Source organism: Actinomyces acetigenes, from assembly GCF_031296635.1.
Taxonomy (GTDB): Bacteria; Actinomycetota; Actinomycetes; order Actinomycetales; family Actinomycetaceae; genus Actinomyces; species Actinomyces acetigenes.
In genome coordinates this window covers 1-57,671 of the sequence record NZ_JASPFC010000010.1, presented here as the reverse complement: position 1 = coordinate 57,671, position 57,671 = coordinate 1, and the positions used below count along the sequence as shown (strand labels likewise).

General features: G+C 66.6%; 45 protein-coding genes, 2 tRNA genes and 1 pseudogene (1 of these 48 running past the window's edge). 29 read left to right on the top strand and 19 right to left on the bottom strand.

What is annotated here, in order from left to right; all coding sequences use genetic code 11:
- Positions 1 to 1,329, bottom strand: the 5' end (the start) of a protein-coding gene (gene cas3g / locus RIV14_RS05730; RefSeq protein WP_075372118.1) for a type I-G CRISPR-associated helicase/endonuclease Cas3g. The gene continues 1,449 nt to the left of window position 1, outside the view; 1,329 of the gene's 2,778 nt are visible here — the first part of the coding sequence; it begins with the start codon at positions 1,327 to 1,329; the stop codon falls past the left edge of the window.
- A gap of 389 nt (positions 1,330 to 1,718) precedes the next feature.
- Here cas3g and RIV14_RS05725 point away from each other — a divergent pair, with 389 nt between their 5' ends.
- Positions 1,719 to 3,029, top strand: coding sequence for an ATP-binding protein (locus RIV14_RS05725; protein WP_075372117.1), 1,311 nt, complete (start codon positions 1,719 to 1,721; stop codon positions 3,027 to 3,029).
- Positions 3,030 to 3,625: 596 nt separating this feature from the next.
- Here RIV14_RS05725 and RIV14_RS13720 read toward each other — a convergent pair.
- From RIV14_RS13720 to RIV14_RS05710, 3 genes and pseudogenes are all read right to left on the bottom strand, one after another.
- Positions 3,626 to 4,126 (bottom strand): annotated as a pseudogene (locus RIV14_RS13720) (glycoside hydrolase family 36 protein); the annotation flags it as partial.
- A 587-nt stretch (positions 4,127 to 4,713) separates the two neighbouring features.
- Positions 4,714 to 5,931: a Gfo/Idh/MocA family protein gene (locus tag RIV14_RS05715; protein WP_075372115.1), complete on the bottom strand. Its 1,218-nt coding sequence runs from the start codon at positions 5,929 to 5,931 to the stop codon at positions 4,714 to 4,716.
- Positions 5,932 to 5,941: 10 nt separating this feature from the next.
- Positions 5,942 to 7,429 carry a CCA tRNA nucleotidyltransferase gene (locus tag RIV14_RS05710; RefSeq protein ID WP_075402326.1) on the bottom strand — a complete coding sequence of 496 codons (1,488 nt, stop codon included), beginning with the start codon at positions 7,427 to 7,429 and terminating at the stop codon, positions 5,942 to 5,944.
- A gap of 201 nt (positions 7,430 to 7,630) precedes the next feature.
- Here RIV14_RS05710 and RIV14_RS05705 point away from each other — a divergent pair, with 201 nt between their 5' ends.
- From RIV14_RS05705 to RIV14_RS05670, 8 genes are all read left to right on the top strand, one after another.
- Positions 7,631 to 8,140 (top strand): NUDIX hydrolase, encoded by a 510-nt coding sequence (locus RIV14_RS05705; RefSeq protein WP_075373043.1) that lies wholly within the window; start codon positions 7,631 to 7,633, stop codon positions 8,138 to 8,140.
- Positions 8,137 to 10,593 carry a DUF6049 family protein gene (locus RIV14_RS05700; RefSeq protein WP_075373042.1) on the top strand — a complete coding sequence of 819 codons (2,457 nt, stop codon included), beginning with the start codon at positions 8,137 to 8,139 and terminating at the stop codon, positions 10,591 to 10,593. Before RIV14_RS05705 ends, RIV14_RS05700 begins: the two co-directional genes overlap by 4 nt.
- Positions 10,590 to 14,900 (top strand): murein biosynthesis integral membrane protein MurJ, encoded by a 4,311-nt coding sequence (locus tag RIV14_RS05695; RefSeq protein WP_075373041.1) that lies wholly within the window; start codon positions 10,590 to 10,592, stop codon positions 14,898 to 14,900. The genes RIV14_RS05700 and RIV14_RS05695 overlap by 4 nt, the downstream gene beginning before the upstream one ends.
- Before the next feature lie 87 nt (positions 14,901 to 14,987).
- Positions 14,988 to 15,914, top strand: a complete 927-nt coding sequence (gene trxB, locus RIV14_RS05690; protein ID WP_075373040.1) for a thioredoxin-disulfide reductase — start codon at positions 14,988 to 14,990, stop codon at positions 15,912 to 15,914.
- A gap of 108 nt (positions 15,915 to 16,022) precedes the next feature.
- Complete coding sequence (trxA, locus tag RIV14_RS05685) at positions 16,023 to 16,349, top strand: thioredoxin (protein ID WP_075373039.1); 327 nt, start codon at positions 16,023 to 16,025, stop codon at positions 16,347 to 16,349.
- A 237-nt stretch (positions 16,350 to 16,586) separates the two neighbouring features.
- Positions 16,587 to 18,023 carry a threonine synthase gene (gene thrC / locus RIV14_RS05680; protein WP_081381871.1) on the top strand — a complete coding sequence of 479 codons (1,437 nt, stop codon included), beginning with the start codon at positions 16,587 to 16,589 and terminating at the stop codon, positions 18,021 to 18,023.
- A gap of 228 nt (positions 18,024 to 18,251) precedes the next feature.
- Positions 18,252 to 19,565, top strand: a complete 1,314-nt coding sequence (locus RIV14_RS05675; protein ID WP_075373038.1) for an aminotransferase-like domain-containing protein — start codon at positions 18,252 to 18,254, stop codon at positions 19,563 to 19,565.
- Between the two features lie 8 nt (positions 19,566 to 19,573).
- Positions 19,574 to 20,521, top strand: coding sequence for a D-alanine--D-alanine ligase family protein (locus RIV14_RS05670; protein WP_075373037.1), 948 nt, complete (start codon positions 19,574 to 19,576; stop codon positions 20,519 to 20,521).
- A gap of 4,617 nt (positions 20,522 to 25,138) precedes the next feature.
- On the opposite strand, the gene RIV14_RS05665 is transcribed toward RIV14_RS05670, so the two are convergent.
- The 8 genes from RIV14_RS05665 to rpmH form a co-directional block, all read right to left on the bottom strand.
- Positions 25,139 to 26,728, bottom strand: coding sequence for a ParB/RepB/Spo0J family partition protein (locus RIV14_RS05665; RefSeq protein ID WP_075373036.1), 1,590 nt, complete (start codon positions 26,726 to 26,728; stop codon positions 25,139 to 25,141).
- Positions 26,728 to 27,630, bottom strand: a complete 903-nt coding sequence (locus tag RIV14_RS05660) for a ParA family protein (protein WP_070658893.1) — start codon at positions 27,628 to 27,630, stop codon at positions 26,728 to 26,730. The genes RIV14_RS05665 and RIV14_RS05660 overlap by 1 nt, the downstream gene beginning before the upstream one ends.
- A gap of 107 nt (positions 27,631 to 27,737) precedes the next feature.
- Complete coding sequence (gene rsmG / locus RIV14_RS05655) at positions 27,738 to 28,382, bottom strand: 16S rRNA (guanine(527)-N(7))-methyltransferase RsmG (protein ID WP_070658894.1); 645 nt, start codon at positions 28,380 to 28,382, stop codon at positions 27,738 to 27,740.
- A 2-nt stretch (positions 28,383 to 28,384) separates the two neighbouring features.
- A complete protein-coding gene (locus RIV14_RS05650; protein ID WP_143224233.1) occupies positions 28,385 to 29,008 on the bottom strand; it encodes a Jag family protein in 624 nt (207 codons plus the stop codon).
- Positions 29,009 to 29,058: 50 nt separating this feature from the next.
- Complete coding sequence (gene yidC / locus RIV14_RS05645; protein ID WP_075373035.1) at positions 29,059 to 30,243, bottom strand: membrane protein insertase YidC; 1,185 nt, start codon at positions 30,241 to 30,243, stop codon at positions 29,059 to 29,061.
- Between the two features lie 93 nt (positions 30,244 to 30,336).
- Positions 30,337 to 30,621 (bottom strand): membrane protein insertion efficiency factor YidD, encoded by a 285-nt coding sequence (gene yidD, locus RIV14_RS05640; protein WP_075373034.1) that lies wholly within the window; start codon positions 30,619 to 30,621, stop codon positions 30,337 to 30,339.
- A gap of 22 nt (positions 30,622 to 30,643) precedes the next feature.
- Positions 30,644 to 31,012 (bottom strand): ribonuclease P protein component, encoded by a 369-nt coding sequence (gene rnpA / locus RIV14_RS05635; RefSeq protein ID WP_075371194.1) that lies wholly within the window; start codon positions 31,010 to 31,012, stop codon positions 30,644 to 30,646.
- A 1-nt stretch (position 31,013) separates the two neighbouring features.
- Complete coding sequence (gene rpmH, locus RIV14_RS05630; RefSeq protein WP_026426261.1) at positions 31,014 to 31,151, bottom strand: 50S ribosomal protein L34; 138 nt, start codon at positions 31,149 to 31,151, stop codon at positions 31,014 to 31,016.
- A 597-nt stretch (positions 31,152 to 31,748) separates the two neighbouring features.
- Here rpmH and dnaA point away from each other — a divergent pair.
- The 10 genes from dnaA to RIV14_RS05580 all read left to right on the top strand — a co-directional run bounded on the left by dnaA (position 31,749) and on the right by RIV14_RS05580 (position 43,207).
- Positions 31,749 to 33,437 carry a chromosomal replication initiator protein DnaA gene (dnaA, locus tag RIV14_RS05625; RefSeq protein WP_075373033.1) on the top strand — a complete coding sequence of 563 codons (1,689 nt, stop codon included), beginning with the start codon at positions 31,749 to 31,751 and terminating at the stop codon, positions 33,435 to 33,437.
- A 735-nt stretch (positions 33,438 to 34,172) separates the two neighbouring features.
- Positions 34,173 to 35,303, top strand: a complete 1,131-nt coding sequence (dnaN, locus tag RIV14_RS05620) for a DNA polymerase III subunit beta (protein ID WP_075373032.1) — start codon at positions 34,173 to 34,175, stop codon at positions 35,301 to 35,303.
- Between the two features lie 13 nt (positions 35,304 to 35,316).
- A complete protein-coding gene (recF, locus tag RIV14_RS05615) occupies positions 35,317 to 36,534 on the top strand; it encodes a DNA replication/repair protein RecF (protein WP_075373031.1) in 1,218 nt (405 codons plus the stop codon).
- On the top strand, positions 36,527 to 37,204 hold the full coding sequence (locus tag RIV14_RS05610; protein ID WP_178387898.1) for a DciA family protein: 678 nt from the start codon (positions 36,527 to 36,529) through the stop codon (positions 37,202 to 37,204). The genes recF and RIV14_RS05610 overlap by 8 nt, the downstream gene beginning before the upstream one ends.
- 326 nt (positions 37,205 to 37,530) lie before the next feature.
- Positions 37,531 to 39,558 (top strand): DNA topoisomerase (ATP-hydrolyzing) subunit B, encoded by a 2,028-nt coding sequence (gyrB, locus tag RIV14_RS05605; protein ID WP_075373030.1) that lies wholly within the window; start codon positions 37,531 to 37,533, stop codon positions 39,556 to 39,558.
- A gap of 68 nt (positions 39,559 to 39,626) precedes the next feature.
- A complete protein-coding gene (gene gyrA / locus RIV14_RS05600; protein WP_075373029.1) occupies positions 39,627 to 42,317 on the top strand; it encodes a DNA gyrase subunit A in 2,691 nt (896 codons plus the stop codon).
- Entirely contained in the window at positions 42,314 to 42,811 is a 498-nt protein-coding gene (locus RIV14_RS05595; RefSeq protein ID WP_075373028.1) for a DUF3566 domain-containing protein, read from the top strand. Before gyrA ends, RIV14_RS05595 begins: the two co-directional genes overlap by 4 nt.
- 49 nt (positions 42,812 to 42,860) lie before the next feature.
- Positions 42,861 to 42,934, top strand: a tRNA-Ile gene (locus tag RIV14_RS05590).
- A 30-nt stretch (positions 42,935 to 42,964) separates the two neighbouring features.
- A complete protein-coding gene (locus RIV14_RS05585) occupies positions 42,965 to 43,099 on the top strand; it encodes a DLW-39 family protein (protein WP_009396342.1) in 135 nt (44 codons plus the stop codon).
- A 32-nt stretch (positions 43,100 to 43,131) separates the two neighbouring features.
- Positions 43,132 to 43,207, top strand: a tRNA-Ala gene (locus tag RIV14_RS05580).
- Between the two features lie 68 nt (positions 43,208 to 43,275).
- Here RIV14_RS05580 and RIV14_RS05575 read toward each other — a convergent pair.
- Positions 43,276 to 43,905 (bottom strand): TetR/AcrR family transcriptional regulator, encoded by a 630-nt coding sequence (locus tag RIV14_RS05575; protein WP_075373027.1) that lies wholly within the window; start codon positions 43,903 to 43,905, stop codon positions 43,276 to 43,278.
- Between the two features lie 94 nt (positions 43,906 to 43,999).
- Between RIV14_RS05575 and RIV14_RS05570 the strand changes: the two genes are divergently transcribed.
- The 7 genes from RIV14_RS05570 to RIV14_RS05540 all read left to right on the top strand — a co-directional run bounded on the left by RIV14_RS05570 (position 44,000) and on the right by RIV14_RS05540 (position 48,447).
- Positions 44,000 to 44,506: an HXXEE domain-containing protein gene (locus RIV14_RS05570; RefSeq protein WP_075373026.1), complete on the top strand. Its 507-nt coding sequence runs from the start codon at positions 44,000 to 44,002 to the stop codon at positions 44,504 to 44,506.
- 121 nt (positions 44,507 to 44,627) lie between these two features.
- A complete protein-coding gene (locus RIV14_RS05565; RefSeq protein WP_075373025.1) occupies positions 44,628 to 45,017 on the top strand; it encodes a hypothetical protein in 390 nt (129 codons plus the stop codon).
- Complete coding sequence (locus RIV14_RS05560) at positions 45,014 to 45,217, top strand: helix-turn-helix transcriptional regulator (protein WP_075373046.1); 204 nt, start codon at positions 45,014 to 45,016, stop codon at positions 45,215 to 45,217. The genes RIV14_RS05565 and RIV14_RS05560 overlap by 4 nt, the downstream gene beginning before the upstream one ends.
- A gap of 1 nt (position 45,218) precedes the next feature.
- Positions 45,219 to 45,719, top strand: a complete 501-nt coding sequence (locus tag RIV14_RS05555; RefSeq protein WP_075373024.1) for a MarR family winged helix-turn-helix transcriptional regulator — start codon at positions 45,219 to 45,221, stop codon at positions 45,717 to 45,719.
- Between the two features lie 396 nt (positions 45,720 to 46,115).
- Positions 46,116 to 47,087: a quinone oxidoreductase family protein gene (locus tag RIV14_RS05550; protein ID WP_075373023.1), complete on the top strand. Its 972-nt coding sequence runs from the start codon at positions 46,116 to 46,118 to the stop codon at positions 47,085 to 47,087.
- A 65-nt stretch (positions 47,088 to 47,152) separates the two neighbouring features.
- Complete coding sequence (locus RIV14_RS05545) at positions 47,153 to 47,602, top strand: GyrI-like domain-containing protein (RefSeq protein ID WP_075373045.1); 450 nt, start codon at positions 47,153 to 47,155, stop codon at positions 47,600 to 47,602.
- Positions 47,599 to 48,447: an AraC family transcriptional regulator gene (locus tag RIV14_RS05540; protein WP_075373022.1), complete on the top strand. Its 849-nt coding sequence runs from the start codon at positions 47,599 to 47,601 to the stop codon at positions 48,445 to 48,447. The genes RIV14_RS05545 and RIV14_RS05540 overlap by 4 nt, the downstream gene beginning before the upstream one ends.
- A gap of 51 nt (positions 48,448 to 48,498) precedes the next feature.
- Here RIV14_RS05540 and RIV14_RS05535 read toward each other — a convergent pair whose 3' ends face one another.
- The 5 genes from RIV14_RS05535 to RIV14_RS05515 form a co-directional block, all read right to left on the bottom strand.
- Complete coding sequence (locus RIV14_RS05535) at positions 48,499 to 49,287, bottom strand: ABC transporter (protein WP_075373021.1); 789 nt, start codon at positions 49,285 to 49,287, stop codon at positions 48,499 to 48,501.
- Positions 49,287 to 50,201, bottom strand: coding sequence for an ABC transporter ATP-binding protein (locus RIV14_RS05530; RefSeq protein ID WP_075373020.1), 915 nt, complete (start codon positions 50,199 to 50,201; stop codon positions 49,287 to 49,289). Before RIV14_RS05530 ends, RIV14_RS05535 begins: the two co-directional genes overlap by 1 nt.
- Complete coding sequence (locus RIV14_RS05525) at positions 50,201 to 50,422, bottom strand: PLD nuclease N-terminal domain-containing protein (RefSeq protein WP_075373019.1); 222 nt, start codon at positions 50,420 to 50,422, stop codon at positions 50,201 to 50,203. The genes RIV14_RS05530 and RIV14_RS05525 overlap by 1 nt, the downstream gene beginning before the upstream one ends.
- A gap of 49 nt (positions 50,423 to 50,471) precedes the next feature.
- Positions 50,472 to 51,014 carry a helix-turn-helix domain-containing protein gene (locus RIV14_RS05520; protein WP_075373018.1) on the bottom strand — a complete coding sequence of 181 codons (543 nt, stop codon included), beginning with the start codon at positions 51,012 to 51,014 and terminating at the stop codon, positions 50,472 to 50,474.
- A gap of 136 nt (positions 51,015 to 51,150) precedes the next feature.
- Positions 51,151 to 53,787: a CshA/CshB family fibrillar adhesin-related protein gene (locus RIV14_RS05515; RefSeq protein ID WP_075373017.1), complete on the bottom strand. Its 2,637-nt coding sequence runs from the start codon at positions 53,785 to 53,787 to the stop codon at positions 51,151 to 51,153.
- Positions 53,788 to 54,337: 550 nt separating this feature from the next.
- Here RIV14_RS05515 and RIV14_RS05510 point away from each other — a divergent pair.
- A complete protein-coding gene (locus RIV14_RS05510) occupies positions 54,338 to 55,099 on the top strand; it encodes a Rossmann-like domain-containing protein (RefSeq protein WP_075373016.1) in 762 nt (253 codons plus the stop codon).
- Positions 55,100 to 55,235: 136 nt separating this feature from the next.
- Here RIV14_RS05510 and RIV14_RS05505 read toward each other — a convergent pair whose 3' ends face one another.
- Positions 55,236 to 55,781, bottom strand: a complete 546-nt coding sequence (locus RIV14_RS05505; protein ID WP_070658909.1) for a hypothetical protein — start codon at positions 55,779 to 55,781, stop codon at positions 55,236 to 55,238.
- Positions 55,782 to 55,958: 177 nt separating this feature from the next.
- Here RIV14_RS05505 and RIV14_RS05500 point away from each other — a divergent pair, with 177 nt between their 5' ends.
- Together RIV14_RS05500 and RIV14_RS05495 are read left to right on the top strand one after the other, a co-directional pair.
- Positions 55,959 to 56,480, top strand: a complete 522-nt coding sequence (locus RIV14_RS05500; protein WP_070658920.1) for a peptidylprolyl isomerase — start codon at positions 55,959 to 55,961, stop codon at positions 56,478 to 56,480.
- A 185-nt stretch (positions 56,481 to 56,665) separates the two neighbouring features.
- Entirely contained in the window at positions 56,666 to 57,520 is an 855-nt protein-coding gene (locus RIV14_RS05495; RefSeq protein WP_075373015.1) for a rhomboid family intramembrane serine protease, read from the top strand.
- Positions 57,521 to 57,671 lie beyond the last annotated feature (151 nt).

The window sequence follows — 57,671 nt, the reverse complement described above, 5'->3', positions numbered from 1 at the left end:
GCCGTGGATCGGGTCCTTACTCGTGGTGGAGTGAACGATGGTCACGCTACCGTCGGAGCGGGCTCCGACCCGGTTGACCCGTCCCAGGCGCTGCACCAGGGAGCCGGCCTGACAGCTCTCCGTCAGGAGGTGGGTGAAGTCGAGGTCGGCACCAACCTCCAGAGTCGATGTGGCCACGACGACGGTGGCCTGAGCGTCCTGACGACCCTCGGCCCCCGTCCGATAAGGGCAGAGTCCCTCCACGACGTGCTCGCCACGGCGAGCAGGCATCCCGCCGACCATGACGTCCACGTGAGGAGCCTGCTCCTTCAGCTTTCGGGCCTGCTTCTTCAACCCGGCTACGACCTTCTTGACGGTGTCCAGGGTGTTGCAGAAGACGACCAGCGACTCTCCCCGGCTCAGCTCCTTCACGCGGCTACACGCCTGCTCCGTGAGCGCAGCTGCCGCCTTGCCTTCCACGCAGAGAACGTCCACTGGGACACCGTCACGATGCGCCCGACGTGCGCCCAGTTGCGGATCGAGGCGACACTCCTCCTCCCAGTCCAGGCTGAGACCGGGAGTCGGCTCCTGGTCGGTCCCCCGGTGGAGGGTGGGAAGCGTCATGGGTGTCGCCGTCATCGGCATGACCTGCAGGCCCGGGACGCTGCCACCACAACGATCCTCGAGCCTGCTCTCCTCGCTGCGGAGCACGAACAAGGTGGTCAGGGCCTGCTCGGAGAGGTGCGCCTCGTCGAGGACCCAGAACGCATCCAACCCCGTCAGCGCCGCATCGATGCTGCGGCGGTAGGGCGAGAGCTGGTAGCCGCGGAACAGCAGACGGGACACAGTCATATCGAGTGTTCCCAGGATGATGGCTGGGCGCGAGGGGTAGCGCGTGTGCTCCGTGAGGTCCCCATCAGTATCAGCGAGCCCGCCGCGCAGGCGACGCACCTCGAGCACCTCCGCCTCAGCAGGGATCGCGAAAGCCGAGCGCAGCACCTCGGCCACGTGTCTCACCGCCGACCGATCACCCACACCTTCTCCGAGCGCCTTCCTGATCCTTTGCGCCGCCTCGAAGGAGTCATCGACGACGGCGCGCCGGTCGACAACGAGATGCAGTCTCAGAGGGACCACCCGCTTCCGACGACGTCGGCTTACCTGCTCGGCATCCTGTGCCAGCGCGTACAACCATCCGATGAGGACCGCGAGGGTCTTGCCCATCCCGGTCGGGACGCTGAGGTGGGACGGCGGCTCTCCCTGAGCGAGTCGCTCGGCCAGGCGCACCTGGTAGTCCCTGGGCTCATGCCCAGTGATCTCGCGGAAGAGGTCTGCGAAGTCCAGGCCGCTCACATCAACACTCCTGAGAACTTGGTCTTACCATAGATAAGTTCAACCCCCAGTCCCCTGGGGCAGCACCGCCAGCACTTCCGTGCGAACCATTGATAATCCGCCACCTCCACCAACTGTGGAGCCGATGAGTCCCTTGAGAGGCACGGCGATGATGAGACTCATCTTACACTTGGTGAGTCCCCCTGTCACTGCCCACTGCCGTACCAGAGCTCCAGAGGGTCGCCACAGTCAACACCAAACTTGACTAAACCGATCATTAACTCTTGACCAAATAGTCGATGAAGGCACGACCAATCTGATCGTCATCCAGCGCTCCCAGACCCCAGAGTTATCCACAGACCCACTCTTTTGGCTGTACGGCGGCACAAAGTGGCCCTTACGATCAGTTCATGACCACCTACCAGCCGCGTCTCATGGACCAGCGCCTCGAGGAGCTGCTGCGGTCGGTCCCGGCGGTCAGCGTCGAGGGAGCCCGCGCCGTCGGGAAGACCCGCACCGCCAGGGCCCACGGCACTACCTTCATTGCCGTTGACGATCCCGATGAACGCGCCCAGCTCGCTGCCATCGGATCGCGCTTCACCACACTTCCCAGCCCTCTCGTCATCGACGAGTGGCAACGCATGCCCGAGCTGTGGGACCGGGTACGTCGCGCCGTCGACGACGATCCCTCTCCCGGCCGTTTTCTGCTCACCGGGTCCTCCACACCGTCCCAGGCGCCCACCCACACCGGCGCAGGACGGATCATCACCCTGAGGATGCGTCCCTTCAGCCTGGCCGAGCGCGCGATCGAGACCCCAACGGTCTCGGTGGGGAGCCTGTTAGGCAGTGGCCTCGGCACTCGGGACCCCTCCGCCCTGACCCCGATCGAGGGGTACACGAGTGTCACGATCGACCAGTACGTCGATGAGATCTGTCGCTCCGGCTTCCCCGCCATCAGGGAGCAGCCGCCTTTAGGGCGCAAGGCCCAGCTGGACGGATACATCGAGCAGACGCTTCGACATGATCTACCGGAAGCGACCGGCGGCAGGCGACGTCCACGATCCGTGAGGGAGTGGCTGACGGCCTACGCCAGCGCGGTGGCCACAACGGCGAGCTTCAGCTCCATCGCCGAGCTGGCGACCAGACCCCTGAGCACCGACATGGGCTTGGCGACGGCGCGCTCCTACCGAGACCACCTCAGCGGAATGTGGCTACTGGACCCGGTTCCGGGCTGGAGCCCCAGCGAGAACGAGTTCTCCCGTAACAACCTGACCGACAAGCACCAGCTGTGCGACCCGGCCCTGGCCGCTCGTCTTCTCGGATACGGTCCCGCCGAGGTGCTCGGGGTCGGCCACCCGATCCTCACCAGCCCTCGGGGCACGCCGCGCCGCCCCCGAGTGCTCGGCTCACTATTCGAGTCCCTGGTGATTCAGAGTCTTCAGGTCTACGCCGAGGTCCTCAGTGCCCGGGTCTTCCACCTGCGCACCAAAGGCGGGCTCCAGGAGATCGACGTCATCCTCGAAGGAGCCGACCGTCGGGTCGTCGCCTTCGAGATTAAGGCGAGGGCCACCCCCAAGTCGGAAGACACCAAGCACCTGCGCTGGCTGCGCAAGAAGATCGGGCCGAGGCTCGCGGACGCAGTCCTGGTGACCACCGGTCGTCTGGCCTACCGGGACGAGGACGGGATCGCCGTCGTGCCGGCCGCCCTGCTGGGACCGTAGGACCTCGGCCGGCTCCAGACAGCCGCCCCAGCCCCGGCTCACAGGGGGTAGGCCGACGCCTTGCCTTCGATGGCCTCGGTGAGGTCGATCTCGCGCTCACCCAGACTGAAGCGGTAGCGGCCCAGGATCTCCAGGGGCTCGTCCTCAGCCGCCAGGAAGGCGCGCACGGCCTCCTTCTCCTCCTCGTCGAGCCAGGTCATCTGGTCCGACAGGCACCGGTAGCGGCTGGCCTCGGCCACGTCGCGCAGCCACTGCATCTGGGTGTCGTCCAGGAGGTTGCGGCGGTGGCGGAAGAAGACGACGTCGGGGTCGACCCCGATGACCCGCCCCAGCCAGAGCCGGTTGATGCCGGCGTGCAGGGCGTTGTAGGCCTTGGCATCGGATAAGTCGTCGGAGGCGTAGTTCTCCCACATGGGGGCCACGTCCGGGCCCACCCGCACCGCGTCGAGCAGCCCGATGGAGGGCATAATGAGCGCCCCGGAGCCCAGGAGGAAGGTCTCCTCCCCGGCGGTGTCGCGCACGAGCCGCAGCCCGGTGCGGTAGGCCTCCTCCCGGTCGATCTGGCGGTGGCGGTAGCCGGGGATGGCGGCGGCGTTGATGAAGTCGAGCTTGAGGTAGCTGAAGCCCCACCGGTGGACGATCTTGGCGATGAGCTTGCGCACGTAGGTCTGGGCGGTGGGGTGGGTCGTGTCCAGCGCGTAGTAGTCGCCGCCCCAGTTGGAGCCGGCCACGGCCAGCCCTCCGTCGGCGTTGTGGACGAACATCTCCGGGTAGTCGCGCACGGCCCGCGAGCCCGGCAGGGCGATGAAGGGCGCCACCCACAGGCCCGGCTGCATGCCGGCCTTACGGATGCGGGTCGCGGCGGCCTCCATGCCGTCGCCGAAGCTCTCGCCGGCCTCCCAGTCGCCGACCGCGGCCTCCCAGCCGTCGTCGATCTGAAGCGTCTTGAACCCCAGCTCGGCGACCTGCGGGATCTCGCGCTCGAGGGCCTCCTGCGAGATGGCCTCGTAGTAGGAGTACCAGGAGCACCACACGCTCTGCGGCTCGATCGCCCGGCCCCCCAGGCTCTCGCCGAGCTCACGCGCGTAGCGGGCCATGACGGCGGTGGCCGGGCCGGGCAGGATCACCCAGCGCGCCGGGTCGCCGGACTCGGTGAAGGCCTCCAGGACCGCGGTGTCGGCGCGCAGCCGCGGCGTGCGCCCATCCAGGCAGCCCACGAGCAGCGCCCCGGCGGAGTCCTCCAGGACCGCCATCCAGGCCGAGTGGTGGCGGACCGGATCGTCCCAGGGGGCGTCGTCGGCGGTCCGACGGCGCTGCTCGTTAGCGATACGCATGGGCGCCTCGCTCAGGCGGCGCCAGCCCGACGGCGACCAGGAGTTCTGGCCGGTGCGGTAGAACTCGCCGTCGCGCATGTCGTGCAGGAGGGTCAGGTGGGAGGCCTCGACGTAGACCGCGCCGGTGGCGCCACCGGCCCCGTGCTGGGTGGTCACCGTGCCGTCGCAGGCCAGGGCGATGCTGCGCCCGGTCAGGGTGATGTGGTGAATCATGCGCTCTCCTCGGCTCCGGCCTGTCCTGCCCGCGGGTCAGGTCCCCCTTAAGGCACCGGCACCGCCGGCTCGCACTGTACGTGCTACCGACCGTACAGACCGACATTTTCTTCAAAGATGACGCGGAGCCGCGTCGATTATGAAGATTCCGTCGGTAAGTGAGGATTGTGCTGCCCACGGTGGAAGTAGGCCGCCAGCTCCGCGTCGAGCTCGGGCACGTCGAAAGGCACGGAGCCCGAACGCAGGGACCGGGTGGCCAGCACGCCGGCTGCGACGGCGTCGCGCGCACTGACCGGGGAGACCTCGGTGGCCCCGCCGTCGCGCACGAAGCGCAGGAACTCGTCGATGGCGAGCTGGTCGGCGCTGTCGTGCCCGGTGCCCTCCTCGGCGATGACGTACTCCTGGGTGGCGCGCTCGGCGTAGTGCTCGGTGCGCTTCGTCCACACCTTGACGACGTCGCCGGCCCCGTCACCGAGGTTCTCGGCCCGGCCGCGGGTGCCGATGACCGTGTAGCTGCGCCAGTAGTCGGGGGTGAAGTGGCACTGCTGGTAGGAGGTCATGACCCCGTTGCGCATGGTCATCATGAGCATGGAGTGGTCCTCGACGTCGATGACGGGGTTGAGCCCGCCCACCTCGTCGGCGGGCCAGTGCTCGAGGCTGAACCAGTCCTGCATGACGGTACCGGCGCTCGTCCCGGCCGGGCGCCGCTCGGCCTCCCCGTAGACCATGAGCCCGCCCATACCGACGACGCGGGCCGGCGCGGAGTGAGCCAGCCAGCTCATGACGTCGATGTCGTGGGCGGCCTTCTGCAGCAGCAGGCCGGTGACGTGACGGCGCTCGGCGTGCCAGTCGCGGAAGTAGTAGTCGCCGCCGTTGCCCACGAAGTGGCGGCACCAGATGGCCTTGACCTCGCCGATCCGCCCGGAGTCGATGATCGACTTCAGCAGCCGCACCACCTCCATGTGGCGCATGTTGTGACCCACGTAGAGGCGGGTGCCGGTGCGTCGGGCCACCTCCAGGATGCGGTCGGCGGCCTCGATGGTGATGGCCAGGGGCTTCTCCAGGTAGACCGGGATACCGGCCTCAAGGAAGAAGCGGGCCAGCTCCTCGTGCGTGTCGTCAGGGGTGGTCAGGACGACGGCGTCGATCCCGTGCCCCAGCAGGTCGCGGTGGTCGGCCACGACCGCCACGCCCTCGGGCAGGAGGCGCTGGGCGCGCTCGACGGCGTCGGGGGCGGTGTCGGCCGCGGCGACGAGCCGGGCCGACACCGGTGAGGAGTCCGCGAGCGCGGCCAGGTAGCAGCGGGCCCCGATGCCGACGACACCGACCCGCAGCTGCCTTGATGCTTCAAGCACTCTGTCACCCTCAGCTCTTCTGGCGGGCCGCCCACCAGGAGCGCAGTGCCTGGCGGGCCAGGTCCTCACCGATCGGCCCCTTCTCCATGCGCAGGTCCATGAGGAAGCGGTAGGCCTCGCCGACGATCGGCCCGGGGGCCACGCCGAGCTCGGCCATGATCTGGCCGCCGTCGAGGTCCGGGCGGATGGCGGCCAGCTCCTCGGCGGCACGCAGGGCCTCGATGCGCTCCTCGAGGTCGTCGTAGGCGCGGTCCAGCATGGCGGCCTTGCGGCGGTTGCGGGTGGTGACGTCGGCTCGGGTGAGCCGGTGGAGGCGCTCCAGCAGGGGGCCGGCGTCGGTGGCGTAGCGGCGCACGGCCGAGTCCGACCAGGCGGCGTCGACGTAGCCGTGGAAGCGCAGGTGGAGCTCGACCAGCCGGGAGACGTCCTTGATGGTCTGCTTGTCGAAGCGCAGGGCCCTAAGGCGCTTGGCCGTCATGCGGGCACCGACGTGGTCGTGTCCGTGGAAGGTGACGGTGCCGTCGGGCAGGAAGCGGCGGGTGGCGGGCTTGCCGACGTCGTGGAAGATCGCGGCCAGGCGCAGCACCAGGTCGGGGCCGGGGACGGGTCCGTCGGGGCCGGTCTCCAGGTCGATGGCCTGGTCCAGGACGGTCAAGGTGTGCTCGTAGACGTCCTTGTGGCGCTTGTGCTCGTCGACGGTCTCACGCAGGGCGCTCAGCTCGGGCAGGACGACGTCGGCCACGCCGGTGTGGACCATCAGCTCCAGTCCGCGCCGGGGCCAGGGGCTGGTGAGCAGGCGCTCGAGCTCGGCGCGCACGCGCTCGGCGGAGACGATCTCCAGGCGGGAGGCCATCTCCTCCATGGCGGTCATGACGTCCATCTCGACGTCGAAGCCGAGCTGGGCGGCGAAGCGGGCGGCCCGCATGATGCGCAGGGGGTCGTCGTCGAAGGACTGCTCGGCACTGACGGGGGTGCGCAGGACGCCGGCAGCCAGGTCGGCCAGGCCGCCGCAGGGGTCGACGAGCTCGAGGTCGGGCAGGCGCAGCGCCATGGCGTTGACGGTGAAGTCGCGGCGGGTGAGGTCCCCGGTGAGGGTGTCTCCGTAGGTGACCTGGGGCTTGCGCGAACCGACCTCGTAGGCCTCGGTGCGGTAGGTGGTGACCTCCACGATGGTGGAGCCCTTGCGCGCGCCGATGGTGCCGAAGGCCCGGCCCACGTCCCAGGTGGTCTCGCCCCAGGCGGCCAGGATCTTCTCGGTCTGCTCGGGGCGGGCCGAGGTGGTCAGGTCCAGGTCGTGGGGGGCGACGCCGAGGAAGGCGTCCCGTACCGGCCCGCCGACCAGGGCAATCTCGTGCCCGGCGCGCACGAAGGCGTGCCCCAGGGCCGCCAGGGCGGGGGGCAGACCCTCGAGTGCCTGACGGGCCGTGGGTGTCAGGCCCCGGTTCTCAGCGGCATCCGGGGAGTCGACGGGTTCAGTGGGAGCGGGGTGCGCAGTCATCGGCCCAAGCCTGCCACGAACCCTCACCGGCGCGCCGTCGTCCTTGGCCTCAGCCACCCTGTGGTGAGGACCATCCCACGCAGCGGTCACGGCCGCCACCGACCGCCGCCACCCTCACGTCCGTCCGCGGATGGCGCAGTTGTGTGCGACGACGTACTCGGCCAGCGGCGCCCGGCGGCTCGAACGCCCTAGAGTGTCCCCATGCCCTCTCCACGCACTCGCACGCCCCGCGCCGGAAACCCGGCCCGCCGGGCGGGTGCGCGCGCCCTACCGATCGTCAACGAGACCAGTGCCGGCGGCCTGGTCGTCGACGTTCAGAACGGGCAGGCCTTCACCGCGGTCATCGCCCGGCGCAACCGGGGCGGGCGGCTGGAGTGGTGCCTGCCCAAGGGGCACCTGGAGGGCACGGAGACCCCCGAGCAGGCCGCGGTCCGCGAGATCATGGAGGAGACCGGGATCACCGGTCGGGTTCTTCGCCACCTGGCGACCATCGACTACTGGTTCGCCGGCCACGAGCACCGCGTCCACAAGGTGGTGCACCATTTCCTGCTGGAGGCGGTCAGCGGCACGCTGACCACGGAGAACGACCCGGACCATGAGGCCGAGGACGTCGAGTGGGTCGCCCTTGACGACGTCTCCCACCGCCTGGCCTACCCCAACGAGCGCCGTATTGTGGCCGCGGCCTGGGACATCCTGGTGGGGGATGGATGACGGGCACCACCTGTCTGTACGCGAAGGTGGTCACCACGCTGGGCTCCCGGCTGCGGAGCAGGGCGATGGTGACCATTGCCGCGCTGTTGGGTGTGGCCGGCCTGGTGATGTGGCCGGTGGCCGCTCTGCCCACGGCCGAGGCGGACCAGGGCTCCGGCGCGCTCCCGCTCGCGCAGTCCGCCGGGCTCTCCGCTGAGGTCGCACCGGCTGCCCCGGCAGCCCCGTCCACGACGTCGGCCCCCTCCACGGCCCCAGCGGCAGCGAACGAGAAGACCACTAACCAGGTGACCGTGAGTATCGACGCCCTGGCCCCCGAGGTGCTCCGCAGCGACCAGGACCTCAACCTGACCGGCACCATCACCAACGGAACCGCGCAGACCATCACCGGGGCGGACCTGGTGACCCGGGTGCAGCGATCCACGGAGTCCACGAGCCGGGGCCTGAGCAAGTGGCTGACCGGGACCGATGAGTCGGGACTGTCAGACCCGTTCACGGTCCCCCTGGGTCACGACCTTCAGCCGGGGGGCGTCTCCCAGTTCTCCATCACCATCCCCGCCGATGAGCTGCCGCTGAACAGCACTGACCAGTGGGGGCCGCGCGGCGTCTCCGTCGCCCTGGCGGCCCAGGACGTCTCCCTGGCCCAGGACCGCAGCATCCTCGTGTGGGACAGTGGTGCCCCCGTCGCACCGATGCGCATGACCGTCTTCCTGCCGGTCACCGCTTCCGCTCAGGAGATGGCGGTGCTGTCGGGCCCACGCACCCGGGAGCGCACGGAGGCCCTCAGTCGTATCCACAACCGGGTCCTCGGCCTGGTGAGCATGGCCGGCGACGGCGTCATCGCCGCCGTCGACCCGGCACTGGTCGAGGCCCTCGGTGTCACCACGGCCAGTCTCGAGCAGGCCGCCCGCAACAACAGCTCCCAGCCCTCCACGCCGGATGCCTCCCCTCAGGCGCCCCAGAGCACCGACTCCTCCGCGTCGTCGCCCCCGACCGCTCCGTCGACGACGGCCCCCTCGGCGAGCGCCGCACCGTCCCCGCAGACGGGGGGCAACGCCACCGCCTCACCGTCGGGCAAGGCCCCGCAGGTCTCCAACGAGGTCACTCAGCTCTCCGCGGCTCTCGCGCGGGCCATCCACTCCGACAGCCTGGTGGCTCTGCCGTGGGGCGACTCCGATACCGCGGCCCTGGCGCACCTGCAGCAGACGAGCCTCATTGAGACCGCCGCACGGCGCACCCAGGAGTCGGCCATCGTCAAGGCGGGGGCCCCGACGTCGGTGTCCTGGTTGGCCTCCAGCGTCGCGGACGCCACCACGGTCAATGCGCTGGCGCAGCCGGATTCGACCATCATCGCCTCACCGGAGTCCTTACCTCCGTCCGACGAGCTCACCTACACCCCCTCCAGTCTGGGCGCCTCCGGGAACCACGCGGTCCTGATCCCGGAGCAGTCCCTGTCGGGGGCGCTCACCGGCCAGGACGCCAACCCCACTGCCTCCGATCAGGGCGACTCGACCACCCAGAGCACCCAGGCCTCCGCACTTGACACCCGCCAGCTGCTGCGCGGGGACAGTGCCATCCTGGTCCGCCAGGCCCCGATGCTGGAGCGGGACATCGTCGTGGCGATGCCCCGCCAGGCCGCCTCCGCCGTGCAGTCATCGGTTGTGCGGGAGCGGGTGACCGCCCTGCGCTCCGTCCCCTGGACCCAGTCCCAGACCCTGGGCGCCCTCCAGGAGAGCGCCCAGCACGAGGTCGCGGCCGTGAACGAAGGCACCTCGCGGATCGAACGCTCCGAGTCACCGGACACGGTGATCGACGACGACGAGCTGTCCGCCGACACCTTCGCCGCCGCCGGCCGTACAGCCACGACCCTGCAGTCGATCTCCTCGGTGCTCTCCGAGCCGGCCGCGCTGCTGGGCGACTACACCGACCTGGAGGCGGTAGTCTCTTCAGCATCCTGGCGGGCCGACCCCGCAACCCGCAACGCCCAGGTTCCGGCTGCCGAGGCGGCCGGCGCCGGCGTCACCTCCTCGCTGGCCGCGGTGCCGTCGTCGACCATCAATCTCATCAGCTCCGAGGCACAGCTGCCTGTGCGCGTCGCCTCCTCCCTGGCCCAGGACGTCACGGTCCAGGTCTACCTGGTCTCGAACAACAAGCGCCTCCAGGTCCCGCGCACCACCACCGTGCGGGTCCCGGCCCACCAGCAGGCCAAGGTCACGGTGCCGATCCAGGCCGTCGGCTCGGGCGACGTCGCCCTGACGGTGCAGGTGCTCGCCGCCGACGGCACCACCGTGGGCACCCCCACCACCGTCAACATGCGAGTGCGTGCCGACTGGGAGGGACGCGGCACCGGCATCATCGTCGGGGTCCTGGTCTCCATCGTGGTGATCGGTACGGTGAGGACAGTACGACGAGGCCGCCGCACCGCAGTGGCCCCGGCTGCACAGGAGACGGCATGAGCATGATCAAGCACGCACGAGCCCGGCGCTCCCTCTCCCAGGGGCGCAGCCAGGCCTCCCTGGCGCGCTCCTCGGCCATCATGGCCTCGGGGACCCTGGTCTCCCGCATCCTGGGCATGGTACGCAACGCCCTGATCGTCATGGCGCTGGGCGCCACCGGCTCGGGGGCCGCCGACGCCTTCAACACGGCCAACAACCTGCCCACCTACCTGTACAACATGATGATCGGCGGGATCCTCAACGCGATCCTGGTGCCGCAGATCGTTCAGGCCCTCCGACGGCGCAACGGCGAGGAGGTCGTCAACCGTCTCTTGACCGCCGCGGCCACGCTCATGCTGGCGGTCACCTGCATCGCGACCGCGGCCGCGCCCCTCATCTTCACCCTCAACGCAAACTCCTTGGCCCAGGGGCAGTGGCGCACGCTGTCCTTCGCCTTTGCGTTCTGGTTCATGCCGCAGGTCTTCTTCTACGGCCTGTACGCCCTGTGGGGGCAGGTGCTCAACGCCCGCTCGAGCTTCGGGCCCTATATGTGGTCGCCGGTGCTCAACAACATCATCTCGATCGCCTCGATCCTGCTCTACCTCCATCTCTACGGTCGCTACACCACCGGTCAAGGAGCAGAGGTCTGGGACTGGAGGCGGATCACTCTCATCGGGGCGACGACGACCCTGGGCATCGCGGTTCAGGCGCTGATCCTCTACATCCCCCTGGTGCGCTCCGGGTTCCGGCCGCGCATCATCTTCGGGGTGCGGGGCCTGGGGCTGGGCAAGACCGTCAAGGTGGCCCTGTGGGCGCTGGCCGGGGTGGGCGTGGCCAGCCTGAGCAACTGGATCACCTCCAACCTGGGCTCCTACGCGGTCACGGCCTCCGAGCAGCCCGAGTACGCGAATGTCATCGTGCCCTCCACGACCATGTGGCTCAACGCCTACCTGGTGTACATGCTGCCCCAGTCCCTCGTGGTCACCTCCATCATCACGGCCCTGTTCACCCGGATGAGTGAGAAGGCCGCGGCCGGGGACGCCGCCGGGGTGCGCGAGGACCTCTCCCTGGGGCTGCGCTCGGCGGGTGTCTTCACGGTGCTGGCCACCGCAGGGATCTGCGTCCTGGCCGTCCCGGCCCTGCAGCTCTTCACCCCCTCGATCACCCTGCCCGAGGCTCAGGCCAGCGCCCCCATGCTCATCGCTCTGGCACTGGGTATCGTCCCGCAGGGGATCTGGTTCGGGACTCAGCGGGTGATGCTGGCCTACTCCGATACCAAGCGGCTGCTGCTGGCCGACGTCGTCGTCGGCGTCATCCCCGTGATCCTGTGCGTCCTGGCCTACTTCGTCGCCCCGGCCAACCACTGGATGACCTGGGCGGGCGCGGCCAACACGATCAGCCAGATCGGAGGCTGCGTGGTGGTCATCCCCATGATGCGCTCCCACCTGCCCAGCCTCGACGGCCGCAAGATCGTCACCACCCACCTGCGTCTCATCATGGCGGCGGCGCCCGCGGTCGTCGTCGGGATCCTGCTCAATGCGATGCTCGGTGACATCGACTCCGACTCCTCCCTGGCCAACATGACCGCGGCCCTCGGACACATCGCCGTCGTCGCCACCGTCATGTCGCTCATCTACCTGCTGATGGGGCGCGTCATCAGGATCGAGGAGATCACGGTCGCCTTCCGGCCCTTCTCGCGGATCCTGTCCACGCTCGGTCGTCGTCTGCCCGGCGCCCCCGGGCGGGCGGTCCTGGCGGCGGCGGCCTGGTTGTCACCGCCGCAGCCGCAGACCCAGGCGACTGCTCAGATGGCCGCCGTCCAGACGCCTCCGCCTCCGCCACCGCCGCCACCGGCTCAGGCGGTTTCAGGCCCCTCCAGTGCTTCAACGGGGGCGACGGCGCACGGTGCTGTTGGCTACACCTCCGGCGGCACCCAGGCGGTTCCGCCCGCACCGCCGCCGCCTGCGCAGGCGCATCCCCACTCCTGGGGACAGCCGGGTCAAATGGGGTCTCAGTACGCGGGTGGCCACCCGTCTCAGCCCGTGGCGGGCCACACCTATAACGGGCAGCCCGGTCACCGGCTCGCACCGCCGCCACCGGCAGCCTCGCAGGCCGCGGCCGCGCCACCACCCCCGAGCACAGGTGCCGCAGCCGGCTCCTCCCACCACTGGCACACCCCGGGGCACGTCCCGGCCAACGCTCCCGGGAGTATCCCGCCGTCACTGCCGCCCAGTATTCCCCCTTCCCGGGTGGCCACAGGGCGCTCCGCCCTCCACCCGTCATACAGTTCTGCCCACACGGGCCACATCACCCCGGTCTGGAGCCCGCAGACAGTTACGATGGGGTCAACTGGTTCAGATGGACAACCATCTCAAGGAAGGAGACGTATGTCGGAAGCGACGCCGATCGGCAGTGGCCGCTACGGGCTCCTGGGAACGCTGTCCACCACTTTGCCGCGCATTGTCAGACACCGTGGCGTCGACACGATCCTGGATCGAGACGTCACGATCCTGGTTCTCACCGACGCGACGCTTCATCGCGACAACGTCCTGGAGTCGGCCAGCAGGGCGGTGCTGGTCGAGGACCAGCGCCTCCAGCAGGTCTACGACGTCGAACGCGCCGAACCCTCCGTCATCGTCACCGAGCCGCTGACCGGACGCACCTTCTCCTCCCTGGTCTCCCGGGGCATGCCGCCGGAGCAGGCGCGCGCCATCATCGGTGAGACCGCGCAGGCGCTCGACGCCGGTGCTCGCAAGGGCCTGCACCACCTCAACCTGTCTCCGGAGTCCATCCGCGTTCTTCCCGACGGAAGGGTGAAGGTCAGTGGCCTGGGCATTGAGGCCGCCGCCCTCGACCTGGAGAGCCGGGTCGCCGGCCATGACCCCACAGCCGCCGACCGCGCCGATGCCCGCTCCCTAGTGGAGATCCTCTACTACGGTCTGACCGGCCGGTGGCCGGGCAAGCGCCCCGGTATTCCCTCCGCACCTCGACTGGGCGGTGTCCCGGTCAAGCCCTCCACGCTCGTGCCGGGAATCGACCCGGTCCTGGACGAGTTGTGCGAACGCACCTGGAGCAGCCAGCCCCCTATCTCCTCGGCGGAGGTGGCGCGCTCACTGGGCACGTGGGGCCAGGTGGCCGGCTACCACGAGTCCGGGCCAACACAACGCCCCTCGTCCCAGCACCCCTCGTCGAACGGCGGCGCCACCGGTGGCAGTGGCAGCGCAGCCGCGGGTGCGACGGCCGCCGTCAGTGCCGCGGGAGCCGGCGTCGCCAACGCGGCGCGCGGAGTCCTGGACAGGCTGCGGCGCAGCGGTGCGGGCAAGAGCACCACGGTCAGCGCGCCGGCAGGGCAGATGGCACCCTCACCGGTTCAACCGGAGTCGGCACCGTCCGTGCCCGCCGCCTCCGATGCACCTGCCGAGCAGACCTCCGTCATTGAGGCGGCCTCCGTTACCGCAACGCCGGCCACGCAGGCCCCTGGTCCGCAGCAGCCCGAGTCGGCGACTGCACAGAAGCAGTCCGCCGACGATGCCTACGTCCAGGTCACCGGGCCGACGAACCCGATCCCCAATGTCCTGTCGACTGCCTCCGAGACCGTTCCCGGGCCGGCACCAGTCCCGGTCGAGCCCTTCACCGGCAGCTTCCCGGCCTTCGATGACGACGAGGACGAGGAGATCGACCCCGAGGCCGCGCGCCGCGAGCAGCGCACGACCAGCTCGGTCCTGATCACCTTCGTCCTCATGGTTATCGCCCTGCTCGTGGTGGCCAGCTACATCGTGTACCAGACGATCGGCATCCCCTTTGCGGACAAGGACCGCGCGGCCGCTGACACCGTCCCGTCGGCCAGTGCTCAGGAGAACGGCGGTGGGGGCAGCCAGCAGCCCGCGCCCCAGCCGACTGCGGCCAAGCCGGAGATCGCGGGCGTGAACGTGGTCAACAACCCGAGCTCGCAGGCGGCCAACAACCAGCAGTACCTCGCCGACGGGGACACGAGCCGCCCCTGGTTCTCTCACAACAGCAGCAGCCAGAACCTGAGCCAGCCAATCGACATCGAGATCAAGCTCAAGGACCGCGCCAAGGTCTCTGAGATCGACTTGCAGGGCACCAACGACGGCGGGCAGGTTGAGGTCCGTGCCACGGACCTCAGCAACGCCGACGGCGGTACGGTCCTCGCCCAGGGTCCCTTCACCTCGGGGAGCACCACCCTCAAGGTCGACAACCCTCAGGAGGTCGATACCCTCGTCATCAGGGTGACCCAGCTGCCCAAGAACAGTGAGCCCGGCGAGTACCCCTACAAGGCAACAGTGACTGAGGTCACAATTAAATAAGACCTTCCCTGGGAACAGGCCGTACTGGTAACCAGTTACCTCAGGTAGCCGCGCACTGCGGCTCCCTATCCGCTCGTCAGGAGAGTCATGATTCACGACGTCGTCATCGTCGGCTCCGGTCCCGCCGGCTACACAGCTGCCATCTACGCGGCCCGCGCCCAGCTCAATCCGGTCATCCTGGCCGGTTCGGTGACTGCCGGCGGTGCCCTGATGAACACCACCGAGGTGGAGAACTACCCCGGCTTCATCACGGGCATCATGGGCCCTGAGCTCATGACCCAGATGCAGGAGCAGGCCGAGCGCTTCGGTGCCGACATCCGCTACGAGGACGTCACCGCCCTCGAGCTGGAGGGCGATGTCAAGCGCATCACCACCTCCGACGGCGCCTACGAGGCCCGCACGGTCATCATCTCCACCGGCTCGGAGCACCGGCACCTGGGCATCGACGGGGAGGAGCGCCTCTCCGGCCACGGCGTGTCCTACTGCGCCACCTGCGACGGGTTCTTCTTCAAGGATCAGGACATTGTCGTCGTCGGTGGTGGGGACTCGGCCATGGAGGAGGCCACCTTCCTGACCCGCTTCGCCCGCTCCGTCACAGTGGTGCACCGCCGCGACGAGCTGCGCGCCTCGGCTGTCATGGCCAAGCGCGCCCAGGAGGACCCGAAGATCTCCTTCGCCTGGAACTCGCGAGTCGTCGAGCTCCACGGTGAGGACTCGCTGACCGGTGTCACCCTGGAAGACACCGTCACCGGGGAGCACCGCCGGCTTAAGGCCACGGGTCTGTTCGTCGCCATCGGACAGGTGCCGCGCAGCGAGCTCGTCGCTGAGGCACTTGAGCTCGACGAGGCCGGATACATCAAGGTCGAAGCGCCTTCTCAGCGCACCCGCATCCCCGGGGTCTTCGCCTGTGGTGACGTCGCCGACCCCACCTACCAGCAGGCGATTACGGCGGCCGGTTCCGGCTGCCGCGCGGCCCTGGACGCCCAGCACTATCTGACCACTCTGCAGGCCTGAGGGCCGGCTGCCTCCACTCAGCGCAGGGCGGAGTCGGCACCGCCGACGTCGCATCGCCGGCCCCGTCCATCCTGACTCACCCACCCACAACGTTCGAGGAGAACAATCATGTCCGAGGCTCTCGCCGTCACCGACGCCACCTTCGAGGAGGAGGTCCTCAAGTCCGAGGTGCCCGTCGTCGTCGACTTCTGGGCCCAGTGGTGCGGCCCCTGCCGCCAGATGGCGCCGATCGTGGACGAGGTCGCCGCTGACTTCGGTGACAAGGTCAAGTTCGTCAAGGTCGATGTGGACGCCAACCCGGCCACGGCCCGCTCCTACGGCGTGCGTTCCATCCCGACCTTCGCGGTGGTGCGCGACGGCGAGGTCTTCCACCAGTTCGCCGGCTCGCGCCCGAAGGCCTCCTTCAAGGCCGAGGTGGACAAGGTCCTGGCCTGAGCCCGGGGCTTCACCCACTCTTCTCATTCTCACATATTGGCCTCACCGAGCCGCCCCTCGCAGGCGGCTCGGTGAGGCCAATACGCTATCCCGCCGGTTGTCTGATGTCTGGTTCCGTCGTCGGGCGGGCTGTCACCGCATCTGACACAGCATCTGTCACCCGCGGTCACGGCCCCGTAGAATCGCACCGGATTCGCACGCGGCACCAGGGCATGCGACACGGCAAGAAGGCGGCACATGCAGCACATCCAGTACATCTCCACCCGTGGCCAGATGGCGGCAGCCGGGTTCACGGACGTCCTTCTGGCGGGGCTGGCGCCCGACGGCGGCCTGGCGGTACCGAGCCGTCTGCCCGTCCTGAGCCCCGAGCAGATCGAGGCCTGGAGGCCTTTGGGCTACGCCGACCTGGCCACGGAGGTCATCGGCCTGTTCGCCACCGACATTCCCCGGGAGGACCTCGCCGAGCTGACCCGGGCCGCCTACGGAGCGGAGAGGTTCCCCCAGCCGGTCGTCCCTGTCACCGGGCTCGACGACGTCGCCGACGGCCTGACCCTCGTGGGCCTGTCCGAGGGACCGACGATGGCCTTCAAGGACCTGGCCATGCAGTTCCTGGGGCAGGCGATTCCCTATGTCCTGGCCAGGCACGGCCAGGTTCTCAACATCCTGGGCGCCACCTCCGGAGACACCGGTTCGGCGGCCGAGCACGCCTTCAGGGGGCAGGAGGGCGTCAGCGTCTTCATGCTCTCGCCGGCCGGCCGCATGAGCCCGGTGCAGCGCGCCCAGATGTACACGCTGCAGGACGCCAACATCCACAACATCGCGGTGCGCGGTGTCTTCGACGACTGCCAGGCGCTGGTCAAGGCGCTGAGCAACGACGCGGAGTTCAAGGGCGCCCATCACCTGGGCGCCGTCAACTCCATCAACATCGGCCGCATCGCCGCGCAGGCCGTCTACTACGTGTGGTCCTGGCTGCGGGTCACCGACGCGGTGGAGGAGGGGCGCCGCGCCGGCTACCGGGTCGATGTGTGCGTGCCCTCGGGCAACTTCGGCAACATCTACGCCGGCTTCCTGGCCCGGTCCATGGGGGTGCCGATCCGTCGTCTCATGCTGGCCACCAATGAGAACAACGTGCTCGAGGAGTTCTTCACCACCGGCATCTACCGACCCCGTTCGGCACAGGACACTCTGGCCACCTCCAGCCCGTCGATGGACATCTCGAAGGCCTCCAACCTGGAGCGCTTCATCTGGGCGCTGCTGGGCCCCGAGGTCTTCGTGCAGCGCTGGGCGGAGCTGGAGACCACCGGCGTGCTCGACCTGCGCGATCAGCTCCCGCGCATGCGCGAGGAGTTCGGCTTCGTAGCGGGCACGTCCTCGCACGCCGACCGGCTGGAGGCCATCCGCACCGTCAAGGAGCGCTCCGGCCGGCTCATCGACCCGCACACGGCCGACGGCATCACGGTCGCTCTGCGCATCATGGAGCCCGGTTTCCCCACGCTCGTCATGGAGACCGCCAAGGCCGCGAAGTTCCCGCAGACAGTGGCCGAGGCACTCGGGAGCGAGCCGGAGACTCCCGACGTCGTCGCCGATCTGCTCGCCCGGCCCCAGAAGGTCGAGACGATCGACAATGAGGAGGCCCCCTTGCGCGCCCTTATCGAGGAGCGTGCCCTGAGCTGATGACCAACGACCCGCGAGGGTTCTGACCCTTACCGCGCCGCGCATCGTGCCCACGATGCGCGGCGCGTCCTTGTCAGGCCCACACGCCGTCCCGACGACGAGCCGACGAGCGTGTTTCACGTGAAACACCGCGGTTTGCTCCTGCCCGCTCCGGCTGCTGAGCACCGCTGTGTCCGTGGCAGACTTAGGTCCACGGACACATCAGTGGCGACCAAGGAAGGACCGCAGGTGAGTGAGAGCAGTAACCAGGTGAAGGGCAACCGACTTGACCCGTGGCTGGACAGCTATGCGGCACGAGCCCACGGTCTGCGTGCCTCGGAGACGCGGTCCCTGTTCGCCGTCGCCTCCCGCCCCGAGGTCGTCTCCCTGGCCGGTGGAATGCCCAACCTCAAGGACCTCCCGCTGGAGCGCCTGGCCGAGGCTACCGCGCGGATGATCCGCAAGGACGGCGGCCAGGCGCTGCAGTACGGAAACGGTCAGGGACTGCCGCGGCTGCGCGAGCAGATCACCGAGGTCATGGCCCTGGAGGACATCAGAGCCGACCCGGAGGACGTCATCGTCACCACCGGCTCTCAGCAGGCCGTCGACATCGTCACCGAGCTCTTCGTCGACCCCGGTGACGTCGTCCTGACCGAGGCGCCTACCTACGTCGGCTCGCTGTCGATCTTCGCGACATACCAGGCCGACGTGCAGCAGGTTCCCATTGATGCCGGGGGCGTCATCCCACAGGCCCTGGAGGAGACGATCGTCCGCCTCACGCGCGAGGGGCGCCGTATCAAGTTCTTCTACTGCCTCCCCAACTTCCACAACCCCGCCGGAGTGACCCTCACCGAGGAGCGCCGTCGGCAGGTCGTTGAAATCTGCCGACGCCACCACATCCTCATCGTGGAGGACAATCCCTACGGTCTTCTGGGCTTCGAGGGGCAGACCTACACCGCGCTCAAGACCCTCGCACCCGACGACGTCGTCTACCTGGGCTCCTTCTCCAAGATCTTCGCTCCGGGATACCGCGTGGGCTGGGCGGTAGCCCCGCCGGCCGTGCGGGAGAAGATGAAGCTGGCCTCCGAGGCGGCGATCCTGTGCCCGTCATCGGTGGGTCAGTTCTCGATCTCCATGTACCTGGAGCAGTTCGACTGGAAGCAGCAGATTGTGGACTTCCGGGCCATGTACCAGAAAAGGCGCAACGCCATGGTCTCGGCACTGGAGGAGTTCCTGCCCATGTGCCACTGGAACGTGCCCGACGGCGGCTTCTACGTGTGGGTCGGGCTCCCTGAGGGACTCGACGCCAAGGACATGCTGCCGCGCGCGGTCACGAGCCTGGTCGCCTACGTCTCCGGGACGGCCTTCTACGCCGGCGGCAGGGCGGGGCAGGACCACCTGCGACTGTCCTTCTGCTATCCCGAGCCCGCCGAGATCCGTGAAGGGGTGCGCAGGCTGTCCGGCGTCGTGACCCGTGATCTCGAGCTGCTGAGCCTGTTCGGACCCACCCACAGTCCCCATCCGTCCGAGGGCGTCCACGCGCCCGCACCCGACCAGATCTGAGGTTGACGATGAACCAGTCTCCACTCCGTATCGCTGTGCTCGCCGGCGGATTGAGCCATGAGCGCGACATCTCCCTGCGCTCAGGGCATCGTGTCGCCCAGGTGCTCAAGCACCTCGGGCACACCGTCCTCGTCCTGGACATCGACGCACGCACCATTGGATCGCTCAAGACCTTCGGGCCCGATGTCGTATGGCCCTTGGTTCACGGCGGCCCCGGGGAGGACGGGGGGCTTCAGAATGTCCTCATCTCGCTGGGACTGCCGTATGTCGGCACGCACTCGGACGGCTGCCAGAGGGCCTCCTTCAAACCGACAGCCAAGGCGAGCGTGCGCACCGGAGGAGTGATTACTCCTGACTCGTTAACGCTTCCACAGTCCTATTTCAGTCAGTTGGGGGCTCAGGAGGTTCTCACCGTCGTCGCAGGTCATCTGGGACTGCCGGTGGTGGTGAAGCCTCATCAGGGAGGCTCCGGGCTTGGCGTCTCCTACGCATCGACGGCGGACGAGCTGCGCTCCGCGATGGTGGCGTGCTTCGCCTACGACGAGCGCGCCCTCATCGAGCGTTACATCGCCGGGACGGAGCTGGCAGTCTCCGTCGTCGATACAGGAGAGGGGCCACGTGCGCTTCCCCCCGTTGAGGTCGTCACCGATGGGCGGTACGACTTTGATGCGCGATACAACCCGGGCCGCTCAGAGTACTTCGTTCCGGCTCGACTGGATGACGCGGTGATAGAGAAGGTGAAGACCACGGCTGTCACGGTTCACACCACTCTCGGGCTGGGCAATCTTTCGCGCACCGACCTCATTCTCGATGACGAAGGAACGCCGTGGTTCATCGACGTCAACGTCATTCCCGGAATGACGGAGACGTCCCTGCTGCCCATTGCCGCCAATGCGGAGGGCTCCTTGGAAGAGCTGTATGACGCGTTGGTGCGAAACCCGCTGGTTCATCCGTAACGTCGGCTCGGTTTCACGTGAAACGGTGGCTCCACTCATGTCGAGTGGAGCCACCGCTGTATTCGGTCGACGTTCCGCAGGGCCGTCGAACTGACATCACCATCAGCGCCTTCTTCTCAACAACGCTCCATCATGAGTAACCGGAGGGCGTGCGGTTTCACGTGAAACCGGATGCGGTGCGGGTCGTCATCGCCCTGGTGGGGCACGTGTGCTGCACGGTCGTCGAGGCAGGCCGCTTTTGGAACAGGGCAGGGGTTGGGGTCACTCGGACTTGCCTCGACACCCCACCAGAACGATCTGTGTTGGCACCGCGCCCGGAAGACGGAGCATCGAGACACACTGGATTCTCAGTGTTTCACGTGAAACCTACATCTGAGCTTTCCGTACCCCGTGCCAATGGAAGGGACTCTACGGTTCCTTCGTTCGGTGAGCGGCGTGCTTCGAACGCATGGCGCCGCCACCCTCGTTCATCTGCTTCGAGCTCGACGCATGGGAAACAATGATGCCCACCGCGTCACAGGTATGGACTCATTGGGCATATACGGGCGCCAGCCAATCGGGAGATGGAGCATACACACTCAATGCAGCACGTTCATGTTTCACGTGAAACCAGGCGTCGACCGCACCCACTGGCCGATTCAGCGTGTCTCAGCAACGTTCACTAGGCACGCACCCTTCTCCCATTCACCATCTCGTCGTGTCCAGTTGAGCGACCCGGGGGGTCCGCTAGCGCGGTGATGCATCTGGCATGCCCAGCATTCCGATGACGAGGTCCATGCGGTTGCTACGAGGACACAGGAAACGTCGGGCTCAGGAGAACCGGACACGAATCGGACCTCACTATCGACATGGGGCAATACCGATGGCAAGGTCGACGCACAGACAAGTACGAGATACACACTCGCCACTCACCAAAGACCGATGGCGCATCTCTTTGTTTCACGTGAAACCTGCCGCCGACTGCAGCCTCACTCGATTCCTACCCGTACGGACGTGGGCCTCATGACGGGAGAGGGGACCCGGTGCCAACCGGGAGAGTGCACCTATCCGTGTATGAACCGAGTCGGCGTGACACCCATCGGTTCTCATATGGGAGCGCTCCTCCCCGGAGCAGGGGTACTCCAAGCCAGCAAGTATCGTCGCCATAGATCGGCTTCGGATGGAACATGCTCATGCCCATTCCAGCCACGGTTCTGCCTCCGAGCGCTACGCTCTGTACCGACTCGGCGCGTTGCTATTGATCGATGACGATTGCCGTCCTCTGTCCCTCCTGCCCTGATAGCGGGCAGTCGAGCCAAAGATGATTCCCTTCCTGAGCAGTTGGGGAAGGGCTTCGAAGGGCCCGCCGCTTCCTGTACCTGCTCATGAAGCCCGGCGTATGGCTCAACAACGATGGCAACTAGCATCTGCGGTGTCCACTCCACCTCTCCCACGCGTACGGTCGATCGGCATGCCCGCGGCCCCCCCCTATTTCCCTCTGCGCCATTCACCGCAGGCGTCTCACACCGGAACGCTCCGGCTACCACCTACCCTGTTCATCTCGCGGTTTCACGTGAAACATACTCCGAGTCATCGCGTTGGTATGGCGACAGCACAGACGAGATCCCGCTGTCCCGTCCGCGCGGTCAACCTCAAGCGCCGCTGCGCAGGCGCCGTATTCCCAAACCGAATGTGGGAATCCAGCAACCTACTGCACGGCTCCGTGCCGAGTGACGACACTCAACGCATGAGATCAGGTGCACTACGGACTTCTGTTCTTCGCGTCAGAGCGTGCATGAGATCCCACATCGTATTCATCGCTCGACAGAGGACCGGTAGCTCCCCCAGGGAAGGGGCCAGAGCATCCCGTTCCCGCAAGCCACTATGAACCCCAGACGCATTGACGTGACTTCCACCGACCGAATCAGTACGAGAACGGTCCTTCGGCGACTCGCTGCTGGTTTCACGTGAAACCGGCCCACAGCCCCCAGGAAGTGCACACCATGCCTGCCCCTTCAGTCCGGCGGTGCACGTCGCGACTATCGGATTCGCTGTGCTTCCCCAATGCACGGCAACTCGATCAGCACATGCCAAAGCAGATGTATCTTCCACACTCTTCCATCTCAGCACAACGCCTTCCATCCATCGGACGCGACGTACTCGACGGCCAACCTTCAGTATCCACATAGCAGCGGCGTCCGGCTCGTCCTCACGTGCTACAGCACATGACGGGTCTACCTCCGGGAAGGAAAGTCCATCAGTCCATCAACGCCATCCGGCAACTTGAAGTCACGGACTCAGTGCTCAGTTCCGTCTGCAGAGACTTGTGGAGCACTCCCGGCGGAACCTTCGCCATTGGTTTCACGTGAAACCAGCCCCGGCCCCGAGAAACGGCTGCCATGCCGCCCACTCCAGTCAGGCGGCGCACGTTGACACAATCGGATTTGCCGAGCTTCTCTAACAGACGGCACGCGATCTGCCCCGCCCAAAGCAGATGTATCTGCCACGTTCTTCCGTGGCAGCAGTAGGTCGCATCCCGTCGGGCACGATGTATTCAACGGGAGACCGCTACCGGGCACTGGGAGGCGGCATCAAGTTGCTCCTCACGGGCTACGGCATACGCCCTACCTGACTCCGAGGAGGGAGAGGGCATCACATCTCATCAGCAGCATGGAATCAGGCTTCTGCGCTCGGTAACGTCTGCAGAGTCTCACAGAACATTGCCGTCAGACGCTTCACCGTTGGTTTCACGTGAAACCTGCTTACGAGCATGATGTTGGCATCACGGCAACGTCACCATCACCCTGCAGCCCTCGCTGTCAGGAAAGGTCGGCACGGTGCACCCCTTGTCTGTGCCCGTATGCCCGATACAACTGTGAGTACCCAGTAACCTCACGCATATCGCAGCACTGCGCCACCATACTGAACGCCGGTATTAACGGCGTGCTCTGGGCGCCAACCGATGCAGTACAGACAACATGAGCGACCCGAACACACCTCACTGCTAATGTGAGAACCGGTGCCTCCCCCGGGGAAGGAGCTGAGGCATTATCCGCCCGCTATTCATCGATACGTGCGCACGAGCGCCATGTCGACTAGAAGAGCCTCAACGAAAGCCACCCTCCATCGACGCTCTTCTGGTTTCACGTGAAACCAGCGTTCACGAGGATTCGGTATGAGTTCCCCTGTGTACTTTCCTCCGCTGTTCGTGGCCGACACACTGAGGTCAGCCTGGCCCTGCGGTCGTGCGTCCCACCGGGAAGCAGCATTCTCCGGCCGCCAATCTGCTTGGCCACGACAACGCAGTGATGCCCAGCAGAGCACCACCCCTACCCCACGGGGAGGGGAGGCAGCTCGACCCGCGGTTTCACGTGAAACCGCGGGAATCCCCAGTCTCCCCGCTACCGACGGAACCGACGTCCCGGAGCAATCAACGACGCATAGGCTCATGACAACGAGCTCAGCATTTCAGGACCCAACGCCCCCGCTCTTCAGGCGCTGCCGAGGTGTACGGAGACCGCATCTGGCTAGGGATGCAAACATCCCACGTCGGTTCTGAGCGGTCTGGCAACGACTCTGAAGAGCGTCTACTCGTACAGCCTCATCCGACCGACACCGTACAACCCCTTCCGGGACCGTTGGGGCTCTGTTCCTTCCATTACACGCTCCTCCGTTGCCGCCTCGGAAGCACGTCGACCAACATCAGCTACGCCTCACTACGGTCGCGCGACACAGCTTCCGCGGCGGCGCGACAACCACTTCCCGTGTTTCACGTGAAACCTCGGGAGTCCCAGCGCCTGTCTGTTTCTGATCTCCTCACTTCTGAGACTCTGCTCGGGTAGGAGCGTGGGATGGTTGTTCACTATCTCGAGGTGAGCCAACAAAAGCATCTGACGAAGCATCGGCGTTCATGGAGCCAACATCACCCCCACTTCCACGCCGCGAACCAAAGGCGGCCGGAGGTTTCACGTGAAACCGAAGGTCGCATTCCAACGATGCTCCCTTCTCACTTTGACGGCGGAACCGTGACGGTCAGCGCTGCGGACACCGAGCCGTGTACCTGATCGACCCTGCGGGGTCACGGAGGCGAGGCCAGGCGTTCTCAACCTGGGTCCGGCCGCTTTCCTCTGCTTGGCCTCTCCAGCGCCCGAGCACCGGCCCGAGGTAAAGGGTCCACGCCGTCACCGAACCGCCTCCCTGGGGCCAACCCGCTCCGCGAAGTGCGGGACGCACTGGTCAGGGCTCGTGCGTACTTCACGACAGTCCCAGGCAACGCCCCAACCAGCGTCTCAGATGTCACGGCACTCGAAGCACTCAGAAGTCATGACGCAGCACAACATTCCCTCCTCAGCGCTGCAGACCGTTCTCCGTCGTTCACATGCCTCAACAATGACGTACAACCCAGTGTCCACGTGTTTCACGTGAAACCTGGGCTGTCCCATTCAAGTACCACCCGCGACACCTTTCAGCTCACCACGCATCATGGGACAACCAAAGAGCGCGGCTGTGTTTCACGTGAAACACGGTGTGGACGCCCGTAGCACCCAGCCGAGTGCCCACCCCATTTCGGTAGAGACAAGGGTGGGGCCGAAACACTCAGTGTCTCGGCCCCACCGTGAATCGCACGATCAGAGCAGGTTACTCCTCATCAAGAGACGTCCCCGGCGCCAGCGCGTCAACCAGCCGAGCAAGGTCCTCATCGCCCGCGAACTCAATGGTGATACGCCCCTTCTTCGCTCCACGTGTCACCTTCACGCGAGTGTCAAAGGCATCGGAAAGCCGAGTGGAGAGTGCCGGGAGAGGGGTACTGCGAGCGCGCAAGACCTTCGGCTGATCTGATCCCGGCTCAGGTTCCTCATGAAGCGCCACGAGTTCCTCTGTGGCACGCACCGAAAGGCCCTCGGCCACCACGCGCTGAGCGAGTCGCTCCATCTCCGCCGCGTTGGGGAGACCCAGAAGCGCGCGGGCATGTCCTGCCGAAATGACGTTTGCAGCGAGCCGGCGCTGCACCAGCGGTGGGAGCTTCATGAGGCGCAACGTGTTGGAGATCTGGGAACGCGACCGGGCAATTCGCTCGGAGAGCTCCGCGTGGGTGCACTGGAAGTCCTCCAGCAGCTGCTGGTAGGCCGCGGCCTCTTCCAAGGGGTTGAGCTGGACGCGGTGCAGGTTTTCCAGCAGGGCGTCACGCAGCAGATCCACATCTTCGGTATCCCGGACGACCGCCGGAATGGTCTCCATTCCAGCTTCCTTGGAAGCGCGAAGACGACGCTCACCCATAATGAGCTCATACCGAAGCTCCTCTCCCGGAGCGGTCGGCACCTGGCGCACCACGATCGGCTGTAGCAGACCCACTTCTGCAATCGAGGCCGCCAGTTCGGCGATATCGTCCTCGTCGAAGACCTGCCGAGGCTGACGGGGATTCGGGTGGATCAGCTCCACCGGAATCTCAGCGAAACGGGCGCCCGGGACGGGAACGAGGTCAGCAGCGTCCGTATCCGCTGTCTTTTCCTCGGCGTCGGTCACGTCGGGCTCCTCAGTTCGAGCGTCAGATGACGCCGCCGATAGGTTCTCCTCAGTCTGCTTTTTCTCAGACCCGGAGTCGCCGTGATCAACAGCCACAGCCTGCTCCTCCTCTGTTTCACGTGAAACATCGGGGACCACCGGCGTTGATTCCGGCTGAGGGACCGACGTCGAAGCAGTCTCGTCCTGGACATCCTCCACCGGGGAGGCCTCACGCGAAGACTTCTCCACCGCAGCGGACACTGTCTTCGTCGCCTTCGCGGTCGCTCGCTTCGGTGCGGCCGACGGCGTCCGCTTCGTGGAAGCAGCAGTGGACGACTTCTTTGTGGACTTCTTCTCCGTCACCCGAGCAGCAGTCGCCGAATCAGGCGTGGTTTCACGTGAAACCGACTTCGTCTGCTTGCCCTGTGCAGCGGTCTTGGAGGCAGTCGTCGAACGAGTCGAGCGGCTCTTGGAGCCACGCTTCCGCTGAGACGGAGCCAGGAGAGTGGCGGTCAGATCGCGAGTACTGCGCGCCTCGGAAGCCGACTCAGGCTCCTCCGCGACATGCTTGGCATGGGAGGCCGCGTCATCATCACGTGACTCGTCCTTGCGCGAATCGGGGAAGAACACATCGGAAGGACGAGACGCAGCAGGTACTTTCTCTTTCTGCGCCTCCGGAATCAGCGCCTGCAGACCCCGTCCGAGTCCGCGCCGTTTCTGAGCCATCAGGCTTCCTCGCCTTCAATTCGGGGAGCGCCCCGCAGAGCGACCTCACGAGCCATTTTCTTGTACGCAATTGCGCCGGTGGACCGGGGATCCCAGAACACCACAGGAGCACCGAAGGAGGGGGCCTCGGCAACACGGATGGAACGCGGCACCTTGGTGTCCAGCGTCGCATCAGGGAAATAGGAACGAACTTCGGACTCCACCTCACGGGCAAGGGTGGTGCGTCCGTCAAACATGGTGAGCACAATCATGGAGACTCCCAGCCCCGGATTGTGAATGCGCGCGATCCGGTCAATGGAGCGCGTCAGCAGGGCGAGGCCTTCAAGAGCGTAGTACTCGGCCTGCATCGGAATGAGAACCTCGTCAGCAGCGACGAAGGCGTTGATCGTCATAATGCCGAGGCTCGGCGGGCAATCGATGATGACGTAGTCAAGGGGCTCCAGACCGTCGGTTTCACGTGAAACCAGGTAGTCCACCAGCGCACGCCGCAGACGTGACTCACGCTCAGCAGTGGAGATGAGCTCAATCTCAACCGCAGCCACGTCAATAGTCGCGGGTACGCACCACAGGGACTCGCAGAATCGCGTCTTAGCGACGACATCCTTGATCGGCATGGAGTCAACGAGGACGTCGTAGATCGAGGCACTGTCCTCATCATGCTCCACCCCCAGTGCAGTGGAGGCATTACCTTGAGAGTCTGCATCGATGAGCAGGACGTGTAACCCGCCTTCAGCTAAAGCCGCTGCAAGATTCACTGCCGTCGACGTCTTTCCGACGCCGCCTTTCTGATTGGCGACTGCGATGACACGAGTCCGCTCAGGATGTGGGAACTCTCCACCCGCTACCTCGTCTAACGCGAGGTGCTCGGCCTGGAGCTGATCGAAGATAGACGATCCGGACAAACCTGCTTCTCCTCGGACGGTGACCCAACAGCCCGAGCCAGTCGGGCAGTTACGAGTCTACGCGAGCAGGTCGATCCTTACGCGTTACACCGAACGCGCGCCGTATCTCAACGGTTCTTCGGGCGGCGAATCTCAACCACAGCCGTCGTTTCCTCGCCGGCAGTGACAACCTCATGAACAACAGCAACTGATAACTTTGCCTTTTTAATGACATACTTGGCGTCGTCGACCTCATCTTGTGCCCGCATGCCCTTGAGGGCCAGCAGGGCACCCCCCGGTCGGAGCAACGGCGCCGTCAACCGCACCAGCTTGGACAGGTTCGCCACCGCACGAGCCGTCACCACGTCATAGCGGTCCTTGACCTCCTCGGCCCGGGCCCGCCGGATGGTCACATTGTCCAGGTCCAGCTCCTCGACGACGTCGGAGAGCCACTGGGTGCGCCGCTCCATCGTCTCAATGAGCGTCACGTCGAGGTCGGGGCGCAGCAACGCGACGACGATGCCGGGAAAGCCGGCCCCGGAGCCCACGTCGGCCACGCTTCCCCGGGCCGGTAGGAAGGGGACCACGGCAGCCGAGTTGACGATGTGCCGGGTCCACAGGCGGGGAAGCTCACGCGGCCCCACGAGACCACGCAACTCACCCTCCTCAGCGAGCATCTGCGCGAAGTGCTCCGCTGCGGAGAAGGAGACCCCGAAGATCTCCCGCATCTCCGCCGTCGGCTCCTCCACCTGGGCCCGCTGCTCCTCACTCATGCTCAGGCCTGCTCCGAAACGGAGTCGTCAGCCGCGTCCTCGGCGCCCTCGTCCTCGTCAACACCCTCCTCATCGGCGGGCAGGACCACGACGTACCGGTGCGGCTCAGCGCCCTCGGACTCGGAGACCAGCCCGGCGGCGGCGACGACGTCGTGGCACACCTTGCGCTCGAAGGGGTTCATCGGCTCAAGACTGACGGCCTCTCCCGAGGTGAGGACCTTGGTGACCGCCTCCTGGGCGACCTTGGTCAGCTCGGTACGCCGATCGGCGCGGTAGCCGTTGATGTCGAGCATGAGCCGGGAGCGGTTGCCGGTACGTGCCTGGACCGCGAGGCGGGTCAGCTCCTGAACGGCCTCGAGAACCTCCCCGTCGCGTCCAACGAGGTCGGCGAGCTCGCGCTCGTCACCCTCCTCGGAGGCGACCACGGCAATGGAAGCGCGTCCGTGGTCAATGTCGATGTCGATGTCACCGCCCAGGTCGGCGATGTCGAGAAGCTCCTCGAGGTAGTCGGCGCCGATCTCACCCTCCTCCTCGAGACGCGAGACAGTGTTGCTCACGGGGTTGCTCACGGGGCTGCTCACGGCGTCCTCAGCCGTCTGGTGGGAACTGTGCTGCTCACTCATCATGTCATCCGTATCTGTCATGGGAACCGGGTTGTCTAGCCGCTGAACACGAGTCAGCGGTTGTGCTTCTTCTTGGCCTGGGCCTTGCGTCGGGCCGCCGCCTCGCGACGCTGACGGGCTCGGCGCTCATAACGACGTCGAGCGATCTCCTCATCGCTGAGGCCACCACTCTTGGACGATGTCGAGCCCTTGTCCTCATCGGCGTCCTTCAGCTGCTCGACATCGGAGTCCTGGGCGAAGGCCTCGCTGCGGGACTCGCCCTGACCGCCTGACTTCTTCTGCCGGTTCTTGCGCACCGGCTGTACCCGCTGGCCTCCGGTGCGCCCCTCAGCCTCGGCCTTGGCGATCGCCTCAGCTCGTTCCTCCTCCTCCAGGGAGGGCAGTCCCTTGCGGGCCCGCTTGGCATTGATGCGGGCGCGGTACTTCTTCTCGGCCTCGCTTCCGGGAGCGGGCATGTTGCGGATGGTGAAGAACTGCTGGCCCATGGTCCACAGGTTGGAGACGACCCAGTAGACGAGCACACCGATCTGGAAGTTGACGCCGGAGACGGCGAAGATCACCGGCATCACGTACAGCATCATCCGCTGGGAACGGATCATGGGGTTGTCGGAGTTGAGGGACTCCGTCGACATGTTCTTCATCGACAGCTGCGCCATGGTGTACCACTGCGTCACCGACATGATGATGATCATGGCGACCGTGACGATCTTGACCTGCGTGTCGGAGCTGCTCATGAAGGAGGAGGACAGGCTGGCTCCCAGGACGCTGGAGGCCTGAACCTGCTCGGCCAGCTGCTGCGTGAGCGGACCGATCGAGGGACGCCCATAGGTGCCACCGGCGACGGCCCCCAGGGAGGCCAGCACGCGGAACAGGGCGAAGAAGACGGGCATCTGCACCAGGATCGGCAGGCAGGAGGCCAAGGGGTTGGTCCCGTGCTTGCGATAGAGCGCCATCATCTCTTCGTTCATGCGCTGACGCGACTCGGGGTCCTTCTTGCCCTTGTACTTGGCCTGAAGGGCCTGCAGCTCGGGCTGGAGGAGCTGCATCCCGCGCGAGGCACGGATCTGCTTGACGAACAGCGGCATGATGAGCAGCCGCACCACGATCGTCAGACCAATGATGGACAGCACCCAGGCAATACCCGGCCCGTCGGGGAACCCGATGAGGACCAGGGCCTTGTGGATCGTGACCATGACCCAGGCCACGGCCACCTTGAGGGGCCACAGCAACGTGTCCATCCGTACTCCTTGTATGAGGGTTCTCGTGCGAGAGGTATCAGTGTGGGCTCAGGGGCTGAGCCGGCGTCGTGTCCACTGGTTCAGCGGGCTCGGTCAGGAGTCCTCGACCATGAACCTCGGAACGTCACGGGGATGGTGGTATCGCCACTGCCCCTTGTCCGGGACATGATCGACTCCACCAGGGGTCAACGGGTTGCATCGCAGCAGACGCCACAGGGCCAGCAGCATGCCCTTGATCGGACCGTGCACCTCCAGCGCAGTGACGGCGTAGGCCGAGCACGTGGGGTAGTAGCGACAGGAGGCCGGCAAGGCCGGAGAGATGAAACGCTGGTAGAAACGCACCGGAGCCACGAGGACTCTTGTCAGCCATCCGCTCATCGCTCACCCGCGACCTGCCGGCTCACCGCCGGCGCCCTTCGGCCCGATGCTCCCGGCACCGGCTCAGAAGCCGATCCAGGTCCCGTCCCAAGGTGCTGCTGTCGGCGCCGTCGGCACCTGCCAGTCCGCGCACAACCACGCGGGCCCCCGGTTCCAGGGAACCGAGCCGCTGCGCCATGAGGGCTCGCACCCGACGCTTGATGCGGTTGCGGCGAGTCGCCAACGGGACCTGCTTCTTGGGCACGACGACGCCGACGAGAGCCGGGGAGTCATCCCCTCTCCCGCCGGCGTGGTAGTGCACGACCAGCCTGCGGTTCCCGCAGCGCGTACCCCGACGAATCGCGGTAGTGAAGTCCTCACCCCGCGCTAATCGGTGCGCCGCGCCGAGCACCTCAGGCGGCGAGGCGAGCGCGACCCTTGCGGCGCCGCGAAGCGAGGACGGCGCGGCCTGCGCGGGTGGACATGCGCTTACGGAAGCCGTGCACCTTGGCACGACGACGGTTGTTCGGCTGGTAGGTCCGCTTGCTCACGGGCTTAACTCCTGCTTGAGGTGATCGGAACAGTGCATCGCGAGGTTCGCGGCACTGTCGCTCGTGCGGCTGCCCCATGGTTCGGGACCTGACTCCGCGCGAACGTCTGCAACAGCCTACGTTTGGCCCTCTTGCCGGTCAAACGAATGTGGCCGACTGTGACCACTGTGACCGGTGGCGTCATCCACATCCTCTCCACACTCCGTCCACAACCGGGGTTGTCCGTGTCCACGGCTGTGGGAAGCGCTGCGTCCACACCCTTGCGGATATGTGGATAACTCCTTGACCTGTGCGTACCTCCTCGAAAGCCCCGTCAATGACGACACATCTGTCATTCCGCGGGCTCGCAGCACATGATCGGAGCCATCCATACCTACTGTTTTCAGAGTTTATTCTGAACGTTGTCTGTGAGTCATCGCTCTGTGTGTCCCCAGGTGTGGACAAGGCTGTGGAGAACCAGCATGATGGGACGCCTGGTCAAGACCTTCCGGTTCGCCAGCTCCACACAACCCTGTCATCATCGACACAGGGCCCCGGCCGGCGTCGGTCGGGTTGCAAGTCACCGGGTTCATCAACCATGCCGATCAGGAGTCCGTCGTGCCCGACGCCGCCAATACCAAATGGCTCTCAGCCCTTGAGGTGCTCTCCAGCTCCGGAGAACTGGGCCAGGGCAAGATGTCCATGATCCGCATGACCCACCTCATCGACGTCGACGGCACACTTGTCCTCGTCGTCGGATCGGCCTTCGCCAAGGACATCGTCGAGCAGGCACGTGCCCCCATCAGCGCCGCCATCAACCAGGTCTGGGGCCGCCCCATGCCCATGGAGGTCACGGTCGACACCTCTTCGGAGGCCTCGCGCGCACCCATGCCCCCAGTGGCCCCCGAGCCCGTCAACCTGGCGACCGTCGCCCCCGCACCGGTATCCTCCCCGTCCCCCTCGGTCCTGCCCCAGCCGTCGGGGCCCTCCACCGTATCGGCTGTGTCGGACATGTCCGCTGCGCCCACCGTTCCAACGGTGCCCGCCTACGGTGAGCAGCTTGCCAAACCCTCGCCCTACTCGGCGAGCGCCCCCTCACCGATGCCTCACTCCCAGGCCTCCGCATCCTCGGCGCCATCAACGATGCCCGGTTCCCTCCCCGCCAGGTCGAGACTTCCCGGCACCTACAGCCCCGGGAGCACCAGCCCCCAGAACCCCACCGGGCTGCTGACCCCCACGGCGGCCCATGACGTCTCCCAGCTCAATCCGAGATACACCTTCGACACCTACGTCACCGGGTCCTCCAACCGCTTCGCCCACGCCACCGCGCTGGCCGTGGCCGAGGCCCCGGCCCGCGCCTACAACCCCCTGTTCATCTACGGCGGCTCCGGCCTGGGCAAGACGCACCTCCTGCACGCGATCGGCCACTACGCCCAGACCCTCAACCCGGGAATCCGCGTCAAGTACGTCAACTCCGAGGTCTTCGTCTCCGACTTCATCGCCTGCGTGCGCGACGGCAACCAGGACGACGGCCGCATGGAGGGCTTCAAGCGCCGCTACCGCGAGGTCGACATCCTCCTGGTCGATGACATCCAGTTTCTCCAGGGCAAGGAGTCGACCCTCGAGGAGTTCTTCCACACCTTCAACTCCCTGCACTCCTCCGGCAAGCAGGTAGTCCTCACCTCCGACCAGCCCCCCAAGGCCCTCGGTGGGCTCGACGAGCGCCTGCGCTCCCGCTTCGAGTGGGGCCTGCTGGCCGACGTCCAGCCCCCGGACCTGGAGACCCGCATCGCGATCCTCTCCCGCAAGGGCACCGCCGAGGGCCTCGACCTGCCCTTCGACGTCCTGGAGTACATCGCCTCACGCATCACCACCAACATCCGCGAGCTCGAGGGCGCACTCATCCGGGTGACTGCCTTCGCCTCCCTCAACAAGCAGCCCGTCGACCAGACCCTGGCCGAGATGGTCCTCAAGGACATCATCTCCGACCCCGAGGGCCAGGAGATCACGACCTCCCTCATCATGGCGCAGACCGCCGACTACTTCGGCATCACCATCGACGACCTGTGCTCGGCCAACCGCTCACGCACCATGGTCTCGGCCCGTCACATCGCCATGTACCTGTGCCGTGAGCTCACCGACCTCTCCCTGCCCAAGATCGGGCGGGAGTTCGGCGGACGCGACCACACCACCGTCATGAGCGCCGACAAGAAGATCCGCACCCTCATGGCCGAGCGGCGCTCCACCTTCAACCAGGTCACCGAGCTGACCAGCCGCATCAAGCAGGCCGCCCAGTCTCCCGCCTGACCCGACGACGCACCAGGGCCCGGAAGTCATGTTTCAACGCCGCCCCGACCTACTACCACCCCCGGGCGCTCTACTCCACGAGGGTCGGGATCCACTGGCCAAGGGTTGTGCGTACTGCACGAAGGCCCCACCTACCCCCAGTACCCCCAACCCTCCTCCAGTAGCACCCCACCCTCGTGCAGTACATCCAGACGACGACGGACACATCCCGGACGACCGTGACCGGCCCGCTGTGGATGGTGCTGAGGACGGCACGTGGAGGAGCGAGCGTGTCGCTGTGGAGGTAGCGCACCCCCACTGTGGAATGACATGAATGTCATTTACTCTCTCCACCGGGACCCTCGCCTGCTCACCAGAACCACCCACGTGTCATTCCCCAGCGCCACCGGCGTCATGACAGCGAAAAATCCGGTTATCCCCAACATCCACACGTGCTACTACACCTACAAACCCAAATGACATGAATCGCGAAGCACGATCGGCCAACGAGGCCGAACCCGGACCGGCGGGCGCTTGTCATTCAGAGAGGCGTATGGGAGGAACATGGGTGATCACTGGTGACAGGGTGACTCCTGCGGACTACCGTCTACACTCTCGACCCAGGACTGCGTACCCAGCGACGCCGTTCCGATGACGACTGTCCGCCGGCGACCTGCCGGCACCACGTTTTTTCTCGGCTCAGTAGTGCCACGACGCCTACCGGCCGACCGACCACGATTGACGGAGGCACCTACCGTGAAGCTCAGGGTTGACCGAGACATCCTCGCTGAAGCCGTCACCTGGACTGCGCGATCCGTGCCCGCCCGTCCGCCGGTACCTGTGCTCGCCGGAGTTAGGCTGGAGGCCACGGGCTCCAGCCTGGTCCTGGCCTCTTTCGACTACGAGGTCTCGGCCCACTGCGAGGTGGCCGCCGACGTCGAGGAGGACGGCGTCGTCCTGGTCTCCGGACGACTCCTGGCCGATATCGCCAAGGCACTGCCGAACAAGCCTGTTGACCTGGAGGTCGAGGGCAACAAGGTCGCCGTCTCCTGCGGATCGGCCCGTTTCTCCCTGGCGGCCATGGCCGCTGACGACTACCCGGCGCTGCCGGTCATGCCCGCCGTCGCCGGAACGATCGACGCCCACGACCTGGCCCGCGCCGTCGGCCAGGTCTCCATCGCCGCCTCCCGCGACGACACCCTGCCCCTGCTCACCAGCGTCCAGATTGAGGTCGAGGGCAGCTCGCTGGTCCTCATGGCCACCGACCGCTACCGCCTGGCCATGCGGGAGCTGACCTGGTCGCCGTCCAACACCGAGCTGTCCACCACGGCCCTGCTCAAGGCCCGAACCCTCTCCGACGTCGCCAAGTCCCTGACCTCTTCCGGAGACGTGACCGTGGCCCTCAGTAGCGAGTCGGCGGCCTCCAGCCTCATTGGCTTCGAGGCCGGCGGCAGGCGCACCACCTCCCTGCTCACCGACGGCGACTACCCGCCGGTGCGCCGCCTCTTCCCGGAGTTCACCTCGATCCACGCCACCGTGGGCACCGACGAGCTCATGGCCGCGGTGCGCCGCGTCAGCCTCGTCGCCGACCGCTCCACCCCCATCCACATGTCCTTCACCCAGGGCAACCTGGAGCTTGACGCCGGACAGGGCGACGACGCCCAGGCCACCGAGCAGCTCGTCGCCCACCTCGAGGGCGACGACATCTCCACCGCCTTCAACCCCGGCTACCTCCTGGACGGCCTGGGTGCCCTCAACCAGCCCTACGTCCGCCTCGACTTCACCCACGCCTCGAAGCCCGCGGTGCTCACCGGCATGGACTCCATCGGGGGCACCGAGGACTCCTCCTTCCGCTACCTGCTCATGCCGATCCGCTTCGGAGCCTGAGACCCGACGGTGCATGTACGTCTCTGACCTCTCCCTGGACGACTTCCGCTCCTACCGCAGCCTGGTGCTGTCCCTGGAGCCCGGCCCCAGCGCCTTCGTCGGCTCCAACGGGCAGGGCAAGACCAACCTCGTCGAGGCCATCGTCTACCTGGCGACCCTCTCCTCCCACCGGATCGGCGCGGACACCGCCCTCGTGCGACGGGCGGCGCCGGGGCAGGCCCAGCCGGCCGGCGCCGTCGTGCGCGCCCGGGCCGTCCACGGGGAAAGACCCAGCGTCCTGGAGATCGAGATCATCGCGGGCAAGGCGAACCGGGCCCGCCTCAACCGGGGCGGCTGCCGACCCCGCGACCTGCTCGGGGTGCTGCGTACGGTCGTCTTCGCCCCCGAGGACCTCTCCCTGGTGCGCGCTGAACCCGGGGTCCGCCGGGGCTTCCTCGACGACCTGACGGTCACGCTGCGCCCGGGCCTGGCCGGGGTGCGCGCCGAGCACGACAAGATCCTCGCCCAGCGCGCCAGCCTCCTGAAGTCGGCGCGCGCGGCCCGTTCCTCGACCGCCTCGATGCTCTCCACCCTGGAGGTCTGGGACGCCCAGCTCGCCTCGGCGGCCGCCCGGCTCATCGCCGCCCGGGTCGACGTCGTGAGGCGCCTGCGACCCTGGGTGGCCTCCGCCTACGAGACCGTCTCGGGGACCTCCGGGCAGCGCTCCCGCGCCCAGCTCGCCTACCGCTCGAGCCTGCTGACCCACGAGGAACACCCGGAGCCCGACCCCCACGACGAGTCGGCCTGGCTCGCCGGGGAGGAGACGCTCCTTGACGAGACCACCGTGGCCACGCGCCTGGAGAACGCCATGGGTGAGCTCCACGCCCGGGAGATCGACCGCGGTGCGAATCTCGTCGGCGCGCACCGTGACGATCTCTCCCTGTTCCTGGCCGGTCTGCCCGCCCGCGGATTCGCCTCCCACGGCGAGCAGTGGTCCCTGGCCCTGGCGCTGCGCCTGGCCTCCTACGACATGCTGCGCACGGACATCGACGCCTACGGCGGGGACGGCGAGCCGGTCCTCATCCTCGACGACGTCTTCGCCTCCCTCGACGAGCAGCGCCGCCGCGCCCTGGCCCAGATGGTCGCCGGAGCCCAGCAGGTCCTGCTGACCGCCGCCGTCGACGACGACGTCCCCGCCGAGCTCGCCGGCGCCCGGTACCGCGTGGCCGACGGTGAGGTCACCCGTGGTTGAGCCCTCCGCACCCGCCGGTGACGGCCCGCTGCCCGATGTCCTGGCCCAGCGGGCCCTGACCCGTCAGCGCGCCCAGGCCTGGGAGAAGGGCGACAGTCGCGTCCCGGTCCGCAGGCTGCGTGAGCCGGCCGGCGGTTCCGGGAGCGAGGGCGCGCAGCAGGCGGCGCCCTGGGACCAGCGCCGCGAGCTGGCCCATGCGCTGGGCCAGAACCCGGATGACCCGGACGACCGGGGCCCCGGGCTGGCGCGGGGGCGCGACCGGCCCGGCCCCACCCCCTTCGACCCCCGCACTGGGCAGCGCGAGCTGCGCCGTATGGTGGCCGACAACGGCTGGGCCGGAAAGCTCGCGGTGGCCGGCGTCGTCGCCCGGTGGCGGGCCATCGTGGGCGAGCAGGTCGCCGAGCACTGCACCATCGAGTCCTTCGACGCCGGGCGCATCACCCTGCGCGCCTCGTCGTCGAGCTGGGCCCAGCAGCTCCGACTCCTCCAACCCACCATCGAGGCCAGGATCGTTGAGGCCCTGCGCTCGGGTCCCGGCGGCCGCCAGGCCGGAGGGATCAGCACCGGCGACGGGGTGGAGCTGCGGATCCTGGGGCCTGCCGGCCCGACCTGGAAGCGCCGCGGAGTCGGCCTACGCGGCGCCCGCGGTCCGCGCGATACCTACGGATAGCGGCAGCGCGGGTATCATTGGCAACGCACCAGTCGGAGCCGTCGTCGTCGGAAAGACACGGAGCGGGCGCCTGACGTCGGGCGGCGCGGTGACCCACGCGAGACAGAGGTGACCACGGGCACGCTCCCAGCTGCTCACGGCGCAGCGGTTCACGGGCCCGTCTACGCTAGAATGCGGTGAAACCGCCCAAGGTGCGCCCAGGACCGTCCTGATGTACCCACCTACGTGTGCGCACGATTCTCCTCAGGATCGTCGTGTGAAGGGACCGGACGGAGACATCGGACCACTGAGGTCCCGATGCGCACAGATTGAGGAGCAACTGACACGTGTCTGACCAGGACGCCACTGTGAATCACGATTACGGAGCCTCGGACATCACCGTCCTCGAAGGGCTCGAAGCGGTCCGGAAGCGCCCCGGCATGTACATCGGTTCCACCGGTGAGCGGGGCCTGCACCACCTCGTCTACGAGGTCGTCGACAACTCCGTCGACGAGGCCCTGGCCGGCTACTGCGACCACATCGAGGTCACCATCCTGGCCGACGGCGGCGTGCGCGTCAGCGACAACGGCCGCGGTATCCCGGTCGACGAGCACCCCACCGAGCACAAGCCCACCGTCGAGGTCGTCATGACGATCCTGCACGCCGGCGGCAAGTTCGGAGGCAGCGGCTACGCCGTCTCCGGCGGTTTGCACGGCGTGGGCATCTCCGTGGTCAACGCCTTGTCCACCCGGGTGGACACCGAGGTCCGCCGGCAGGGTTTCGTGTGGCGCATGTCCTTCGCCGACGGCGGCCGCCCCATCACCGAGCTCGTCAAGGGTGAGGCCACCGAGTCCACCGGCACTACCCAGACCTTCTACCCGGACCCGACCATCTTTGAGACGGTCGACTTCGACTACGAGACGCTGCGCCGTCGCTTCCAGCAGATGGCCTTCCTCAACAAGGGCCTGCGCATCACCCTGACCGACGAGCGCCTCGGCGTCCAGGACGCCGGCGACGAGATCGCCGGGGACGACTCCGCCCCCGACGCCCCCGAGGTCGGCTTCCGCACCGACTCCTACTGCTACGAGCACGGCCTGCGCGACTACGTCGCCTTCCTCAACAAGTCCAAGAAGGCCGAGCTCGTCCACCCCGAGATCATCGACTTCGAGGCCGAGCAGTCCCTGGGCGAGACCCACTCCATCAGCCTGGAGATCGCCATGCAGTGGACCAGCGCCTACTCCGAGTCGGTCCACACCTACGCCAACACGATCAACACCACCGAGGGCGGCACCCACGAGGAGGGCTTCCGCACGGCGCTGACCACCCTGGTCAACAAGTACGCCCGGGACAAGGGCCTGCTCAAGGAGCGCGACGACAACCTCACCGGTGACGACATCCGTGAGGGTCTGACGGCCGTCATCTCCGTCAAGCTCTCCGAGCCGCAGTTCGAGGGCCAGACCAAGACCAAGCTCGGCAACACCGAGGCGCGCACCTTCGTCCAGCAGACGGTCTACGCCCAGCTCGGCGACTGGCTGGACTCCCACCCCGGCGACGCCCGCGCCATCATCACCAAGGCCTCCCAGGCCGCCGCCGCGCGCCTGGCCGCCCGCAAGGCCCGCGAGGCCACCCGCCGCAAGGGCGTCCTGGAGTCGGCCTCCATGCCGGGCAAGCTGCGCGACTGCTCCTCGAAGAACGCCGCGGACTCCGAGATCTTCATCGTCGAGGGCGACTCGGCCGGTGGCTCCGCCGTCGGCGGCCGCGACCCCGAGCACCAGGCGATCATGCCGATCCGCGGCAAGATCCTCAACGTGGAGAAGGCGCGCCTGGACCGGGCTCTGTCCTCCGACACGATCCGCAGCCTCATCACCGCCTTCGGCACCGGTATCGGTGAGGACTTCGACATCGCCAAGCTGCGCTACGGCAAGATCGTCATCATGGCCGACGCCGACGTCGACGGCCAGCACATCGCCACCCTTCTGCTGACCCTCCTGTTCCGCTACATGCGTCCGCTCATCGAGCACGGCCACACCTACATCGCTATGCCGCCGCTCTACCGGCTCAAGTGGTCTAACGCCGAGCACGAGTTCGCCTACTCCGACGCCGAGCGCGACAAGCTCCTGGCCGCCGGACAGGAGCAGGGCCGCCGCCTGCCCAAGGACGGCGGGATCCAGCGCTACAAGGGTCTGGGTGAGATGAACGACCACGAGCTGTGGGAGACGACCATGGACCCCACGACCCGGATCCTCAAGCAGGTCACGCTCGATGAGGCGGCCGACGCCGACGAGACCTTCGCGATCCTCATGGGTGACGACGTCGAGCAGCGGCGCTCTTTCATCCAGCGCAATGCCTCTGACGTCCGCTTCCTGGACATCTGAGCGGCACCGAGCCACACGTGAACCGCCGGCCCGCTGCCGGCGACCTCCTCTGAACACGAAGGAATCCTGTGAGCGACGAAGTTGAAGAGATCATCGGCGACGAGGGAGCGACGAACGTAGCCGCCCCCGAGCGCATCCAGCCGGTCGACCTCCAGATGGAGATGCAGCGCTCCTACCTCGACTACGCGATGAGCGTCATCGTGGGCCGGGCCCTGCCCGACGTGCGCGACGGGCTCAAGCCGGTCCACCGCCGCGTCCTGTACGCCATGTACGACGGCGGCTACCGCCCCACCGCCTCCTTCTCCAAATCCTCCCGCGTCGTCGGCGACGTCATGGGGACCTACCACCCCCACGGCGACAGCGCCATCTACGACGCCCTGGCCCGCCTGGTCCAGTGGTGGTCGCTGCGCTACCCGCTGGTGGCCGGCCAGGGGAACTTCGGCACCCCCGGCAACCTGGGGCCCGCCGCCCCCCGGTACACCGAGTGCAAGATGGCGCCCCTGGCCATGGAGATGCTCCGGGACATCGACGAGGACAGCGTCGACTTCCAGGACAACTACGACGGACGCAACCAGGAGCCGGTCATCCTGCCGGCCCGGTTCCCCAACCTCCTGGTCAACGGCTCCGAGGGCATCGCCGTCGGCATGGCCACCCGCATCCCGCCGCACAACCTGCGCGAGGTCGCCCGCGGCGCCCAGTGGTACCTCGAGCACCCCGACGCCTCGCGCGAGGAGCTGCTCGACGCCCTCATCGAGCGGATCCCCGGACCCGACTTCCCCACCGGCGCCACCATCCTGGGCCGGCGGGGCATCGAGGACGCCTACCGCACCGGCCGCGGCTCCATCACCCAGCGGGCCGTGGTCAACGTCGAGGAGATCCACGGCCGCCAGTGCCTCGTGGTCACCGAGCTGCCCTACCAGGTCAACCCCGACAACCTGGCTGACAAGATCGCCCAGCTCGTGCGCGACGGCCAGGTCACCGGCATCGCCGATATCCGTGACGAGACCTCCGGGCGCACCGGTCAGCGACTGGTCATCGTCCTCAAGCGCGACGCCGTGGCCAAGGTGGTCCTCAACAACCTCTACAAGCGCACCCAGCTGCAGGACAACTTCCCGGCCAACATGCTCGCCCTGGTCGACGGGGTGCCACGCACCCTGAGCCTGGACGGGTTCGTGCGCCACTGGGTGAGTCACCAGATCGACGTCATCGTGCGCCGCTCCCGCTTCCGCCTACGCAAGGCCGAGGAGCGCCTCCACATTCTCGAGGGCCTGCTCAAGGCGATCGATGCCCTCGACGCCGTCATCGCCCTCATCCGGCGCTCGCCCACCACCGAGGAGGCCCGCACCGGCCTCATGGGTCTGCTGGACGTCGACGAGGCCCAGGCCGAGGCCATCCTCTCCCTCCAACTGCGCCGTCTGGCCGCCCTGGAGCGCCTCAAGATCCAGCAGGAGTCCGAGGAGCTGCGCGCCCGCGTCAAGGATCTGCGCGAGATCATCGCCTCCCCGGAGCGCCAGCGGGGCATCGTCTCCGACGAGCTGGCCGAGATCGTCGAGAAGTACGGCGACGAGCGCCGCACCCGGATCGTGCCCTTCGACGGCGAGATGAGCATGGAGGACCTCATCCCCGAGGAGGACGTGGTCGTCACCATCACCCGATCCGGTTACGCCAAGCGCACCCGCACCGACTCCTACCGCTCCCAGCACCGCGGCGGCAAAGGCATCCGCGGGGCCACGCTGCGCGAGGACGACGTCGTCGACCACTTCTTCGTCACCACGACGCACCGCTGGCTGTTGTTCTTCACCAACTACGGCCGCGTCTACCGCGCCAAGGGCTACGAGCTGCCCGAGGGCGGGCGCGACTCCAAGGGCCAGCACGTGGCCAACCTCCTGGCCTTCCAGCCCGGCGAGGAGATCGCCCAGATCATGGAGCTCCAGGACTACGACCAGGCCGACTACCTGGTCCTGGCCACCCGCCGCGGCCTGGTGAAGAAGACCCGCCTGAGCGAGTACAACTCCAACCGCTCCGGCGGCGTCATCGCCATCAACCTGCGCCAGGACGAGGAGGGCAACTACGACGAGCTCGTCTCCGCCCGCCTCCTGAGCACCGGGCAGGACCTCCTGCTGGTCTCCCGCGCCGGCCAGTCGCTGCGCTTCCACGCCGATGACGACACCCTGCGTCCCACGGGCCGGGCCACCAGCGGGGTGACCGGCATGCGCTTCCGCCCCGGCGACTACCTGCTGGCCATGGACGTCGTCGACCCCACCTGGCAGGACGCCGACCTGTTCGTCGTCACCGAGGGCGGCTACGCCAAGCGCACCAACGTCGTCGACTATCCCGTCAAGGGCCGCGGCGGACTGGGCGTCAAGGTCGCCAACCTCGTCGAGGCCCGAGGCAACCTCGTGGGCGCCCTGGTGACCGACTCCGGCGACGAGGTCCTGTGCATCATGGCCTCGGGCAAGGTGGTCCGCTCCGCCGTCGTCGAGGTCTCGCGCACCGGCCGGACCACGCAGGGCGTGACTTTCGCCAAGCCCGACGCCGGAGACCGCATCATCGCGGTGGCCCGCAACACCGAACGGGACATGGAGGAGGCGGTCGATGCCGCCGATAGCGCCGATAGCGCCCCGAGTGCTGAGTCGGCGGACTCCACCGATCTGGCCCAGGCCCATGCGGCCCCGGAAGGTGACACTGGCGACTCTCCTGCGGACTCAGCAGCGGACACGGTAGCGTTGGAAAACAACGAGAGTGAGGTCGAAGCATGAGCCAGCCGGTTTCCATGTCCCCTGACGGTGGGCAGTCCGCAGGCGCCGCATCCATTGTGGGTGGCGCGGATGCCTCCGGCAGTGCGTCGGGCGGCAAGAGTAAGAAGAGCAAGAAGACCATCGCCGGGCCGCGCCGCGTGCGTCTGGCCCTGACCCGGGTCGACCCCTGGTCAGTGATGAAGGCGAGCTTCCTGCTCAGCTTCGCGGCGGGCATCATGCTCATCGTCGCCACGGCGGTCGTGTGGTTCATGCTCGACGCCATGCATGTCTTCTCCACCATCGAGGATCTCGTCAAGACGGTCGCCGGTGAGCGCTCCAACACCTTCTCCGCGATCGTGGCCTACCTCGAGCTGCCGCGGGCCCTGGCCGTCTCCACGATTGTCGCCGTGGTGAATATCGTGCTGGTGACCGCGCTGACCACGCTGGGCGCCTTTCTCTACAACATCACCGCCACCCTCGTTGGTGGGATCCATCTCACGCTTGCGGACGAGTGATCGGATTTGGTCTGTCATGGCCGGACAGGTTAATCTTCTCCGGTCGCAAGGGCCTATAGCTCAGTTGGTTAGAGCGCATCCCTGATAAGGATGAGGTCGCTGGTTCGAGTCCAGCTAGGCCCACCGTCCGCGGTGAGACGATGAGGAGGTTTCATGAGGAACCGTGCAGTCGTATCAGCCGCGGTCTTTTCGTTCCTGGCCGCTGCGGGGTATGCCGCGTGGCTCAGGTTCGAGGCGGCCCGCATGGAGCGGGCCGCGTGGGCCGAGGTCACCGACCCCGTTGACTAGCAGCTGACGGAACCGGTGAGGATCCTCCCCGAGGGGCCATGGCGCAATTGGTAGCGCACCTGCTTTGCAAGCAGGGGGTTACGGGTTCGAGTCCCGTTGGCTCCACCACCTACTTCCTCGTGTTCTCTCTTCCCTCGGGGCACCCCATTGATAATGGTCGGCCCCGGGAAACGTGCTCAGTGCCGTCGTTCCACAGAAGAATCGGGACGAGGAAGACGACGTCCCGCAACAGTGTCGGCTATCGTGAAGGCCTCTTCCAGCGTTGGCATGTGTCCCAGGTAGTTGTGCCGGTACAGACCTGTACCGATTATCATGTCCACGCTTGTCTCTGCGTCTGGCCCATTCCAGGAGGCCTGCTCGATAGCGCGCTGGACGGCGTCAATCGCAGCGTTGCGCAGGGGGCTGATCACTCGTTCACGGTAGAGACGAGCGGCTTCGGGCCGGTTGATGAGCTCGAGGGCCAGCTGCGGCAGGGCACTGGCCAGAGGTGAGCTGATGAACAGTGCGTGTGTACGGACGACGATCTGGGCCAGGTCGACGAGTGGGTCGTCGCTGATGACGGCTTGCCTGTCTCCCAAGGCATCGTCGATGGCGGCGACGGCGAGATCCGTCAGTGAGGGCCATCGCCGGTAGATCGTTGACTTCGGGACTCCGGCGCTGCGGGCGACGTCATCAACCCGCAGGCCTCGAAACCCCTTCTGAGTGAGCAAGGACGTGGTGGCCTGAAGGATCCGCTGATCGACAGTGGTGTCTCGAGGACGTCCACCACGGCCGCCTGCGCGGTTGTCTCCTGAAGATCTACTCATCTGCACTTCTCCTTGACGGGAAGTCTGGCAGAGCCGACGAGGAAGCGCTACTATTAGTTGCGCAACTATCGGTATCGAAACTGGAGGTGACGACATGGACTCCGTGTCGTTGGTAACCGGGGGGCTGTTCTTCTCGTGGCTGGCTCACGACCTCGAGGAGGTGGCCACGATGCCCGGTTGGACGCACCCGCTCTTCGATAAGATCCCTTTCCTACCCGAGGACATCCGGCGTCATGGCTGTTCGCGTGAGCACGTCTATCTGGGGATCGGTCTCATGGGCGTCCTCATGGCTGCCGCCTCCATTGACGGCTACCGCACCCGTGGACGCTCGCCCGTCTACCAGGCCGCGCTCTATGGCTATGGCATGCACACCTTCAGCCACCTGGGCACAGCGGTCCTCGCTCGGGGCTACACCCCGGGGGTGGCGACGGCGCTGCCGGTCGTCCTGCCCTTCTGGATCCTTGCGAAGCGGACGCTGCGAGCCCACGGAGTCGAGGTGCGACCCCACCGGTGGGTGATCCCCGCCTTCCCGGTCATCGTCGGCACGGTGCTGGGTGGTGCGTACCTGGTGACAACAGGGCGGTCAAGGAGATGCCACTGAAAAGGAAAGCGACCTTGACGCAATGACAAGGTTGCTTTATCATTTTGGTTGTGGTCAGAGTTGACCTGGTCGATCACGGGCAACTGATCCGTTTCATTGTCTCCATGGACGGAAGGCAGCCATGACTATCGAGCGTAAGGCGGGTATCGCCTACTCCATTCGATTCACTGTCGGCGCGGTTCTGTACTCCGTCGGAGTTCTGGTCGGCCTGCGATGGGCGCGATCCATGGAAGACGATCCGTGGCGATTCGCCGTCGCACTGCTTCCCATGGTTGGTGTTGTCATCTGTGCGTGGGCGATGATGCGATTAGCCCGGGAAGCGGATGAGATGCAGGCGCGGAAGGTGATGGAGGCGCTCGTCATCTCTGCAGCGGGGACGGTGATCACGTCGATCGCCTACAGCTTCTTGGAGGAGGTGGGGGCTCCTCGCGTCAGTCTCATATGGGTCAGCGCCATATGGGCCTTCTTCTTCGGTGTCGGGATGCTGTGGTCCACCTGGCGGTACCGGTGAGAAATGATCTCAAGGTGCTGCGCGCTCAGCGCAGCTGGACTCAGGCCCGCCTCGCAGAGGAGCTGGGTGTCTCCCGCCAGACGGTCAATGCCCTGGAGGCCGGTCGCTATGACCCCTCCCTGCCCCTGGCCTTCGCCATTGCGCGCGTCTTCGGTCTGACCATCGAGGAGATCTTCTTCCCCGATGACAACGCCTCCTAGGATGAGCGCCGTGAGCCGCACCGTGGACATTCCGCCCCCGAGGCGAGGACGTCGCGAGCTCATCGAGGACACCGGGGTACGGCTCGGCCTGCACATCAAGTCCGCCGAACAGGCCATGATGGCCGCCAAGACCGAGGCCCTGAGGAGCTTCGGCCTCACAGTGGCCCAGTACGCCGCCATGCTCTCCCTGTACTACGTGCCCGAGCAGTCCTCGGCCCAGCTGGCCAGGGCCGCCGCGGTCACTCCGCAGACGATGGCCACGGTCATTGCCAAGCTGGAGCAGAAGCAGCTTGTCACCCGCCGCCCCTCCTGCGACCACGCCAAGGTCCTCATCGCCTCACTCACGCCCGAGGGCGAGGTCCTAGTACTGCGCGCCGACGAGGTCGCCCGCCGCATCGAGCAACGCATGGCTGAGGCCTTCACCGCTAAGGAGCGCCAGCAGCTCACCGAGATGCTCGGCCGAGTCACCACCCTCCTGCGCGACGACCTCGAAGCCGAGTAGAGGCCGACAGGTAGGAGGACTCCCGGCCCCGGATCCGTAACGATCATGCGAGTGAGACGGGGTGCCGCATCTTCTCAACCTCTGGGTATGTCGCAATGTCGGAGCTACGGGCGGGGTGGGCTACACCGGGTTCATGGGGGAATCAGCTCGTTGGTGTCCAAATCTGTGACAAAGGACCAAAGGTCTCCAGACCGTATGAACGAGAACCTTGGAATCATGCGGTTTCACTCCCGCTTGCCGGCGACGATCCAAGCCTTTGTCACAGATTTGGACATTCTTGGTCCTGTTGTGGCTCCTGATGGCGCTCACGTGGCTGCTGTCGACCAGCGGGCTATCCCGTATCGAGTATCAGGTATCTGATACAGTGTTGATAACTGATACAGGAAGGTGTTGCCCATGAAGGCCATGCAGATCGTCGGCTTCGATGGCCCGGCGTCCGGGCTGCGCTACCAGGAGGCCCCCACTCCCGAGCCCGGACCGGGTCAGATCGCCGTGGATGTGGACCATGCCGGCGTCGGCTACGTCGAGGCGCTCTTCACCGAGGGCCTCGTGCCCATCGACCTGCCCTGGACCCCCGGGCTGGAGGTGAGCGGTCGAGTCCGCGCTCTCGGCGACGGGGTGGATGGCTATCGGGTCGGGGATGCCGTCGTTGCCCTGACCATCACCGGAGGTGGCGGCTACGGGCAGGTCGCTGTGGCTCCCGCGGAGCTCGTGGCACCGCTCCCGGCGGGACTCGATCCGGTTTTGGCCGCGGCGGTTCCGGCCAACTCGACGACGGCTCTCGTCGCCCTGGAGGAGATCGCCCACCTACGCCGCGGCGAGAGCGTGCTGGTCCATGCTGCCGCCGGCGGTCTCGGCTCACAGGTGGGCCAGGTGGCCCGGCTGCTCGGTGCGGGCCGCGTTGTCGGCGTCACCCGCAGCGAGGCCAAGCGCCAGGAGATCCTGGATCTGGGCTATGACGAGGCCTGGCTGACCGAGGATCTCGCGGAGGCCGACCCCGCCCAGTTCGACGTCGTGGCCGACCCGGTGGCCGGCCCGGCCAGGCTGCGCAGCCTCGACCTGCTGCGCACGGGCGGACGGCTCCTGGCTCTGGGGGACGCCTCCCAGGCGCAGGACCAGCAGGTGAGCACCACGTCGCTGTGGCTGCGGGGCATCGGCGTCATCGGCTTCAACCTCGGGGCCTTCAGCCAGGCAAATCCGGCACTCGTCGGCGGCCACCTGAGGCGCGCGGTGGAGCTCGTGGCCTCCGGAGAGCTCCGTGTCCACGTCACCGACCGCCTCCCGATCCAGGAGGCCGCGCAGGCAATCACAGCGGTGCGCGCGGGAACCACCACCGGCAAGATCGTCTTGACCTACTCACAAGACTGACGAACCGTCCAGGTCCGCAAGAATCGTCGGTGAGTTCTGGGCGCCATATGAGCATCATGGTGCGCATGAGAGAAACGATCGGCTCCTTCGACGTCGTTGGCCTGCCTCTTCGGACATCGAACCGAGAAGCGGCCCGCACCATTCCTCCTCACTGGCGGGCCGCTGCCGACGCCGGGCTTCTCGTACTCGAAAAGCCCGGCGTCGGCAGCGGCATCTATGCGGTCTACACCGACTACGAGACTCCCGGTGACGATGTCGACGGTGTCTACACCCTCGTTATCGGCAGGCGTATCGAGGTCGGAGGTCCGGTTCCCCCTGGCCAGGTGACTGTGACGATCCCGAACTCCACTCGCGACATCGTCACGCTGGCCGATGCTCGGCCGGAGAGTGTCTATGACGCGTGGGTGGATGTCTGGGCCCGCGAGGACCTGACCCGTGACTATCGTGCTGACTACGAGTACTACGCTCCGGACGGCTCGATTCACCTGTCCATCGGGGTTCTTTCGGACACATGAGGGCTGAGCAGTACCAACGCCAGCTCGACGTTGTCACCGACTACATCTACACGCATCTTGACGACGACCTCAGCCTGGAGACTCTCGCTCACGTCTCCGGGTTCTCCCGCTATCACTGGCACCGCATTTACCGGGCGGTGCGCGGGGAGACGGCCGCTCAGACCGTACGCCGTCTCCGTCTGGAGCGGGCTGCCGCCATGCTCACAGAGACCTCGTGGCCGGTGGAACGGATCGCCTGGAAAGCCGGGTTCACCGGCACCGAAGTGTTCAGTCGAGCCTTTCTCCGCGCATATAGGACGACTCCCAGCCGATTCCGCATCGGTGGACGCCCGGCATCGATCGATTCACCAGTGACGAGTTGTGGTTCGGGATCGATGTCGTCGGTGAGTCAGGACCCGGGGTGGGCGGTTCGTGTGGAGACTCGCCGCGGCTATCGACTTGCCGTATCCGAGCACCGTGGTTCCTATATGGATATCGGCCGGGCGTTCAGCCGAGTCAGAGACCGTGTGGGCTCCGGGAGTCTGATGGTTGCCATCTATGAGGACGATCCCGATGCCGTTCCCCCGGCTGATCTGCGCTCGGCGGCTGGAACCGTCGTCGACCCCGGTACGAAGATTCCCCACGGCCTTGCTGAGAGGATGGTGCCGGACGGACGGTACGCGATCATGCGTTACATCGGCCCGTACTCGTCGATGCATGCCGCCTACCTGTGGCTCTACGGTCAGTGGCTGCCGAGCTCGGGCGAGGAGCCGCGAGACCATCCGGTCATCGAGGAGTACCTCACCGACCCGGCGACCACCCCGCCTGTCGACGCTGTCACCGACATCCTCCTGCCGCTCCTGTGAGGCATCTGGCCTGATGCGGCCCATCAAGATCGTCCTGACTCACGAGTGCCGTTAGGCGTCTCGCCGGAGCGTCTGCCGTCTGGCGATGAGGACGCTTCCGACGGTGCACAGTGCGATGACGACCAGGGCCGCGATCACTGGCATCGCATGCAGCCCCGTCGGCAGGAGCAGCGCGGTGGGAAGCTGGCGGGACATTCCCGGTACCTGGTTCATCACCGGCAGCACGAGGACCAGGAGCGTGGTCAGGGCGATGGCCGTCGTCGTCCGACGCAGGCCGGCCGCAAGCAGGTGGCCGATGCTCATCGCCATGACGACATAGAGGCTACTGGCCACCCACGTCCTGACCACCATGGCGACAGGCGGGTGTCCGATCGCGCCGGAAGTCACGACGACGGTGAGGAGCAGACCGCACGAATACGTTGCCCATGCGACGAGCCAGTCGACGGCCAGACGTGGGAGCAGCACGGTGCTCAACCGGCGTACCCGGGTCCGGTAGAAGATCGAGGAGCCCGGGCGCGTATCCCAACCTATTGAGGTGATCGCCACTGCCACCGTCACAATGAGTCCCAGCTGCATGGCGGACTGGTTGAACAGGGACACGGCATCGGCCGGTGTGGCCTGCGAGGCCGAGATCGTGAGCTGGTCGCTGCTCGCTGCGGCGCCGAGAATCTCAGGCATGTAGATCGCCAGAGCCGGACTGGACAGCCCGAAGAAGGCGAAGGCCACGAGTACCCCGAGACCGAGCCCGGAGCGTATGAGCCGGCGCAGCTCGACGACGAGAGAGCTCGCGATGGAGGCTCTGACGGAGTGGGCTGAGGCCAGCCGAGGTGAAGTGGGCATCAGGACTCCTGTCCGGTGACGAGGCTGGCGAAGGAGGCGTCGAGGTCGCGGCCCGTCAGCGTCACCTCGAGCATGGGGAGGTCCACCTGCTCCATGACCTGGGGAAGCAGGGCCGTCCCCATCTCGAGGCTCGGGAACCGGACCGTGCAGGTGGTTGTGGTCGGTGTGGTGAAGGAACCGCTGGGGAACGCCTCGTTCAGCCTCGTCGTCAGACGTGCCTGCTCGCCGGGCTCACAGGGATGAAGGAACCTGAGGGTCCAGGAGGGTTGTCGACTCGAGGTGAGGAGATCCGCCGTCGTGCCCTGGGAGATGACGCGCCCCTCATTGATGACGACGACCTGGTCGGCCAGCTGCTCGACCTCGCTGAGCAGATGGCTGGACAGGAGAATGCACCGATGCTGCTTCTGCTCCTGGATGAGACGGCGCACGTCGGCGCGGCCGACGGGATCCAGGGCACTGTTGGGCTCGTCCAGGATCAGCACACCCGGGTCCAGAACGAGTGCTGCCGCGATCCCCAGGCGCTGCAGCATCCCTCGGGAGAAGTCGGCGACCCGCCGCTCGGCCACCCGGGCCAGCCCGCACTGATCCAATGCCTCGGGGACACTGATGTCGCCGCAGGTGCCTGAGAGGGCCAAGGAGGTCTCCACGATCTCGGTTGCCGTCAGCCATGACTCGAACTGAGGAACATCCGGGCAGTAGGCCACTGTCCGGCCGTCGGTGACCTCGACGTCGCCCTCATCAGCCGGGCACAGGCCGGCGATCACGCTGAACAGAACGGTCTTACCGGCGCCATTGGGCCCGATGACTGCCGTGACTGACTGGTCGAGGGCCTCCAGGCAGATGTCATGGATCCCGGCTCCATTGGCGAAGACCCGACTCAGGTGACTGACGTGCACAGCGGTGCCGGGAGGCATCACAGATCTCCGTCACTCAGCGTTGTTCTGCTGTCCCGTCCCAGGGCCAGGTAGGCCACCGCCCCAAGAGGGATGACGAGCACCACGATAAGAGCCCAGACCGCCTTGGGCAGGTGCTTGACGCGGGAGCGTCTGACGATATCGATCAGACATGCCACGACCACGATGGCGACCAGAACGATGACGGGGATCCAGATGGCCGGATGGCCAGGAGCGTTCACGATGACGGCTCGCTTTCTCGGTGAGGGATGAATGGGAAGGGGGTGGTGGTCAGTCGCTCTGCTCGCCGTCGGGCCGTGGGATGAGGACCGTGGTCAGCGTCCGACGACGCCGGTCGCCTCCGGGCTGATTCCCCAGCAGGTTCTGCAGGGCCTGGGACACGGTGTCCAGGAAGGTGTCGACCTCGGCCTGGGTCGCCCAGAAGCTGGCCTGGGTGAAGTTCACCCGGTCCTCGGTGAGATCAGGACGATCGCCGTCGCGGATGTACGCGGAGAAGTCGCCGATAAGTCCGGTGGTGAAGACCGTGAACACCGTCATGAGCTCCTCGCGGCTCAAGGAGCCGAGATCCTGCGGAGTCGGGTTGGCCATTCCAGGGGTGACTCGATAGGTCTTCTCACTGGTCCCCCGGACCTGCCGCTCCTGAGCCACCTCGATGAGCCCGTGCGAGGCGAGGTGGTTGACGTGCCGGTAGAGCGTCGCGATGGGGACGTCGACAAGGTGCGCATGTAGCTGATGAGGCGTGAGGTCGCCGTCGGCGAGCAGTGTCTGGATGATGCGCAGACGAACCGGGTGCAGCAGTGCGGAGGAGGCCATACCCGAACAGTATCAGTATCGATACTGAAAGCAAAGGTGGGGGCGGAAACGGCTGACGGGCTGCAGATGCTTCGGCATCGGCAGCCCGTCAGCCGTGCTCATCCGCTGGGAGGATCACTCCCTCACGGGGCTTTCGTCAGTCCATACCGGCCCGACGGCGTCGGTAGGCCTGGACCAGCATGACCGGTACCGTGATCCCCAGCACCGCCCCTCCGGCGATGAGGAAGGTGTCGGCCGCGCTCCCTCCGGTGAAGGGGATGGCGGGCACCGCCGACTTGCGGTTGGAGATCTTGCCCAGCGCCACGACCTGTCCCTGGGCGGAGATGGTGATGGTGCGGGGGGTGGCGTCCAGGACGTAGCCGACTGGCGGCTTGGTCTCAATGAGCCAGTAGGAGCCGTAACCCAGCTCCGCCAGCGTGAAGGCTCCGGGATTCGCATCGGTGTCCAGGCCGCCCTGGGCGCAGGTGCCCACGCAGTCGGTGATGGTGCGGGCCTGATCCGGCTGAGGCCGACCGTTGGAGTCCACGGGAATCAGCGACCACTGGGCGCCCTTGATGGGGTTGCCGCGCTCATCGGTCTTAGTCCAGGTGGCCGATCCCTTGATCCGGGTGTTGGTGACCTGCCCCAGGTCGAGGGTGGGGGTGTTGTCGTCCCTGCTGGCAGCGGGCGCTGATCCGTCCAGGGTCTTGGTCACGGTGGTGCTGGACAGGTGGTAGCCGGCCGGCGCCTGGGTCTCGGTGATGGAGTACTCGCCCCAGGTGAGCCCCACAACCTTGAAGTACCCGGCACGAGGGTCTTGGTCTACCGAGCCGTTGGGGCACGTGGCTTTGCCGCCGGCGGCGACGCAGTCGGTCACTTCCTTCCGGCCGCCGTTGAGCGCCGGCGAGGACAGAGTGAAGACGGTCCCCGCCAGGGGGTTGCCGGCGTCGTCGACCTTGCTCCAGATGACCTGTCCGGGCTGAGCCGTGTTGATCATCGTGCACTGCATCCACTCACCGGTGGCCAGATCCAGGGTCTTGGAGGCGGTGTTGACGGTCGATGATGGAGTCCTGATATCCGAGTTCGGGTGCGGCACGCAGGAGACGGTGGCCTTGTACCCGGCGGACTTGGGCGACGACGAGGACTCCGACAGCACCGTCTGGCCCTGGGGCAGGTAAGCGGCGTCGAAGCCACCGGCGCCTGAGGCGGTCTTACCGCTCCTGGGAGTGGCGGTGAGCGTCCAGTCCTTGGCGGACAGGCCCAGAGAGCCGGCCGCGGTGTTGTCCACCTGCTTAACCATGGTCAGGTTGGGCAGCTGGACCTGCACCTGGTGGTCCTCGACCTCACCGTTGACCGTGATGCCGGTGGGCTGAGGGTCCTCGGCTGCCTGACCGTTGGGCGGGCGACCGGTGATGCGCAGACGCATGAAGGTGGCGGCACCGTTGCCATTGATGGTGCTCCGCTTGGCGTCCTGGGGGACGGTCCAGGTCACGGTGGCCTTGCCCGCGCTGGAGCAGGAGGTCACCGCGGAGCGCTCACCGGCGGAGAAGACGCCGTCCCGGTTCCAGTCCACCCAGCCGGCGATCTTGGTGTTACTGCCCGAGCAGGTGATCTCCTGGCTCCACTTCTTGCCGATGTCGGTCCAGATGACGCGGTCCCAGCCAGCGGGCAGGGCGTCCTCATCATCAATATCCGTGGTGTCGTCCCTCGAGGCGTCAGCGCTGTGAGCGACGCTGTCATCGTTGTCCGTCAGGGCACCCAGGCGCACGACGGCGGAGTTCGTGGTGGCCACGTTCCTCCGGTCCGCCGCCTCACTGAGGTTGTACCAGTCTCCGGCGTCGCCCTCATACGGTGTCTTGCCGCGGGCGATGTTGCGCTCTCCGTTGTCAGACAGCTCCCCGCCGCTCCAGGCGGGCTGGAACACGCTGCCGGCGACACCGTAGCTCTCCGGGGCGTCGCCGTAGTCCATGTAGGAGACGACGCCGAGGGCGACGGCGCCCCGACCGCCTCCGTGGATCTCGACATAGCCACTGCGCATGTTGCTCAGCAGCATGACCGAGGAGGGACCGTAGCCGTTGGGGACTTTGGCACTGCACTCGGCGTCGTCCGGGCGGAACTTCAGGCCGGGCCTATCGCCAACAGGTGTGGAGACGGAGACCTTGCCCACGACGGAGTTTGTGATGCACCCCTGTGTCCGGGCGCTCTCCAACAGGCGGTAGGTGACGCTTTCAGAGGCGACGTAGGGGATCGGGGAAACGGAGATGTACTCCTTCTGGCCGTTCGGTATGTGCCAGCTGGAGGCCTCAGCATCGGCGAAGACCATGCCCTCCATGGGCACTTCCACCTTATTGGGGAGACGTTCCAGCTGGCTCTTCGCGGGCTGGGAGGCGGAGGTGACGAGGTAGGCGCTGCACTCGACCTGGAACTGCTGCGTGGAGGAGTCCCTCAGGTTGGCGATACCCACAGGCAGGTTCGACGAGGTCATCTGGGGCTTCTTGGCAACCCCGGCGGTGTAGTTGGTGCCGTCGTTGTAAAGATGAGACAGGCCGTCGCCCCGCCAGTTACCCGGTCGGTATCCGACACTCAGGCCCCGATCCGTGGGCAGGCCCGGCTCATCCTTTCCTACGGCAGTGGTACGCACATTGGAGATGGTGCAGCGACTGGTGCGCCACATATCACCGGAGATCCGTGAAGGAGCCGACCAGACCACGCCGGTGCGCCCATCGGGAAGGACCATCGTGCCTTTTCCAGGCAAGGTATTGGTCATCTCGGTCCAGTCGATCCAGTCGATCACCTGAGTGTATTTTCCCGATCCTCCGGCAGGATTGCCATGAATGGCCTCGGCCGGGGGAACCAGGAGCGTTGCAGGACCCAGTGCGGCAGCGATCAGCGCGAACACCGAGATCGCGGCGCCGCTCCTCAGTCTCTGGTGAGACTGGCATGAGGGTTGACATGATGACGTCAGTTCCCGCCGGCGTGAGCGGACGAAGAATCGGCGAAGCATGAAACGCTACCTCAGTTTAAGGGGCATGGGCCTTGACACGGTAGCATTACGGAATTCCACAGAGAGACACAGTAAGATTCCTGTAACTCAACAGCAATAAATATCACGATTGAGTGTCATCAATGAATGACGTCCTCGGTTGGAAAGTGACGTATCGGTATTCTTCTGGGGCGGTCATGGGTACAGGTTCATCGTGTGGGCGGCGGTGCTCGGTTCTGTCTGCGCTGACGTGATGCCGTGAGGAGTCGTTGAGGCGCTGGGGTGAAGGGCTGCGCCGTCGGACGGGACTGCTTAGGATAGGCCAGGCTCAGTTACCACTCGGTCGCGGAAGGATGAGGTCATGTCACAGCCATGGGAGATCTACGACGCGCTTCTTGACGGACTGCCTGACGACGTCGTCGTGCGCACGGCGGGCCAGGGGCCCCGCTGGAGCCGTGTCCTCAACTCCGCCGGCGGCGTCGGTACGGCCTGGACCATGGATGTGCGCAGCCGCCCGGCCCTCAGCGGGGACGGGCCGCTCGACGGACGGGCGCTGCGCGACGTCGGCGCCCTGGCGAAGTCCTGGAACCTGGCTGAGGCCAGCATCGGCCAGGCCGCCATCAACTCCTGGTACTCGCGCGAGCAGACGGCTGCAGCCAACGGATTCGAGCCCACCGGGGAGGGACTGACCTGGCGCCAGGTCTTCGACCCCTACCAGGAGATGATCGCCGGCAAGAGGGTCGCGGTCATCGGGCACTTCCCCTTCGCCGAGGCCGCCCTGGCCGGCGCCGGTGAGTACATCTGCCTTGAGCGCAACCTTCAGCCCGGTGACTGGCCGGACAGCGCCTGCGAGTACATCCTGCCCGAGTGCGACGTCGTCTTCATTTCCTCATCGAGCTTCGTCAACAAGACCGCGCCGCGCCTCATCGAGCTCTCCCGCCAGGCGCACACCGTCCTGGTGGGGCCGTCGACGCCGCTCAACCCGGTACTCCTCGACTACGGCGTGGACACCATCACCGGTTTCGTCGCGGCAAGGTCACTGAGCGACCCCGTCTCCCTGGCCGAGATGGTCCCGGCCGGCGACATCGGCCCCGGTTTCCGGGTGCACCGTCATCGGGCCTGAACCGGTTGCCGCTGCCACCGGGGCCGGCCGGTGGAGGCCGGTCACGCCCCAGCGGCAGGGAATGACAAATGGAATGACGACGGCGCCGCACTAGGTCATATCCAGTGCGGCGCCGTCGTGAATTCAGAGGGGGCCGTCAGGCCTGAGCGTCCTCGGGGCTGATGCCGTAGCCGGCCTCATCCTCGGTGGAGTCGGCCCAGTACTCCTCGGCCCACGGGTCCTCAACCGGCTGGCTACGACGCCACACGACGTAGGCGCCGGCAGCGGCCGCGCCGGCGACGGCGAGCCAACCCAGGGTCTTGAGCACGCGGTGCTTCTTCTGCTTCTTCACGGGAACCTCCAATGCGGCGGACTTTGCGGCAACAGCCACGCGCTGGGCGCGCTCTGTCAGAGTACCGTCAGTACCCGCGGCAGCCTGGGCAGCCACGGCGGCGCGCTGCGCACGCGGGATGTAGTCCTCGACAACCCGGTGACGGGCCTCGTGGACCACCGGCTCCAGACGCTCCTGTGCGTCCTTGGCGGCGCGGGCCACGCCCTCGGCGGCCTTGCTGACGTGCGGAGCAGCCCACAGGGCAGCCTTCTCAGCCTGATCAACGACGGATCCGGCAAGGGATGCTGCCTCCTTGCGCAGATGAGCGGTGTCGAGTTTCTTGTCGCAGCATGTCTTCATCAGGCAGGGCATGGTTGCCTCCCAGGTTGGAAACGGATACAGACGGTCGTTGTGCAACGTGCACCAATGGTCGCACCCCTGCGCGGCCTGGCCCACACGATGTCCAGACGTTTTGCCTGGGGTGAACAGCACCGCACGCCGCTTAGGGGTTCATGCCGATGGGGTCGGGACCGTGCCACCATGGCACTCATGGAAGCGACTCTTCACACCAACCTCGGTGATATCCGCCTGGAGCTCTACCCCGAGCAGGCTCCTGAGACCGTCTCCAACTTCGTGGGGCTGGCCACCGGCCAGAAGGCGTGGACGGATCCACGCACCGGCACGGAGTCCCACTCCCCGCTGTATGACAACGTCATCTTCCACCGCGTCATCCCGGGTTTCATGATCCAGGGCGGTGACCCGCTCGGTGACGGCACCGGAGGACCCGGCTACGTCTTCGACGACGAGATCGACGCCTCCCTGACCTTCGCCGCCCCCTACGTCCTGGCCATGGCCAACGCCGGCCGCCGCCTGGGCAAGGGCACCAACGGCTCGCAGTTCTTCATCACCACCGCCCCCACGGAGTGGCTTCAGGGTAAGCACACGATCTTCGGTGCTGTCACCGACGAGGCCTCCCGCGCCGTCGTCGACGCGATCTCCGCCGTGGAGACCGACCCGCGCGACCGCCCGGTGCAGGACGTCATCATCACCTCGGTGGACATCACCGAGTAGTTCCCAGGAGGGGACGAGGCGGCTGCTCGGCAACGAGGGGCCTGCCACCGCACTGTTACCGAACCACTGGAATCTGGTGTGATTCGCCTCTGTGACGCCGCCGGGACCCGCGTCCCGGCGGCGTCATCGTATCCGGTCCACCTGTTCCAACACGCCAGCCCCGATCATCCGCACAGGAGTATCCGATGACCTCGATGAACTCATTCGCGCAACAGGCACCACCGGTGTGCCCGCGCCACCCGAGCACGGTGGCCTACGTGCGCTGCCAGCGCTGCGACCGACCCACCTGTCCCGCCTGCCAGGTACCCAGCTCCGTGGGGGTGCACTGTGTGGACTGTGCTCGTCAGGCTCAAGCCGGTCGACGTCAGACGCGCACGCTCCTGGGCGGGAACGTGGTCTCCGGTGCCCTGGTCACCAAGATCCTCGTCGGCCTGTGCGTCGTCGTCTACGCGCTTCAGGTCTTCCTCCCCGAGGTGAGGATGGGGTCGCTGGAGCTCCGCCTGGGCTTCGTGCCGGCACTGGCCGCCTCTGAGCCCTGGCGGTTCCTGACCACCGCCTTCCTCCATGCGAACTACATGCACCTCGGCTTCAACATGTGGGCCCTGTGGGTGCTGGGCGCTGCTCTTGAGCCGGTGCTCGGGCGGTGGCGCTTCACCTGTGTCTACTTGCTCAGCGCCTTGGGCGGCTCGACGATGATCTACTGGCTCTCCTGGCCGGAGACGGACTCCTGGCTCACGCTGACAGTGGGTGCCTCGGGAGCGGTCTTCGGTCTGTTCTCGGCCCTGTTCATCGTGCAGCGGCGTTTTGGGCGAGACACCTCGGGAATCGTGGCGCTGGTGGCGATCAACGCCGTTATCTCCTTCCTGGGGGCCAACATCTCCTGGCAGGGGCACCTCGGTGGGCTTCTTGTCGGAGGGATCGTCTCGGCGATCTACGCCTGGGCTCCTCGGGGGAAGCGGCAGGCTGTGGGGATCGCCGGAACCATCGCGGTCGCGGTGGCCCTGGTGGGGCTCGATCTGCTTCGGGCCTTTCTCGCCTGAGACACACCGCCCCTGTGTTGTCTCATGACTTCTGGGAGTTTCGGGTGTCATGACTTCTCAAGACACCGCCTGGGTGGGTCTGCCGGAGGGGAGGGCTGCTGCTTGGGCTTGTCGGAGGGGGCCGGCCCGGTGACTGTGGTGGCTGCCGGTG

Excerpts from the sequence above, each read along its gene's own strand:
- RIV14_RS05725 (WP_075372117.1), top strand. The coding sequence starts at position 1,719 with ATGACCACCTACCAGCCGCGTCTCATGGACCAGCGCCTCGAGGAGCTG.
- RIV14_RS05710 (WP_075402326.1), bottom strand. The coding sequence starts at position 7,429 with ATGACTGCGCACCCCGCTCCCACTGAACCCGTCGACTCCCCGGATGCC.
- RIV14_RS05705 (WP_075373043.1), top strand. The coding sequence starts at position 7,631 with ATGCCCTCTCCACGCACTCGCACGCCCCGCGCCGGAAACCCGGCCCGC.
- RIV14_RS05700 (WP_075373042.1), top strand. The coding sequence starts at position 8,137 with ATGACGGGCACCACCTGTCTGTACGCGAAGGTGGTCACCACGCTGGGC.
- RIV14_RS05695 (WP_075373041.1), top strand. The coding sequence starts at position 10,590 with ATGAGCATGATCAAGCACGCACGAGCCCGGCGCTCCCTCTCCCAGGGG.
- trxB (WP_075373040.1), top strand. The coding sequence starts at position 14,988 with ATGATTCACGACGTCGTCATCGTCGGCTCCGGTCCCGCCGGCTACACA.
- trxA (WP_075373039.1), top strand. The coding sequence starts at position 16,023 with ATGTCCGAGGCTCTCGCCGTCACCGACGCCACCTTCGAGGAGGAGGTC.
- thrC (WP_081381871.1), top strand. The coding sequence starts at position 16,587 with ATGCAGCACATCCAGTACATCTCCACCCGTGGCCAGATGGCGGCAGCC.
- RIV14_RS05670 (WP_075373037.1), top strand. The coding sequence starts at position 19,574 with ATGAACCAGTCTCCACTCCGTATCGCTGTGCTCGCCGGCGGATTGAGC.
- RIV14_RS05665 (WP_075373036.1), bottom strand. The coding sequence starts at position 26,728 with ATGGCTCAGAAACGGCGCGGACTCGGACGGGGTCTGCAGGCGCTGATT.
- rsmG (WP_070658894.1), bottom strand. The coding sequence starts at position 28,382 with ATGAGTGAGGAGCAGCGGGCCCAGGTGGAGGAGCCGACGGCGGAGATG.
- RIV14_RS05650 (WP_143224233.1), bottom strand. The coding sequence starts at position 29,008 with ATGATGAGTGAGCAGCACAGTTCCCACCAGACGGCTGAGGACGCCGTG.
- yidC (WP_075373035.1), bottom strand. The coding sequence starts at position 30,243 with ATGGACACGTTGCTGTGGCCCCTCAAGGTGGCCGTGGCCTGGGTCATG.
- yidD (WP_075373034.1), bottom strand. The coding sequence starts at position 30,621 with ATGAGCGGATGGCTGACAAGAGTCCTCGTGGCTCCGGTGCGTTTCTAC.
- recF (WP_075373031.1), top strand. The coding sequence starts at position 35,317 with ATGTACGTCTCTGACCTCTCCCTGGACGACTTCCGCTCCTACCGCAGC.
- RIV14_RS05595 (WP_075373028.1), top strand. The coding sequence starts at position 42,314 with ATGAGCCAGCCGGTTTCCATGTCCCCTGACGGTGGGCAGTCCGCAGGC.
- RIV14_RS05585 (WP_009396342.1), top strand. The coding sequence starts at position 42,965 with ATGAGGAACCGTGCAGTCGTATCAGCCGCGGTCTTTTCGTTCCTGGCC.
- RIV14_RS05575 (WP_075373027.1), bottom strand. The coding sequence starts at position 43,905 with ATGAGTAGATCTTCAGGAGACAACCGCGCAGGCGGCCGTGGTGGACGT.
- RIV14_RS05570 (WP_075373026.1), top strand. The coding sequence starts at position 44,000 with ATGGACTCCGTGTCGTTGGTAACCGGGGGGCTGTTCTTCTCGTGGCTG.
- RIV14_RS05565 (WP_075373025.1), top strand. The coding sequence starts at position 44,628 with ATGACTATCGAGCGTAAGGCGGGTATCGCCTACTCCATTCGATTCACT.
- RIV14_RS05555 (WP_075373024.1), top strand. The coding sequence starts at position 45,219 with ATGAGCGCCGTGAGCCGCACCGTGGACATTCCGCCCCCGAGGCGAGGA.
- RIV14_RS05550 (WP_075373023.1), top strand. The coding sequence starts at position 46,116 with ATGAAGGCCATGCAGATCGTCGGCTTCGATGGCCCGGCGTCCGGGCTG.
- RIV14_RS05545 (WP_075373045.1), top strand. The coding sequence starts at position 47,153 with ATGAGAGAAACGATCGGCTCCTTCGACGTCGTTGGCCTGCCTCTTCGG.
- RIV14_RS05540 (WP_075373022.1), top strand. The coding sequence starts at position 47,599 with ATGAGGGCTGAGCAGTACCAACGCCAGCTCGACGTTGTCACCGACTAC.
- RIV14_RS05535 (WP_075373021.1), bottom strand. The coding sequence starts at position 49,287 with ATGCCCACTTCACCTCGGCTGGCCTCAGCCCACTCCGTCAGAGCCTCC.
- RIV14_RS05530 (WP_075373020.1), bottom strand. The coding sequence starts at position 50,201 with ATGCCTCCCGGCACCGCTGTGCACGTCAGTCACCTGAGTCGGGTCTTC.
- RIV14_RS05520 (WP_075373018.1), bottom strand. The coding sequence starts at position 51,014 with ATGGCCTCCTCCGCACTGCTGCACCCGGTTCGTCTGCGCATCATCCAG.
- RIV14_RS05510 (WP_075373016.1), top strand. The coding sequence starts at position 54,338 with ATGTCACAGCCATGGGAGATCTACGACGCGCTTCTTGACGGACTGCCT.
- RIV14_RS05505 (WP_070658909.1), bottom strand. The coding sequence starts at position 55,781 with ATGCCCTGCCTGATGAAGACATGCTGCGACAAGAAACTCGACACCGCT.
- RIV14_RS05500 (WP_070658920.1), top strand. The coding sequence starts at position 55,959 with ATGGAAGCGACTCTTCACACCAACCTCGGTGATATCCGCCTGGAGCTC.
- RIV14_RS05495 (WP_075373015.1), top strand. The coding sequence starts at position 56,666 with ATGACCTCGATGAACTCATTCGCGCAACAGGCACCACCGGTGTGCCCG.